General features: G+C 36.7%; 55 protein-coding genes and 1 riboswitch (1 of these 56 running past the window's edge). Of the genes, 30 read left to right on the top strand and 25 right to left on the bottom strand.

The annotated features are described in order from the left end of the window. Positions 1-161: 161 nt before the first annotated feature. Positions 162-2,003 (bottom strand): lysophospholipid acyltransferase family protein, encoded by a 1,842-nt coding sequence (locus tag ACE3RB_RS09550; RefSeq protein ID WP_374464023.1) that lies wholly within the window; start codon positions 2,001-2,003, stop codon positions 162-164. A 22-nt stretch (positions 2,004-2,025) separates the two neighbouring features. After that, positions 2,026-3,264: an aspartate kinase gene (locus tag ACE3RB_RS09555; protein ID WP_374464024.1), complete on the bottom strand. Its 1,239-nt coding sequence runs from the start codon at positions 3,262-3,264 to the stop codon at positions 2,026-2,028. A gap of 323 nt (positions 3,265-3,587) precedes the next feature. Here ACE3RB_RS09555 and fbp point away from each other — a divergent pair, with 323 nt between their 5' ends. Then, a complete protein-coding gene (gene fbp / locus ACE3RB_RS09560) occupies positions 3,588-4,604 on the top strand; it encodes a class 1 fructose-bisphosphatase (RefSeq protein ID WP_374464025.1) in 1,017 nt (338 codons plus the stop codon). Continuing rightward, positions 4,605-5,609: an o-succinylbenzoate synthase gene (locus ACE3RB_RS09565; protein WP_374464026.1), complete on the top strand. Its 1,005-nt coding sequence runs from the start codon at positions 4,605-4,607 to the stop codon at positions 5,607-5,609. Between the two features lie 526 nt (positions 5,610-6,135). On the opposite strand, the gene ACE3RB_RS09570 is transcribed toward ACE3RB_RS09565, so the two are convergent. After that, positions 6,136-7,266 carry an alpha/beta hydrolase gene (locus tag ACE3RB_RS09570; RefSeq protein WP_374464027.1) on the bottom strand — a complete coding sequence of 377 codons (1,131 nt, stop codon included), beginning with the start codon at positions 7,264-7,266 and terminating at the stop codon, positions 6,136-6,138. Between the two features lie 150 nt (positions 7,267-7,416). On the opposite strand from ACE3RB_RS09570, the gene ACE3RB_RS09575 reads away from it, so the two are divergent. Together ACE3RB_RS09575 and ACE3RB_RS09580 are read left to right on the top strand one after the other, a co-directional pair. After that, positions 7,417-9,090, top strand: a complete 1,674-nt coding sequence (locus ACE3RB_RS09575; RefSeq protein WP_374464028.1) for a glutamine--tRNA ligase/YqeY domain fusion protein — start codon at positions 7,417-7,419, stop codon at positions 9,088-9,090. 213 nt (positions 9,091-9,303) lie between these two features. Next, positions 9,304-10,488, top strand: a complete 1,185-nt coding sequence (locus tag ACE3RB_RS09580) for an MFS transporter (protein ID WP_374464083.1) — start codon at positions 9,304-9,306, stop codon at positions 10,486-10,488. Positions 10,489-10,566: 78 nt separating this feature from the next. Here ACE3RB_RS09580 and ACE3RB_RS09585 read toward each other — a convergent pair whose 3' ends face one another. Then, positions 10,567-11,532, bottom strand: a complete 966-nt coding sequence (locus ACE3RB_RS09585; protein ID WP_374464029.1) for a YpdA family putative bacillithiol disulfide reductase — start codon at positions 11,530-11,532, stop codon at positions 10,567-10,569. A gap of 131 nt (positions 11,533-11,663) precedes the next feature. Here ACE3RB_RS09585 and ACE3RB_RS09590 point away from each other — a divergent pair, with 131 nt between their 5' ends. Further along, positions 11,664-12,305, top strand: coding sequence for a hypothetical protein (locus tag ACE3RB_RS09590; RefSeq protein WP_374464030.1), 642 nt, complete (start codon positions 11,664-11,666; stop codon positions 12,303-12,305). A gap of 68 nt (positions 12,306-12,373) precedes the next feature. Here ACE3RB_RS09590 and ACE3RB_RS09595 read toward each other — a convergent pair whose 3' ends face one another. The 9 genes from ACE3RB_RS09595 to ACE3RB_RS09635 form a co-directional block, all read right to left on the bottom strand. Continuing rightward, positions 12,374-13,684, bottom strand: coding sequence for a glycosyl transferase family 1 (locus ACE3RB_RS09595; RefSeq protein ID WP_374464031.1), 1,311 nt, complete (start codon positions 13,682-13,684; stop codon positions 12,374-12,376). A gap of 57 nt (positions 13,685-13,741) precedes the next feature. Next, positions 13,742-14,050, bottom strand: coding sequence for a GIY-YIG nuclease family protein (locus ACE3RB_RS09600; RefSeq protein ID WP_374464032.1), 309 nt, complete (start codon positions 14,048-14,050; stop codon positions 13,742-13,744). A 63-nt stretch (positions 14,051-14,113) separates the two neighbouring features. Further along, on the bottom strand, positions 14,114-16,654 hold the full coding sequence (locus ACE3RB_RS09605) for a hypothetical protein (protein WP_374464033.1): 2,541 nt from the start codon (positions 16,652-16,654) through the stop codon (positions 14,114-14,116). A gap of 31 nt (positions 16,655-16,685) precedes the next feature. Then, entirely contained in the window at positions 16,686-16,916 is a 231-nt protein-coding gene (locus tag ACE3RB_RS09610) for a hypothetical protein (protein ID WP_332387981.1), read from the bottom strand. 63 nt (positions 16,917-16,979) lie between these two features. Further along, complete coding sequence (locus ACE3RB_RS09615) at positions 16,980-18,029, bottom strand: DUF6263 family protein (RefSeq protein ID WP_374464034.1); 1,050 nt, start codon at positions 18,027-18,029, stop codon at positions 16,980-16,982. 12 nt (positions 18,030-18,041) lie between these two features. After that, a complete protein-coding gene (locus ACE3RB_RS09620; protein ID WP_374464035.1) occupies positions 18,042-19,163 on the bottom strand; it encodes a serine hydrolase domain-containing protein in 1,122 nt (373 codons plus the stop codon). A 3-nt stretch (positions 19,164-19,166) separates the two neighbouring features. Continuing rightward, positions 19,167-19,916 carry a 23S rRNA (guanosine(2251)-2'-O)-methyltransferase RlmB gene (gene rlmB, locus ACE3RB_RS09625; RefSeq protein WP_131435288.1) on the bottom strand — a complete coding sequence of 250 codons (750 nt, stop codon included), beginning with the start codon at positions 19,914-19,916 and terminating at the stop codon, positions 19,167-19,169. Between the two features lie 113 nt (positions 19,917-20,029). Further along, positions 20,030-20,503 (bottom strand): DinB family protein, encoded by a 474-nt coding sequence (locus ACE3RB_RS09630; RefSeq protein ID WP_047434092.1) that lies wholly within the window; start codon positions 20,501-20,503, stop codon positions 20,030-20,032. Positions 20,504-20,743: 240 nt separating this feature from the next. After that, entirely contained in the window at positions 20,744-22,078 is a 1,335-nt protein-coding gene (locus ACE3RB_RS09635; RefSeq protein ID WP_374464036.1) for a peptide-N-glycosidase F-related protein, read from the bottom strand. A 236-nt stretch (positions 22,079-22,314) separates the two neighbouring features. Between ACE3RB_RS09635 and ACE3RB_RS09640 the strand changes: the two genes are divergently transcribed. The 11 genes from ACE3RB_RS09640 (at position 22,315) to ACE3RB_RS09690 (ending at position 32,672) form a co-directional block, all read left to right on the top strand. Then, on the top strand, positions 22,315-23,622 hold the full coding sequence (locus ACE3RB_RS09640; protein ID WP_374464037.1) for a hypothetical protein: 1,308 nt from the start codon (positions 22,315-22,317) through the stop codon (positions 23,620-23,622). A gap of 282 nt (positions 23,623-23,904) precedes the next feature. After that, positions 23,905-24,909, top strand: a complete 1,005-nt coding sequence (locus ACE3RB_RS09645; RefSeq protein ID WP_041461642.1) for a MoxR family ATPase — start codon at positions 23,905-23,907, stop codon at positions 24,907-24,909. Beyond that, on the top strand, positions 24,909-25,367 hold the full coding sequence (locus tag ACE3RB_RS09650; protein ID WP_374464038.1) for an N-acetyltransferase family protein: 459 nt from the start codon (positions 24,909-24,911) through the stop codon (positions 25,365-25,367). Before ACE3RB_RS09645 ends, ACE3RB_RS09650 begins: the two co-directional genes overlap by 1 nt. A 61-nt stretch (positions 25,368-25,428) precedes the next feature. Continuing rightward, the gene (locus ACE3RB_RS09655) at positions 25,429-26,292 is read left to right on the top strand and encodes a DUF58 domain-containing protein (RefSeq protein WP_374464039.1); all 864 of its coding nucleotides are present in this window, start codon (positions 25,429-25,431) and stop codon (positions 26,290-26,292) included. 56 nt (positions 26,293-26,348) lie between these two features. Continuing rightward, positions 26,349-27,245, top strand: coding sequence for a BatD family protein (locus ACE3RB_RS09660; protein ID WP_374464040.1), 897 nt, complete (start codon positions 26,349-26,351; stop codon positions 27,243-27,245). Next, the gene (locus ACE3RB_RS09665) at positions 27,238-28,230 is read left to right on the top strand and encodes a VWA domain-containing protein (RefSeq protein WP_374464041.1); all 993 of its coding nucleotides are present in this window, start codon (positions 27,238-27,240) and stop codon (positions 28,228-28,230) included. The genes ACE3RB_RS09660 and ACE3RB_RS09665 overlap by 8 nt, the downstream gene beginning before the upstream one ends. Beyond that, entirely contained in the window at positions 28,230-29,237 is a 1,008-nt protein-coding gene (locus ACE3RB_RS09670) for a VWA domain-containing protein (protein ID WP_374464042.1), read from the top strand. The genes ACE3RB_RS09665 and ACE3RB_RS09670 overlap by 1 nt, the downstream gene beginning before the upstream one ends. A 99-nt stretch (positions 29,238-29,336) precedes the next feature. Next, positions 29,337-30,080, top strand: coding sequence for a tetratricopeptide repeat protein (locus tag ACE3RB_RS09675; RefSeq protein WP_332388066.1), 744 nt, complete (start codon positions 29,337-29,339; stop codon positions 30,078-30,080). Then, positions 30,080-31,819, top strand: coding sequence for a BatD family protein (locus ACE3RB_RS09680; RefSeq protein WP_374464043.1), 1,740 nt, complete (start codon positions 30,080-30,082; stop codon positions 31,817-31,819). The genes ACE3RB_RS09675 and ACE3RB_RS09680 overlap by 1 nt, the downstream gene beginning before the upstream one ends. A gap of 44 nt (positions 31,820-31,863) precedes the next feature. Then, the gene (locus ACE3RB_RS09685) at positions 31,864-32,466 is read left to right on the top strand and encodes a MarC family protein (RefSeq protein WP_374464044.1); all 603 of its coding nucleotides are present in this window, start codon (positions 31,864-31,866) and stop codon (positions 32,464-32,466) included. A gap of 5 nt (positions 32,467-32,471) precedes the next feature. Beyond that, the gene (locus tag ACE3RB_RS09690; protein ID WP_002977568.1) at positions 32,472-32,672 is read left to right on the top strand and encodes a hypothetical protein; all 201 of its coding nucleotides are present in this window, start codon (positions 32,472-32,474) and stop codon (positions 32,670-32,672) included. 338 nt (positions 32,673-33,010) lie between these two features. Here the strand turns inward: ACE3RB_RS09690 and ACE3RB_RS09695 are convergent, their stop codons facing one another. From ACE3RB_RS09695 to ACE3RB_RS09715, 5 genes are all read right to left on the bottom strand, one after another. After that, a complete protein-coding gene (locus tag ACE3RB_RS09695) occupies positions 33,011-33,976 on the bottom strand; it encodes a chorismate-binding protein (RefSeq protein WP_374464045.1) in 966 nt (321 codons plus the stop codon). Positions 33,977-34,131: 155 nt separating this feature from the next. Next, on the bottom strand, positions 34,132-34,560 hold the full coding sequence (locus tag ACE3RB_RS09700) for a PaaI family thioesterase (RefSeq protein ID WP_002977570.1): 429 nt from the start codon (positions 34,558-34,560) through the stop codon (positions 34,132-34,134). Between the two features lie 25 nt (positions 34,561-34,585). Continuing rightward, on the bottom strand, positions 34,586-35,194 hold the full coding sequence (locus ACE3RB_RS09705; protein WP_374464046.1) for a 1-acyl-sn-glycerol-3-phosphate acyltransferase: 609 nt from the start codon (positions 35,192-35,194) through the stop codon (positions 34,586-34,588). 316 nt (positions 35,195-35,510) lie between these two features. Then, the gene (locus ACE3RB_RS09710; RefSeq protein WP_374464047.1) at positions 35,511-37,232 is read right to left on the bottom strand and encodes a PspC domain-containing protein; all 1,722 of its coding nucleotides are present in this window, start codon (positions 37,230-37,232) and stop codon (positions 35,511-35,513) included. A gap of 11 nt (positions 37,233-37,243) precedes the next feature. Further along, on the bottom strand, positions 37,244-37,573 hold the full coding sequence (locus tag ACE3RB_RS09715) for a PadR family transcriptional regulator (protein ID WP_050020108.1): 330 nt from the start codon (positions 37,571-37,573) through the stop codon (positions 37,244-37,246). 392 nt (positions 37,574-37,965) lie between these two features. Here ACE3RB_RS09715 and ACE3RB_RS09720 point away from each other — a divergent pair, with 392 nt between their 5' ends. Both ACE3RB_RS09720 and ACE3RB_RS09725 read left to right on the top strand, forming a co-directional pair. Next, a complete protein-coding gene (locus tag ACE3RB_RS09720; protein ID WP_374464048.1) occupies positions 37,966-38,667 on the top strand; it encodes a hypothetical protein in 702 nt (233 codons plus the stop codon). 1 nt (position 38,668) lies between these two features. After that, positions 38,669-39,259, top strand: coding sequence for an HD family hydrolase (locus ACE3RB_RS09725; RefSeq protein WP_047434061.1), 591 nt, complete (start codon positions 38,669-38,671; stop codon positions 39,257-39,259). Between the two features lie 52 nt (positions 39,260-39,311). Here the strand turns inward: ACE3RB_RS09725 and ACE3RB_RS09730 are convergent, their stop codons facing one another. The 4 genes from ACE3RB_RS09730 to ACE3RB_RS09745 all read right to left on the bottom strand — a co-directional run bounded on the left by ACE3RB_RS09730 (position 39,312) and on the right by ACE3RB_RS09745 (position 44,358). After that, positions 39,312-39,695, bottom strand: coding sequence for an acyl-CoA thioesterase (locus tag ACE3RB_RS09730; protein ID WP_002977578.1), 384 nt, complete (start codon positions 39,693-39,695; stop codon positions 39,312-39,314). 114 nt (positions 39,696-39,809) lie between these two features. Next, positions 39,810-39,990, bottom strand: a riboswitch (cobalamin riboswitch). Positions 39,991-40,024: 34 nt separating this feature from the next. Further along, positions 40,025-40,825: a hypothetical protein gene (locus ACE3RB_RS09735; protein ID WP_278352121.1), complete on the bottom strand. Its 801-nt coding sequence runs from the start codon at positions 40,823-40,825 to the stop codon at positions 40,025-40,027. A gap of 30 nt (positions 40,826-40,855) precedes the next feature. Next, the gene (locus tag ACE3RB_RS09740; protein ID WP_374464049.1) at positions 40,856-41,518 is read right to left on the bottom strand and encodes an ATP-binding cassette domain-containing protein; all 663 of its coding nucleotides are present in this window, start codon (positions 41,516-41,518) and stop codon (positions 40,856-40,858) included. A 692-nt stretch (positions 41,519-42,210) separates the two neighbouring features. After that, positions 42,211-44,358 (bottom strand): DNA mismatch repair protein MutS, encoded by a 2,148-nt coding sequence (locus ACE3RB_RS09745; protein ID WP_374464050.1) that lies wholly within the window; start codon positions 44,356-44,358, stop codon positions 42,211-42,213. Positions 44,359-44,485: 127 nt separating this feature from the next. Between ACE3RB_RS09745 and ACE3RB_RS09750 the strand changes: the two genes are divergently transcribed. From ACE3RB_RS09750 to ACE3RB_RS09760, 3 genes are read left to right on the top strand one after another with little or no spacing between them, the layout of a single operon-like run. Continuing rightward, the gene (locus ACE3RB_RS09750) at positions 44,486-45,007 is read left to right on the top strand and encodes a GNAT family N-acetyltransferase (protein WP_374464051.1); all 522 of its coding nucleotides are present in this window, start codon (positions 44,486-44,488) and stop codon (positions 45,005-45,007) included. 46 nt (positions 45,008-45,053) lie between these two features. Beyond that, positions 45,054-46,058, top strand: a complete 1,005-nt coding sequence (locus tag ACE3RB_RS09755; protein WP_374464052.1) for an acyltransferase family protein — start codon at positions 45,054-45,056, stop codon at positions 46,056-46,058. A gap of 41 nt (positions 46,059-46,099) precedes the next feature. Then, positions 46,100-46,741: a uracil-DNA glycosylase gene (locus ACE3RB_RS09760; protein WP_374464053.1), complete on the top strand. Its 642-nt coding sequence runs from the start codon at positions 46,100-46,102 to the stop codon at positions 46,739-46,741. Here ACE3RB_RS09760 and ACE3RB_RS09765 read toward each other — a convergent pair. The 3 genes from ACE3RB_RS09765 to ACE3RB_RS09775 form a co-directional block, all read right to left on the bottom strand. After that, positions 46,728-47,237, bottom strand: a complete 510-nt coding sequence (locus tag ACE3RB_RS09765) for a hypothetical protein (RefSeq protein ID WP_374464054.1) — start codon at positions 47,235-47,237, stop codon at positions 46,728-46,730. The two genes, ACE3RB_RS09760 and ACE3RB_RS09765, sit on opposite strands and share 14 nt — an antisense overlap. Before the next feature lie 16 nt (positions 47,238-47,253). After that, positions 47,254-47,745 (bottom strand): DUF456 domain-containing protein, encoded by a 492-nt coding sequence (locus tag ACE3RB_RS09770; protein ID WP_374464055.1) that lies wholly within the window; start codon positions 47,743-47,745, stop codon positions 47,254-47,256. Positions 47,746-47,824: 79 nt separating this feature from the next. Then, positions 47,825-49,012, bottom strand: coding sequence for a carboxypeptidase-like regulatory domain-containing protein (locus ACE3RB_RS09775; protein ID WP_374464056.1), 1,188 nt, complete (start codon positions 49,010-49,012; stop codon positions 47,825-47,827). Between the two features lie 271 nt (positions 49,013-49,283). On the opposite strand from ACE3RB_RS09775, the gene ACE3RB_RS09780 reads away from it, so the two are divergent. From ACE3RB_RS09780 to ACE3RB_RS09820, 9 genes are all read left to right on the top strand, one after another. Beyond that, positions 49,284-50,552 carry a mechanosensitive ion channel family protein gene (locus tag ACE3RB_RS09780; protein WP_374464057.1) on the top strand — a complete coding sequence of 423 codons (1,269 nt, stop codon included), beginning with the start codon at positions 49,284-49,286 and terminating at the stop codon, positions 50,550-50,552. Positions 50,553-50,714: 162 nt separating this feature from the next. After that, positions 50,715-51,434 (top strand): pyridoxine 5'-phosphate synthase, encoded by a 720-nt coding sequence (locus ACE3RB_RS09785; RefSeq protein WP_374464058.1) that lies wholly within the window; start codon positions 50,715-50,717, stop codon positions 51,432-51,434. A 125-nt stretch (positions 51,435-51,559) separates the two neighbouring features. After that, entirely contained in the window at positions 51,560-52,339 is a 780-nt protein-coding gene (locus tag ACE3RB_RS09790; RefSeq protein ID WP_332387954.1) for an alpha/beta fold hydrolase, read from the top strand. Between the two features lie 113 nt (positions 52,340-52,452). Next, on the top strand, positions 52,453-52,689 hold the full coding sequence (locus tag ACE3RB_RS09795; protein WP_374464059.1) for a microviridin/marinostatin family tricyclic proteinase inhibitor: 237 nt from the start codon (positions 52,453-52,455) through the stop codon (positions 52,687-52,689). 51 nt (positions 52,690-52,740) lie between these two features. Beyond that, positions 52,741-52,965 carry a microviridin/marinostatin family tricyclic proteinase inhibitor gene (locus tag ACE3RB_RS09800; protein ID WP_332387952.1) on the top strand — a complete coding sequence of 75 codons (225 nt, stop codon included), beginning with the start codon at positions 52,741-52,743 and terminating at the stop codon, positions 52,963-52,965. Positions 52,966-53,038: 73 nt separating this feature from the next. Continuing rightward, positions 53,039-53,986, top strand: a complete 948-nt coding sequence (locus ACE3RB_RS09805) for a RimK family alpha-L-glutamate ligase (RefSeq protein WP_374464060.1) — start codon at positions 53,039-53,041, stop codon at positions 53,984-53,986. Further along, positions 53,983-54,987 carry an MvdD family ATP-grasp ribosomal peptide maturase gene (locus ACE3RB_RS09810; protein WP_374464061.1) on the top strand — a complete coding sequence of 335 codons (1,005 nt, stop codon included), beginning with the start codon at positions 53,983-53,985 and terminating at the stop codon, positions 54,985-54,987. Before ACE3RB_RS09805 ends, ACE3RB_RS09810 begins: the two co-directional genes overlap by 4 nt. Positions 54,988-55,244: 257 nt before the next feature. After that, positions 55,245-56,258 carry an NAD-dependent epimerase/dehydratase family protein gene (locus tag ACE3RB_RS09815; RefSeq protein WP_374464062.1) on the top strand — a complete coding sequence of 338 codons (1,014 nt, stop codon included), beginning with the start codon at positions 55,245-55,247 and terminating at the stop codon, positions 56,256-56,258. Next, positions 56,255-57,671 carry the 5' portion of a long-chain fatty acid--CoA ligase gene (locus ACE3RB_RS09820; protein WP_374464063.1) on the top strand. It continues 353 nt past the right edge of the window, so the window shows 1,417 of its 1,770 coding nt (coding positions 1-1,417); the start codon lies at positions 56,255-56,257; the stop codon falls past the right edge of the window. The genes ACE3RB_RS09815 and ACE3RB_RS09820 overlap by 4 nt, the downstream gene beginning before the upstream one ends.

The raw sequence follows: 57,671 nt of genomic DNA on the forward strand, positions 1-57,671 counted from the left end.
AGGGACACATGGATTTTCAATCCATTGCTCTACCAACTGAGCTAAGAAACCATTATATTTTTGTTTGACTTACTTCGTTGTTTTAAAGTGATGCAAAAGTAGTAAGTTTTAATATACAAAGCAAGTATTCATCGTACTTTTTTTTGAATAAAGTTAAAAACTTACTGATTATCAGCCGGATTATTTTCCTGCTCTTTTCTGATCTGCTCACTCATCTCTTCCAATACCGGTTTTATCGTGTTTTCCGGAAGATCGCTGATACGGATATACATCAATCCATCGATCGCATCATTGAAGTTTGGATCCACATTAAAAGCAATTACTTTTGCGTTTTGTTTGATGTATTTTTTGATCAGGACAGGAAGTCTCAATTCAGGTTCAAGATCATCAATAATCTTATCCAGCTTGTTGAGGTCAGATTCCATTTCCTCAAAAAAGATGTTTTTATCCCTGTCACGAAGCTTTACCTTGTACTCATTCCTTGGAGTGATATATTGGGCAACTGCAGAATCAAAATAATTGGAACGCATAAATTCGATCATCAGTGATTTTGAGAATTCTGAGAATTTATTCGAGATACTCACACCTCCCATAAGGAATTTATGGTCAGGATTTCTCAGGCATACATGCACAATTCCTCTCCATAAAAGAAAAAGTGGAAGAGGCTTCTGCTGATATTCCTGGCAGATGTAGGCACGACCCATTTCGATTACCTTTTTAAAGAACGGATGGATGTCCTGCTCAAATTCAAATAGAGAGCTCGTATAAAAGCCTTTGATGCCATATTTCTTCATGACCTCTCTACCCAGTGCCATTCTGTAGGCTCCAACCAGTTTTTTCTCACCATTATCCCAAAGGAAAAGATGATGGTAATGTTTATCATACTCATCAAGGTCAAAAGGAAGATTACTTCCTTCACCCACAGCACGGAATGTAAGTTCTCTCTGACGTCCGATTTCCCTCATGATAGAAGGGATTTCCTCGTAAGTCGTAAAGTAAATCTCGTAATTTCCGTTACTGAACAGCATTTTATCTGTCCCTCTCAGTTTATCAACATCCTTGATGATATCTTCAAGAGGCGTTTCATCAATGATGTTCTGAACAATATTTTCTTCTTTCAGCAAAGGAAATTTTACTGATAAATTCTGAAGATTGATACTCTGAGCAAGTGATTTTCTTTTTTCATAATAAGATTTCATCATATAAACCTTACGTTTCAGAAACTCGCCTAATTCCTTTATTGTTTCCATATCATCCATTGCCTTTACGGTGATAGGACGCCCAATTCTGATTCTGATAGGTTTTTCCCTGTCATTCATCATTTCTGCGGGAAGCATCAGAGTCTGTAAATTAGGATGTAGTTTTGCTACCTGATAAAAAAGCCGGCTGTTTTTGGCATGGAAATACATCGGAACTACAGGTACTTTAGCCATTCTGATAAGCTTAAGTGCTGTTTTTTCCCATTCCTTATCTAAAATTTCTCCGTAAGGATTATTCTTGTTGGAAACTTCTCCTGCCGGGAAAATACCTACGCAACCTCCGTTTTGCAGATGTTTGAGCGTTTCACGCATTCCCGAAGAGCTGCTGTAAGCTTCTTTTCTGTTTTCAAAAGGATTTACAGCGATTACATACGGTTCCATGGGTTTGATCTTTTCCAAAAGGAAATTACCCATTACCTTGAAATCCGGACGAACCTCTGTCAGGATCTTGCACATCAGTATTCCGTCAATAGCACCCAGCGGATGATTGGAAACCAGAATAAACGGTCCCGTTTTCGGAATCTTTGCCAGATCCTCCTCAAAAGCTACATAGCTTAGGTTTCTTTCTCTCACAAATGAGTCGAAAAAGTCTTTGCCTTCCTTATCTTTTAATTTATCGTATAATTTATTTACTTCATTTATTTTAGCAATGCTCATCACAGCAGATGCTACCGGGTTCTTAAGGAACCCGATTTTGTTTAAGCCGGAAGCTTTGATCAGATCGTTTTTCGAAATTAAACTCATGTGTGTTTAGTCGCAATTAATATTATTGTGTTACCATTTGAAGAGTATTCTTGGAAATTTGTTCCAATAATACATTTTTTTCATGGTAAAATTGATCAATGTGATCCTTCTTCGCATTTCTTACTGTGAATAAAGATACATTTTTAATTGCTTCGGTTTTAAAAATTTTTTGAAGCTCTTCGTTGAGCTCATCAATATGATTAAACTTATCTTCCAGGCACAATGCCAGGGAGATTGCAGAATTCTGCATTAAGGAAACTTTGATTTTATATTTGGATAAATATCCGAAAATCAAACTCATATGGTCCTCCGCAATGAAGGAAAAATCTCGTGTGGAGATCTTAAGAAGGTCCTGGTTTTCTTTCAGAATATAAGTTTCCTCTTGTTGGTTTTTTTCAGAAGCACCTACTTTTGTTCCCTCTTTGGTAGGATCTACGAAAGATTTTACGTAAAAAGGAATATTTTTCTGCTGCAACGGCTGCAATGTTTTCGGGTGAATAACGCTTGCACCGTAATAAGCCATCTCAATCGCTTCCTCGTAGGAAATATTGGAAAGCAGCTTTACATCACTGAACTTCCTTGGATCTCCCGTCATCACTCCCGGTACATCTTTCCAGATGGTCATCGCTTCTGCATTTAAACAATAGGCAAAAATAGCAGCAGAGTAGTCAGAACCCTCTCTACCTAATGTTACTGTAAAATTATTCTCGTCAGATCCAATGAATCCCTGGGTTACATAGCAGATTTCAGGATTAAGATTTGAAATAAATTCTTCAGTTCTTGTCCAGTCTACTGTACCTTCTCTGTATGAATTATCTGTCTTTATATAATCTCTGGCATCTAGCCATTGATTGGTAAACTGAATCTCATTCAGGTACTCACTCACGATTTTCGTAGAAATTATTTCTCCGCAGCTTACTACCTGATCGTATACAAAGTTGTAGTTGGGAGACTTGTTTCTTCTTAAAAAAGAATCAATATCATCGAAAAAGAGATTGATTTCAGCAAAAACCGCATGGTTTTCAGAGAAAAGTCCCTCCGCAATCTCAATATGTTTTCGTTTTATCTTTTCAATTTCAGTTTGATAGTTATCTTTTTTGAAATAAAGCTCTACAACTTTTTCCAACTCGTTGGTCGTTTTGCCCATTGCTGAAATCACCAGCAAACATTTGGCAAATCCCTGGCTTTGTAGAACCTTGGACACGTTTTTAACACTGTCAGCATCTTTTACAGATGCTCCACCAAACTTGAAAATTTTCATTAAATTGTTAAAAATAAAATTGTTAGATAAAAAATTACATGAGTTTTTTACGGACGTTAAAATTATAAATTTACAACGAGATATGAAATAGCCCGGAGGAGAGATAGAATTAAGATTTCCTTAAAATCAACGATTCATGAAATAATCCGGGTTTTCATAAGTCTGATGTCACAAATTTGGGCTTGAAATTTTGGGCAGAAACCTCCTGTTAGGATATGTTTGTTTTGTATTGTATTGAAATACAGTAGATAATGATGGCTATAATAAAATTTTCTTAATGCAATAAATTTTCCGAAATTTGGGCAAAACGTAAAAAGAAAAATATGTCAAATCAACCATTACAGACTTTAGGAGAATTTCTTATAGATAAGCAGGACGATTTTCAGTACTCTACAGGTGAATTCTCTCGTCTTCTAAGTGCAATAAGATTGGCTTCGAAAGTGGTAAACAGAGAAGTAAACAAAGCCGGAATTGTAGATATAACAGGAGCTGCAGGAAATCAGAATATTCAGGGAGAAGAACAGCAGAAGCTTGATGTAATCGCCAACGAAATTTTTATTACGGCTTTGTCTCAGAGAGAGGTTGTTTGTGGTATTGCTTCCGAGGAAAATGATGACTTTATTGATATTAAATGTGGTGAGAACGGACATTTAAGTAAATATGTAGTACTTATTGATCCTCTGGACGGATCTTCCAATATTGACGTTAATGTATCGGTGGGAACTATTTTTTCTATCTACAGAAGAGTTACGGAACCTGGAACACCTGTACAGCTGGAAGACTTTTTACAGAAAGGAATCAACCAGATCGCAGCGGGATATGTCATTTACGGTTCATCCACAATGATTGTTTATACAACAGGAAACGGGGTAAACGGATTTACATTAGATCCATCTTTAGGAACTTACTATCTTTCTCATCCAAACATGACTTTCCCAAAAACAGGTAAAATTTATTCCATCAACGAAGGAAATTACATCAAGTTTCCTCAGGGAGTAAAGAATTACCTTAAATACTGTCAGATGGAAGAAGGTGACCGTCCTTACACTTCAAGGTATATTGGTTCATTGGTGGCGGATTTTCATAGAAATATGCTGAAAGGAGGAATTTATATTTACCCTTCTTATTCACAGGCTCCAAATGGTAAATTGAGACTCTTATACGAATGCAATCCTATGGCGTTTCTTGCAGAGCAGGCAGGAGGAAAGGCAACAGACGGATTCCGAAGGATTCTTGAAGTAGAACCTACTGAACTTCACCAGAGAATCCCGTTCTTCTGCGGAAGCGTAGAGATGGTAGAAAAAGCAGAAGAATTTATGCGAATTGACAGCGTAAAATAAATGGAAGCAACATATCTGAAATATTTATTACAATTTAAACGCCCGAGTGGAACATCTCGCGGCGTTTTGCTTGATAAGGAAACCTTTATCCTGACTGTTTCTGAAGGGGAAAGAAAAGGAGTAGGGGAATGTGCCATCTTCAGAGGATTGAGTTTTGATGACAGACCAGATTATGAAGAAAAACTGAAATGGCTATGTGAAAATATCAACCTGGATGCAGCTTTTCTGAAAGAAGAACTGAAAGAATTTCCATCGATCTGGTTTGGTTATGAACAGGCTGTCTTGAACCTTAGAAATGGCGGAAACCTATATTTTCCAAGTGACTTTACCGAAGGAAAATCTCCTATTACCATCAATGGTCTGATATGGATGGGAGATGCAGCATATATGGACGAACAGATTCAGGAGAAGTTGGAAAAAGGCTTTCATTGCATCAAATTGAAAATCGGGGTTGATTGGAAATCTGAACACATTATCCTTCAGCAATTAAGAGAGAAATTTTCCAAAGATCAGCTGGAACTGCGTGTTGATGCCAACGGAGGATTTAGTAAAAACGAAGCGGTAGTTGTTTTGGAACAGCTTGCAGATCTTCATATCCATTCTATTGAACAACCTGTCAAAGCCGGAAACTGGGATGATATGGCTGAGTTATGTGCAAAAACTCCCACTCCGATTGCACTGGATGAAGAGCTGATCGGAATTATTGATCCTGAAAAAAAGAAACAGCTTTTAGAAGCAATAAGGCCACAATATATAATTTTAAAACCTGCATTGGTTGGAGGGTTTTCCGGTTCGGATGAATGGATCTCCCTTGCTGAGAATCTTAATATCGGTTGGTGGATCACATCAGCTTTGGAAAGTAACATTGGTTTGAATGCTATTGCCCAGTATACTTTTACCAAAAAAAATCCAATGCCTCAAGGTTTAGGCACTGGAGCTTTATTTGTCAATAATTTTGAATCCGGTTTAGAACTTAGAAATGAGTTACTGTGGTTCAAAATATAGCTGATAAAAGTTAATTGGCATAACGGTGGAGGAGAATTTGGACATGTAGTTTGTCCACAGTAGTCCGGAGCCCATGATCTGCAGCACATAACTGCCGGATCCCATTTGTAGTATCCGAACGGTTATTTTTCTTTGATTTTAGTTCATTTCATTTATTTTTCATGATAATGAATACGATTCTTTCTTAGTAATATGAAATATGGATTTGGTTGGTCTCAGTTTTTAACCTGCAATCCCTTCCTGTTCAGAACATTTGAATTTTTTTAATCCGGTCTGTAGGAGGACCTGGCAGTAGTGGATCGAATATTTTGTTGATTTAGAGGTTGTTACACAATTAAATCACATCCTTTACGAAAATAGCTTTCTTGATATAGTTTAATATATTAGAAAACCTTTTTTTAATCTGTCCCATAATTAAAAATTGTAATTCCCTAATAAATGAATTAGCAATCATTGTGCCATAGTGACGGTTTTTAGGTGATTTTTAACGTATAATTCATTTTTTAGGGATTATTTTAATTATTTGTTAAGAAATAATTGTGAAAACGTTTTCACTATCTTTAGATCTGTGGGTAATAAGATTTCTGTCAATTCCGTATAAATTCTGAAAGATATCATTTTGAACCTGAGAGCTGGAAAGATATCCCCAATGGTTTCCTACTTCATATTTAAAGCTGTTCAGAAGGTCATCTTTTACAAATGTGCAGTCGATAATAGATACAACATCTTTATATTGATCAATGTCGCTCGGACCATTTTTACCAAGCCTTGGAGTGAGAATATTTTTTGTAAACTGATAAGCTCCGAGAATAATATCCTGTCTGTTTAAATAAATGGAAATTCTGTTAGCCAGTAAAGGAAGTTTATTAAATGAATCTTCAGCATCTTCAAATACTTTATAGCTCACATCAGCATTTAACAGGAGAACCTGGTCGATGACCCGAAGGATATTTTCCCTTTTAAGGCTGTATAACATGCTTTGAAGTACCCTGTTCCCCATAGAATGGGCCATAAGATGTATCCTCTGATTACAGGGCGCAAGATCCCTGTTGGAAAAAATATCTTTTAAGAACTGGGTATAGAAATAAAACAATCTCATCAGAGATGTTCCCGAGTTGATGCTGGAAGCTTTATCATCAAAATAACTTAATGGGATCATACTGCCGGAAGCCGGCCAGCTTACGAATAAAATATGTTCTACGGGAGATGCTGGATTATCAATGAATATTTTCTTAAGATCGAGAATAGCCTTTAATTCATCATCAAAATCATATAAATAACCATGGATGAATATCAGGACATCGCTTCTGTCTTTAGTGGAAGACATGTTTTTGTACAGTTCATAAAACATTCTTTGGGTTCCTCCCAGATTATTGGCAGTAAGGGATGATTTTTTAATTCCTTTTTCACTCAACAGAACTTCCAGAACCTCTTCGTATCCTTGCTTTTCGGGTTCTGAAAAAAGCTTGTAATTTAAAATATTTCTGTTGGTATAGTCTTTTTTCTTTTTGGCCTGCACTGTAGGCTCCTTATAATTTTCAAAATCACATTTGGCAATTCTGAAATTAGGAATCGAGTATTCTTCGTTGGAAAAAGAGTCTACTCTTTCACCTTTATGCCGGATGATTTTCCGGTTGCTTAAAATATAAACAGCCATGATGGTTATTGGTTATAACGGTTTTAGTTTTCCTAAATTAGTGAAAAATATTGAATTTCAGCTGATAACGGTTTTAAACTATGACTTTTACAAAAGCTTATTTTTCCGTAACTTTGTAAAACTTTTTTGCTAAAAACAAAAGCTACTTTAATGGAAGAAGAAAAAAAATCTCTCAATTTTATTGAGCAAATTATTGAAGATGATCTGGCGAACGTTCTGAAAAGAGATCAGATCCGTTTCCGTTTTCCGCCTGAACCCAATGGTTATCTGCATGTAGGTCATACAAAAGCGATCTGCATCAACTTTGGTCTGGGCGAAAAATACAACGCTCCCGTTAACCTTCGTTTCGACGATACGAACCCTGAAAAAGAAGAGCAGGAATTCGTAGATTCTATCAAGAAAGATGTTGAATGGCTTGGGTTCAAATGGGATAAAGAATTGTATGCATCAGACTACTTCCAGCAGCTTTACGAATGGGCAGTACAATTGATTAAAGAAGGAAAGGCTTATGTAGATGAGCAGCCTTCTGAAGTGATTACCGAGCAAAGAAAAAATCCTACAGAACCGGGAGTGGAATCGCCTTACAGAAACCGCCCGGTAGAAGAATCTTTGGACCTGTTTGAAAGAATGAAAAACGGGGAGTTTGAAGAAGGAACAATGTCACTTCGTGCCAAAATCGATATGCTTTCTCCCAATATGAATATGCGTGACCCTGTGATGTACAGAATTCTGAAAAGACCACACCACAGAACAGGTACTGCCTGGAAAATTTATCCGATGTACGACTGGGCACATGGTGAATCAGATTACCTTGAGCAGGTTTCGCACTCATTGTGTTCATTAGAGTTTGAAAATCACAGACCTCTTTATAACTGGTATCTGGATCAGGTATATGATGAATCTAAGGTAGCTCCCAAGCAGAGAGAATTTGCAAGGATGAATGTTTCCTACATGATTACTTCCAAAAGAAAGCTGCAGAGATTGGTGGCTGAAGGGGTTGTGACCGGATGGGATGATCCCAGGATGCCTACTATTTCAGGGATGAGAAGAAAAGGATTTACTCCGACTTCTATCAGAAACTTTATTGAGAAAGTAGGGGTAGCAAAAAGAGAAAACCTTATTGAAATTCAGTTGCTTGATTTCTGTGTACGTGAAGACCTTAATAAAGTTGCCAAGCGTGTGATGGCTGTAGTAGATCCGGTGAAATTAGTGATCGAAAACTATCCTGAGGGCAAGGAAGAGTGGTTGGAAACTGAAAATAATCCGGAACAGGAAGATGCAGGAACAAGAGAAATTCCGTTCTCAAGGGAGTTATATATCGAAAGAGAAGACTTCAAAGAGGAAGCCAACAATAAATTCTTCAGACTTAAATTAGGAGGTGAAGTCCGTCTGAAATCTGCTTATATCATTAAAGCGGAGAGAGTAGAAAAGGATGAAAATGGGGAGATTACAACAATTTACGCTACTTATGATGAGAAGAGTAAATCAGGAAGCGGAACAGAAGAAAGTTTAAGAAAAGTAAAAGGAACTTTACATTGGGTATCTGCAAAACACGCTATTCCTATAGAAGTAAGAATCTACAACCAACTGTTTACAGTGGAGCAGCCTGATGCGGAAAAAGATGTAGATTTCTTAAACTTTATCAACCCTGAGTCTGTAACAACCGTAAAAGGATTTGCTGAGCCAGGTCTGAAAGACGTTGCTGTAGGAGAACCGTTGCAGTTCCAAAGAATTGGTTATTTTACGAAGGATCAGGATTCTACGGATACAAATTTTGTATTCAATAGAACTGTGACCTTAAAAGACTCTTATAAGCCGGAGTAAGAAATTTATTGATATAAAATAAATGAAACAGGGCTTAATTTTTAAGTCCTGTTTTTTTGTTTTTAAAATCTTCAGTACATATGTTCTCAAATTTTACAGAACCGTTTGTACTTTGAACATAACAAAATCACATACAAATATTAAAAACTAAGAAAATTGAAATTAATAAACATATATACGAGTTCTTTCAAAGGACTCTCGCAGGAAAGCTGGATGCTGGCGTTGGTAATGCTCATCAACAGGGCTGGTTCTATGGTACTTCCGTTTCTGGGAGTTTACATGACCAATCATTTACATTTCAGTATTGAAAATTCAGGAATTGTACTGAGCTTTTTCGGAATAGGTTCGGTTATCGGATCGTGGCTGGGTGGAATGATCACTGATAAAATCGGCGAATACAGGGTACAAAGTCTGAGTCTGCTGCTCAGCGTTCCTTTATTCTGCCTGATTCCGCTTTTTACAACAGAAGCCGGTCTTGCAGGAATTATTTTGGCTCAGAGTATTGTAAGTGAAACATTCCGTCCGGCAAACTCGGTAGCCATTACAAAATATGCAAAACCTGAAAATATTACAAGGGCTTTTTCACTCAACCGTATGGCCGTCAATCTCGGTTTTTCCATCGGGCCTGCGTTGGGAGGTATTTTATCGGCTATTTCTTATGAATTTCTGTTTTTCAGTAATGCATTGGCTGCTTTATTGGCAGGGCTGATGTATATCTGGTTCTTTAAAGACCGGGCAAGATTAGCTAAACAGAAAGCAAAAAAAGTAAAAGAGGCAGTTGTGATTAAAAAAGAAAACTCTCCATACCGGGATGGTAAATTTTTGATTTACTGTGCCTTCTGTATGCTGTTTTCCATATGCTTCTTCCAGCTGTTCAGCACACTGACTATATTTTATAAGGATACTGCTCATCTGAGCCAGCAGAATATCGGATATATCCTGGGATACAGTGGTTTTCTGATTGTACTTCTGGAAATGGGACTGGTACAGATTGCTGAGAAGTATTTTACATTAGCTTTTACCATGCTGATAGGAACTTTCCTGTGCGGATTTTCTTATGCCATGCTTGCTTTTGATTACAGTATGATTACACTTGTTTTGTCTATGACCTTACTTTGTGTGGGGGAAATATGGACACTTCCTTTTATGTCAACCATTACAGCATTACGTTCAGGGGCGAACAATAAAGGTGCTTATATGGGATTGAACGGGATGTCTTTTTCCATTGCATTTATCGTCACTCCTTATATAGGAACACTGATTGCGGAAAAGTTAGGCTTTAACACATTATGGATTGGAACCGGAGTATTGGCCGTAACTATTGCCATTGGTTTCTACTTTATTATTCCATGGATGCTCAAAGATAAAAATAAGGAAGAAGAAGAGGAGATTATATAGCATTTTGATTTGAAGTCAAAAGTTTCGGGCAATTTCGTAGAAATTGCCCGAAACTTTTTTAATATCTACCATTTACAATTAAGATTTTGAAAGAATCGCATTGATGATCATATTTGCATGAATTCTGGAGTTTTCAATAAACCATAAATGAGTATCTTTTCCTCCGCACACAACTCCCGCAAGATAGAGATTGGGAATATTGGTTTCCATGGTTTCGGGATTGTAAAAAGGATTCAGGCAGTCTCCCTTGAGTTCAATTCCTGAGTTTTTAAGAAATTCAAAATCCGGAAGATAGCCTGTCATAGCCAATACAAAATCATTATCAATTTCATGAATTTCTTCTTTTTCATCTTTAAAAACTACCGTATTTTCTTTAATTTCAATCATTTCTGCATTGAAATGAGCTTTAATGCTGCCCTCTGCAATTCTGTTTTCAATATCCGGTTTTACCCAGTATTTTACACTTTTTGAAATCTCAGCATGACGGATGATCATGGTAACTTCAGCTCCTTTTCTGTACGTTTCCAACGCTGCATCTACAGCAGAATTACTGGATCCCACCACTACAATTTTCTGTTTTGCATAAGGATAAGGTTCCGTATAATAATGTTTAACCTTCGGAAGATTTTCACCAGGAATATTCATAAGGTTTGGAATATCATAAAATCCGGTAGCAATAATTACATTTTTTGCTTGGTAGTTTGCTTTGGAAGTCCTGATTTCAAATATTTCATCCTTTTTAGAGACATTCAGGACTTTTTCATACAGGTTGATATTCAGTTTTTTTTGTCTGGCAATTCCCTGATAGTATTCCAGTGCTTCCTGTCTTCCCGGTTTTGGAGCGGCAGAAATAAAAGGAATTTCATCAATCTCCAGCTTTTCAGCAGTAGAGAAAAAACGCATGTACAAAGGATAATTGTAAAGAGAATTGACAATGGTTCCTTTTTCTATGATTACATGACTAAGATTGTTTTTTTGAGCTTCAAGGGCGCAGTTCAGACCTATAGGCCCGGCCCCGATAATCAGAATATCCAACATTTCCATCTAACAAATGTACGATGTAATTTTTAAAATGAGAAGCCGAAACTCCTCAACTCTCATAGTCTTTATCTCTTTACATCATGTACCGCTTGGCATCAGATTTGGTGTTTTCTACCAATTGCAAAATCTTAAATATGAAAAAATTATTCATTGCTGTATTCGTTATGAGTATTGTTGTAGCCTGTAAGAAAGAAGCTGGGAAGCCTGTCCCGAATGAGATAGATTCCATCGCACAAAATAAAACAGATAGTGCAGGTACAGTTCAGAATAGTGCTGATAAAGAAGCCGTTTTAAAGCAGACCAACGAAGAGGTTTTGAAAACACTGAAGGACAAAGATTACACTACTTTTGCTTCGATGATTCATCCACAGAAAGGAATCCGCTTTTCAATGTATGCTTTCGTTAATCTGAAAGAAGACAAACATTTTTCCAAAGCGGATTTTGAAAAATATCAGCCTACCAAAACTTTGTTTACCTGGGGAGCTCACGATGGTTCCGGGGATCCTTATAAAGCAACAATTAATGATTATCTGGGTAAATGGGTTTTTTCTAAAGATTTTACGGCATCACAATATTCATTGAATAAATTCATCGGGAGTGGTAATTCCCTGAATAATCTAAAGGAAATATATCCTAAAGATGACTTCACAGAAAATTATATTAAAGGAACCGAAAAATCCGGTAATATGGATTGGAAAACACTACGTTTTGTATTTGAGGAATTTCAGGGGAAATATTATCTGGTTGCTGTGATAAATGACCAGTGGACCGTATAGAAGTTAGAAGCTAGAAGCTAGAAGTGGCATGTAAACTTCCGGCTTCCAGCTTCTAACTCCTTTCTTTATTATAAAATTTCAGTCAGTTGGCGGGTCAGATTTTTCCTTGAAAACTGATCAATATGCTGAGTATTTTCAAGAAGATCGCCGTTTTTCCAAAGGTTGAATTTTTCCTGAATAAATTTCTTGACTATTTCTGTGTCCTGATAACCGAAATGTTTTCCTGCCTGGGTTTCTTCCAGGATTTTGGCAACATCAGCCTTGTCCGGACCAAATGAAAGGATCTGCTTTCCGGAAGCCAGGTATTCAAATATCTTTCCGGGGATGATACCTTTTGAAGACTCATTCGGAAAGTTGGTAATAAGAAGCATATCAGAATGCTGCATTTCCTCTACGGCTTTTCCATGAGCAAGATATCCAAGGTTCTCAATATGATTTTTAAGGCTTGAATTTTCTATAGATTGTAGTATTTTATCATCTATTCTTCCTACGAATTTCAATTTGAAATCAGCTGCAAATTCAGCATTTTCCCTGATAAGCTCATCCAGTGCTTTCCAAAGATTCTCCGGATTTCTGAGCTGCTCAAGAACCCCAATATAACTTAGAGTAAATGCCTGCCTGATTTGCAAATTTGCCTTTTCGCCATTTTGCCCTTCCGCTTTTTTACTGGAATCACTTTCATCAAATCCATTCGTAATACAAACGGCATTAGCTCCTGCTTTCCTGAAGTTTTCGGCATCAGTATAACTTGTCGCTAAGGTAATATCCGCATTTTTAAATACTGCACTTTCCAGCTGACGGTGCTTTTTATCCGAACTTTTGGTTAATTTCAAATGTTTGTAATAAGAAATCTCTGTCCATGGATCACGGAAATCGGCAATCCATTTAAGATCCGGTAGTTTATTTTTGAGACCTAAACCAATCAGATGAAGAGAGTGGGGAGGACCGGAAGTCACAATCGTATCTATTGAATTTTCTTTCAGGTATTTTTCCAGAAATTTAACGGAAGGTTTTACCCAGAAAACTCTGGCATCGGGAATGAAAAAATTACCTCTTACCCAGATCGAAAGTTTGGATTTCCAGCTTTGGTTTTTTCCGACATCAAACTGTCCGGCCTTAAATTTTTTGTTACTTTTATTTAGCTTTTCAGCAAGCTGATAAGGTTCCCATATTTTGGTTCTTATGATCTCAATATTTTCAGGAACATCTTTCATCAGAGTTTCATCCAGCAATGGATAACTTGGGTTTTCCGGAGTATAGATGATAGGTTTCCAGCCAAATTCCGGCAGATATTTTGCAAACTTCAGCCATCTTTGAACACCAGGACCTCCCGCAGGAGGCCAGTAATAGGTAATAATCAGTATTTTTTTCTGTTCCATTTTCTTAGCTTAAATACTCTCTGTCATTCTGAACGAAGCGAAGCGTAGTGAAGAATCTCACTCTATCTCTTCATTGAGAAATTTCCAATCTGGATTGAATCCATTAATTAAGTTTTCTTTCTTTTGTCTGGTCCAGCCTTTTATTTGTTTTTCTCTATTTATTGCTGTCTCAATGTCGCCAAAATGTTCAAAATATATTAAATAAAAGCATTTATATCTTGAAGTGAAGCTTTTTTCAATAGCTTCAGGGTTTTTATGCCAATATAATCTGTTCTTTAAATCGTTGGTAACTCCTGTATACAATACTGTTTTTATTTTATTAGTCAGTATATAAACGTAGTAATTATGAGTGCCTAACGTTTTCATTTGAGATTCTTCATTACGCTATGCTTCATTCAGAATGACATTGCGCAACATTATTTTTATTATTTAAACACTTTGTTCAGCTGCAATTTCTTTTTTCCTGTTTTTGTTCATCCAGAAAATTCCAAATGCGGCCAACAGGATAAATAATCCGAATGAAAGAAGAGAAAACCATTTCCCTTTTTCAATCACTTCAGGTTCAAATACCATTCTGATATGATGGTTTCCTGCAGGAACATGCACAGCACGAAGTAAGTAATCTGCTTTGATATAAGGAACTTCTTTTTCATCCACAAACATTTTCCATCCGTGAGGATAATACACTTCAGAGAATACTGCCAATTGAGGTGTCTTCGACTGAGATTTAAATTCAAGTTCGTTCGGCTGGTATTTAGTAAGATTAATATATGCTGTAGAATCTGCCTGAACCGGTTTGTTATCAAAATATGATTTGTCAGATGAAGCAATGACAGCCGTTTTTTTGTTATCAATTGTTCCAATAGATTTAATTTCCTGGTTAGGGCTATCTGCAAACTTTAAATCACTTACAAACCATGCATTTCCGTTGGCTTTTGGATTAGGAACAACCTGTGGCTGGTCGGGACCTCCGAAAACCATGTACTTAGCATTCAGTAAGTTTAATACATTAGGTGTTTTTACACTGTCGATGCTATTGATATATTCGTTTAATACATCATCATATCTTCTTAGTTTTACAGCATGGTAACCGCCGATAGAAGCTTTAAAATAAGAAGTATTGGTCTCACTGGTTACACCCAGTGTCTGATTGTAAATTCTGTAGTGAGTTTTGTCTTTTTCAGCGATGGTTTCCAATGTTTTGTTGATGTTGACATTGGATAAAATAGATTCCAGATTAGGATTTCCCTGAACTTTTTCCGCCAGCAGATCTGAGCTTTCTGTCTGGAAAGGATTTTCAGCAAAGATTTTATCCACGTAGTTTTCGTCATTTAAATAACGCTTGTTTACGCTCCAAAGATCAAATAAACTTACAACTCCGATGACAACCAAAGCAATATTCTGGTTAAGCTTTTTCTTTAAAGTCAGGAATAATGCAGCAGCAGTAATCGCCACATAAATGAATGCCTTTATTGCGTCTATTCTGAACAGTTTATATCGTTCATCTACAAGATAATCTAGCAGGAAAGGAGGGAAATATGTTTTTTCGTTTTCTGTAGTAAAGCCTAATAAAGACTTTCCAAAGATTAAAAGAATCAATAAAAAGCCTAAAGTTCCTCCTCCTGCGTAAAGAAGGATTTTCTGTTTGTACTCTTCAGTCAGTTTTTCATCCGTAAAGAATCTGTATAATCCCAGAATGGCAATTAACGGAAATAATAACTCTACGACAACCAGGATTGAAGAAGGAGCTCTGAATTTATTATAGAACGGCACATAGTCGATAAAGAAATCAGACAACGGCATGAAGTTACTTCCCCAGGCCAGTAAAATAGTCAGGATAGAAGCTCCTAAGATCCAGTAACGGTATTTTTTCCAGGCAAAAAAGAATCCTAATAAAGCAAGGAAACACACAATCGCTCCCTGATAGGCAGGTCCTGAAGTTCCCGGCTGGTCTCCCCAGTAAGTTACCCCACTAAAACCTTTGGAAATTCTGTCCATTTCAGCCTGTGAGCCTACATTTTCCTGAACCAGTTCCTGAACTCTGTTCATGATTTCCTTTCCTTCAGGCTCCTGGCTTCCTCCACCCATTAATCTTGGGATGAATAGGTTTAAAGTTTCCAGTCGTCCATAGCTCCACATCAGCATGCTTTCTTTATCCATTCCAGATTTTCCTGAAGTATGGCTGTCATTATCCAGGATCTGCTTTCCACGAACTGTTTCTTTTACATATTCCGAATTGGCCATAATCCTCTGCGAATTCATACCTACTCCTATAACACATGCTGCCGCAATAATTCCTGATGAAATAAGGAAGTGTTTCATCGGTGTTTTTTTCTGAATGGCTCTGATCAGTTCAGAAAGGAATAAGAATCCTAGTGCAAGGAACAGGTAATACGTCATCTGCGGGTGATTGGCAGCGATCTGAAGCCCCATAAAAAGGGTCGTGACGATGAATCCCCAAATATATTGTTTCCTGATATAAACGAGTAAAATTCCGGCTAACAGCGGTGCGAAATATTCAATGGTATTTACTTTACCATTATGTCCGGCTGCGATAATAATATAAAAATAAGTCGAAAGTCCGAAGAATGTAGCTCCGAGAAGAGCGTACTTCCAGTTTCTGACTACTACCATTCCCAAAAGGAAAAAACCTGCAAACAGCAGAAAGAGATAATTGACCGGCCTTGGCATGAAATTCAGATTGCTGTCAATTTTTTTGATGATATCGCCCTTGAACTGGCTTCCCATCTGATAAGTCGGCATTCCTCCGAACATGGAGTCACTCCAATAGGTTTCATTTCCGGTATTGGCTCTATAATCAAGCAGTTCTTTTGCGCCTCCTCTATACTGCACGATATCATGCTGGAAAAGCTGTTTTCCTGAAAATACAGGAGTGGAATATAAAAATGCTAAAACTATAAATACTACTAATGAAACTGCAATATAAATTAAGTTTTTATTTTTTGCCATGCTGGTTATTATCTTTTATTTCTTGGAATTTTTACCTTTTGTCATTACTCTCCTTTACCTCTTCGTAGTCTACAGTTTCTGCATCCCAGTTAAGGTTCTGTTTGCTATTCTTATTCGAGTTGTGTATGTCCTGCTGTCTTTTATTCTGGTTTTCATTGTTGAAGCGATAGCTGTAAAATGTCTTAAAGAAGATTCTTTTCAAGATATTCCAAACAAAGAAAATAATAATGGCAGTGAGTACTAACTCAAGAATGTACTTCATAATTTTTTCGTTTAAAGTTCAGTGTTTAAAAGTTATATTTTAAACACTGAATGTTTATTCAAGTTATTTGGCAGATGGGTTGACCATTACTGAAGAATTGGAAACGCTTTTCATAGACTGAGACTGTTTTCCATCTGAAATGGTTTCTATCTGAGTTGTTTTTACGTTAATATTCTGGTTGGTAATCCATCCTGTGCTTTCGTCAAACTTAATGGTTCCGTTCTGAACCAGTTCACTGCTCAGACTGTGTGTAATTGGCCCCTGAGCTTTCTTTTCTGTCTTCTTGGGAATCCCTCCTGTTACCGCAATTTCTGCAGCTCCGTTTCCTAAGCTTTTCAATACATAATTGGAGGTTACCTTTACTGCTCCGCTGGCATCAGCATTTTCAGAAGTAGACCACTTTTCTCCGATTTTTACACCTTTTTTAGGAATAATCATCAGGTTTTTGTGGAACTGATCTTTCAGTACTTTTTCGTTGAATGACTGCTTAAGGCTTGCTACTACGCTTGCTTTTTCATTGGCATCTTTGATCAGTGTACCTACCGCGTTGCCTACTTTTGTGTAAACAGGATCAAATCCTGTAATAGAAATTACATTACCTTTGGTATCCATCTTCATCTGAAGTTTGTTTCCGGTAAGTGCTTTGTTGACATTCCAGATCATTTTAAGTTCATCTTCTTTAGGAAGAGGAAGTTTGGTATCCACTACTACCGTTTTTCCCTGTGCAGACTGAGAACTTCTCTTTGCTACAAGGTTAAGGGTTATTTCATATACATTTCCTTTAATATCATCCACCACGAAGTTCATCTCATCTGTAGATTCGCTGGTTGCAGTGATCGATTTTCCCTGAGGATCTGTCATTGTTTTTACATCTCTCTGATACGTGGTAAGAGGATATGTCTTTCCTTTTTCCAGCTTAAAAGTCTGTGTGATAACACCTGCAGAATCTTTGATAGCAGGATTTTCTGAAACTTTCGCTACAGAATCAGCAGGAACTTCTACAGTTACCGTTTTTCCTGTTTTAGGATCTACTTTCGTTATTTTTGCTGTTTCTTTTTTACAAGATACAAGAGCTATTGATGATATAAGCGCAAGCGCTGCAATGTTTCTCATTTAATTTTAACTTTATTTTTTACTACTGTTTCTTAATAGATTATCTGCAATATCATGCAGTTTTCCCTGTGATTCTGCATCCGACTCGTTGGAAAGCACTACGACTCCCATGTTTTTTGACGGATAAATCTGAAGCACACTTGAAAAGCCAAATGTACCCCCTGTATGATAAACGGTTTGGGTTCCGTCTTCATATGTATGTAATCTCCAATATAATCCAATCGCATCTTCTTCACTTTTTACAAGAGGAGTATGGGATGTTTTCACGTACTTATTGCTTTCATCCAGATGATACTGCATGTATTTCACCAGATCCTCCGTAGTAGATATAATTCCTCCGGCCGGAGCGAAAATAGTGGTGAAATTCCTGGGCATTACCTTTCCTTTTTCGTTGTAACCGGTCAATCGTTGTGCAGAATTCGTACCAATAATAGTCTGAGTCATTTTCAAAGGCTTCGTAATATACTCTGAAAGGAGATCTGCATAGCTTTTATGGTATACTTTTTCCAGGATATCTCCTGCAATTTGCGTTCCTGTATTGGAATATTTATACTCTAAACCCGGAACAAAATCCAGTTTTGCCTGATGAAGATCTTCATAAAACTTCTCCTTTGAATAGTTTTTATAAAAATCAGACAGCAGTATCGCCACTGAGTCCATAGGCTTTTTGAAGGTCTCTGACTGATCCGGTAAAAACTGTGGCAGTCCCGAAGAATGATTGGTAAGGTTGCCAATCGTTATCGGATGCTTTCCAAATTCAAGATTAGGATAATTTCCGCCAATATATTTACGGATGTCATCATTCATTTTGATTTTATCATCCACTAAAGCATGAGCCAGAAGGGTTCCGGTAAATGTTTTGGTGATGGATGCAATCTCGTACAGACTTCTGGAAGTTGGAAGTTCCTGTTTTCCTGCTTCCGTTGTTCCATAATTATAAAAATAACTTTTACCATCCTTGAAAACACCTATTGAAAGCCCTACACGTGCAGGATCCTGCATATATGCGAGAGCTTCTTTCTGAACCATCTTATCAAGATCAGTTGTAAGACGGTTATCTGTTGCTATTTTTTTGGTCTGTGCATTAAAAATAAACGGAGCAAAAAATAAGGGTAAAAGTGATTGTATTTTCATGGTTTATGGATTGGGTATCACAGCCATTTTCTGTCTTACCGCTTCATACAAAATCGCCCCACAAGCTACAGAAACATTCAGAGATTGGGTTTTGCCTTCAATAGGAAGTTTTATTTTTTCATCAGCATGATGCAATACTTCTTTGGAAATTCCGGTTTCTTCATTTCCCATCACGATAGCACAAGGCTCAGTCATATTCACATCATAGATTAATTTCTGAGCTTTTTCACTGGCCGCATATACTGAAATACCGCTTTGCTGAAGGAAATCTACGGTGTGTGCAAGATTGTTTTCCTTACATATTTTGATATTATAGATAGCTCCTGCTGAAGTTTTTATCGCGTCAGAATTAATAGGAGCAGCACCTTTTTCAGGAATGATCACCGCATCAATACCCACACACTCCGCAGTTCTGCAGATCGCACCGAAATTTCTTACATCAGTAAGTCTGTCCAGAATTAAAAGAAAAGGTGTTTTTCCCTGTTCAAATAACTGTGGAACAATATCCTCCACTTTATGAAACGGTACATCCGAAATAAAAGCAACCACACCCTGGTGGTTTTTTCTGGTAAAACGGTTCAGTTTTTCAACCGGAACATAATTGGGACGGATTTTATTTTTCGCTAAAATGGCTTTTAATTCAGCATAAATAGGACCCTGAAGTGCATTCTGCACAAAGATCTTGTCAATCGTTTTTCCCGCTTCAATTGCTTCAATTACGGGACGCAGCCCGAAAATAAAATCGTCTTTCATTGAAAATTTATTATATAGTTATAGAGTGAATTGTCAATCTTGAATTTTACTTTGTAAGTCAATTTGTTGGATGTATATTCACATCTGACTATTGACTTGCGCAGCAAGATTCACTATCTCCCTTTCTCTCCTAAAATTGCTCTTTTCTGTGCCATCACATATCCGTAGTGAAGGCTTTCATGCATGTTGTTGAAGATAATGGCATCCTGAATGCTTTTCAGATCCATCCCGAAACTTGTGGTGTAAGGCGTATAATCTGAGAAAAAATCACTGTCATAATCTTTCATTAAAATCTTGGAAGTTTCTGTAAGCAAAAATTCCAGATCTTCCACTTCTGATTTCTGAACATTTAAGTTGGGTAAAGTTCCTTTCTTGTAGGTTTCAATCCAATATTTATCAATACGGAACGGATTTCCGCTCAGGTAATAGTGCAGCAGCTGCTGTGTGGCAACCGTATGGGCAATATTCCAGTAAATATTGTTGTTGAAGCCATCCGGAATCAGAATCAGATCTTCATGGGATGTGTTCTGGAGGATATCTAAAAGGTTTTTTCTTACCTGTCTGTGCGCTTGAAAATGATAATTCATTTTGCAGAATTTTTAATCACCAAAAATAGTTTAATAAACTGGAAATGACAATTTTTTTGAGCAGAGGATTAAAGTTAAAATTTTTTAACTATTCGGGAAAAGGGTAGATTAAGGTGTTTTTTATGACAGGTTTTGATTGATTTCCATGTATTTTTACTTTATAAGATAAATAATACAAAAGCCCTCATAAGAAAAGTTTCGGAGAGGGCTTTGCTATTTTGTTCAAGAGATTAAAGACGGTTATTTCTTTATGATTTTGTGTTTAAATGTAGTTCCGTCTTTTAAAACAATAGTCAAAAAGTAAACGCCTGTGCTGTATGAGGAAAGATTTATTCTGTTCTCTTTATAGTTTTCAGCAAGTTTCCTTCCTTCTGTATTGAAAATACTTATTGAAATGACTTCTTCTTTTGATTTTATATTCACAAAGTCAGAAGTGGGATTTGGATATATGTTTACATCAACTGTTCTGATATCTTTTACATTCAATGTTGTATTGCTTTTACCCTGCATATAGACTGATAACATGACATCACCCTGTTGTTGGTTGAAAACAGCAGTTGGGATTGTGTGTTTCAAAGTATGATTCCCTGCGGTTAAATTGGGTAATGTGAACTCTCTGATAGGAACAGCATTTCCAGGGCACCAGTTATTCCATGAAGTCCAGTCTGCAAAGGTTTTGGGAGAAGCTCCGTAGATGCCGTTTCCTTGAGTATTGTATACCCGGTACGGTTCGCATGAAATGCCTCCTGGAGTATAGGTGAGTACCTGTACATCATCTATGTAGGTGTAGTTTTGTCTTCTGATGTATTCTTCACCGCCATTGTTCGCGCCATGAGGGGTGGATATTACAAAAAAACGGGCATTGGTAACAGGATCAGGCAGATTAAATGTAACAATCCTAACGGTTTCTCCCGGAACATCTGTACTGTTATAATTATTGAGTTTGTTATAGCTTAATATAGGTGTAAGGTTGTTGCTGTCAGAAGGAGTTGCTCCGGTATCCGTAGAGAAAAAAGTAAGAGTTCCCGAAAAAACATCAATTCTGTTTGCGCAACCTGAAACCTGGGTTTGCGCCGCATAAGGAACCCCGAAAACATCCAGCTCCATATAAAAATCATACATGCTGCGCAATGCTGTATTATGAAATATACTGTACAAATTGCTGACATCATAAGTATAAGGAACTTCTGAAGGAGTTTTGTTTTTATTCATAAAAGGAGTGATGTATCTGCCTACTTCTATTCTTTTGACATTGGGATCATTGATGGTATAAGTAGATTGGTTTTTAGGAACCATTGCTAAAAAGACTTCTCCGAGGCGGTCATAATTGTCACATAGTGCAGCTATTGTTACCCGCATCGCGATCTTGGCCTTGAAAGAATCTAATTCAGTATCAGTAAGTTTTCTGGTGTATCTGGCATTATTTAGTCTGGTTAAACCGGCAGGTACAGGATTGGATACCGTGGCTGCATAACCATCATAGTAAACGGCATCTGCAATCACATTGGTCATTGTCGTTTGGGCGGAAACAAGATTGATAATAAAAAAACTGAGAAAGGATAGCTTTTTATACATGCTGTTAATGTTTATTGTAAATATATGAAATGTGTATCAAAATTACTTTTAATTTCTTTTGTTTTTGTGTTTTATGTTGTTTTGTTATTAAAAGTTTGTTTTTTTAAATTTTAAAGTGTGTTTTTGATTAAATTGTTTCTTGTTGTTAGATGATTTGATTAAATATTTTTTTTATTGCTGTAATCAATGTATTTATTATTAAATTAGCATGGTATTCTGGATTAATATTATTAATAATGAAAAGAATTTTACTTTTATTTTTGTTTTTTACAGTGATAGGCGTTAGTGCTCAAATCAATATAAATATCGGGAGCCAAAATTTTGGTACCGCTCCTGTAAGCAGTTTTTTTTCCTATTCCTATGTACAGCAGATATATCCCAAACAGGAAATAAATGCTAATGCAGCAGGTAATATCACAGGTCTGACGTTTTATATTGATTCTTCATCAACGATTACTGAATCCTCAAACTGGACTGTATATCTTGGCCATACCTCAAAAACTGCTTTCTCTTCCGGTACAGACTGGATTCCAGCTTCACAGCTAACGCAGGTATTTGCCGGAACTGTAGCCAAAACAAATAATAAAGTAGAAGTTGTTTTTAATACACCATTTGCTTATAATAACACTGATAATCTGGTGATAGCAGCAAAAGAAAATTCTCCGAATATTGATATTAATAATTTTGACGAAGCTTTTCATGTTTATCCCCATATTCCATATTCAACTTTGTATTATAAAGGAGACCGTACGGTTGTAGATATTGCATCTCCTCCAGGAGGAATAAGAGCGGATTATAAATCGGCAGTTACAATTTCAGGCCTTACAGCAAGTGCGAGCCCTGCCTGTCCTTTTGTTATTTATCCTGTAAATAATACTCAGAATATCTCTTTAACTCCCAATTTCAGCTGGCTTCCGGTTTCTGGAGCTACATCCTATAAAATTTCATTGGGAACGAGTTCAGGAAGTGCTGATATTATTAATCAGCAAGCAGTATCCGGAAATAACTTTTCGCCTTCCGCAGCGCTTACTGCCGGAACAACTTACTATTTAAAAGTGATATCAGTTTCGGGGAATACAGAATCTTCAGGATGTTCTGAGCTTGTTTTTAAAACCGTTCCTCCGATACCTGCAAATGACGCATGTTCAGGAGCATTACCTGCATCAGTATTTCCTTACACATATACACAGAGTGATGCTGTATCTACAGCTAATAATGCGGGGAATATAAGTGTATGTACAAGTGCCGGAGATACAGGGATGAATGATGGGACATGGTTCAAGCTGGCTGGTGATGGCAGTCAGTATACTATTAAAGTGACCATGCCTTCCGGGAGTAGTTTTGATCCCCAGATAGGTGTATACAGCGGCAGCTGCAGTAATCTGTCATGTGCAGGAACGGTTGATAATGGTGGTGGAGGTACTGCGGAAACGATTACGATTACCACAGTATCAGGAACAGACTATTTTATAAATGTTGGAGATTATGATGATACTACAGATGCACCTGAAAATACATTTACGATTACGATAACTAAGCTGTAAAGCATTCAGAACTTAATTTCTATATAAAATATGAGATAATTAAAGAATGTTGCAAAAGTGATTTTGTGACATTTTTTAATGAACAATACAAAAACTAGATAAGTGTTTTCATAACAATAATTTGAATTTTTGAATTTGCTTATACATAAGGAATTCAGTGTTATAGCTTTAAATATCTCGTTAATTCCTGATTTTTAACAAACTTTAACTCAAAAATGGCATTTATCATGTTGATTAATGCAAGTATTTATCTGAAATTTACCACTTATTTTAAATCAAGCTATGTCAGAGATATATCAAGCTGAAGATATCCGTCAATTGACGGAAAAAGTAAAAGAAAAAAACTACTTATTTTCTCTTCTGAGACAGGAAATCAATAAAGTTATTATTGGACAGGAATACATGGTAGACCGTCTTTTGGTCGGGCTTTTAGGAAACGGTCACGTTCTTCTTGAAGGCGTGCCCGGGTTGGCTAAAACCTTAGCGATAAAAACATTGGCAGATGCCGTTCACGGAGAGTTTTCAAGAATTCAGTTTACACCGGATTTACTTCCTGCAGACGTAGTGGGAACTATGATTTATAATATCAAAGACAATGATTTTTCTATAAAAAAGGGTCCTGTATTCGCGAACTTTGTGCTGGCAGATGAGATTAACCGTGCGCCGGCCAAAGTGCAGTCGGCACTTCTGGAAGTAATGCAGGAAAAGCAGGTGACCATTGGTGATGAAACGATGAAGCTGCCAAAGCCATTTCTGGTACTGGCAACCCAAAACCCGATTGATCAGGAAGGAACTTACCTGCTGCCTGAAGCACAAAGCGACCGATTTATGCTGAAATGCACGATCGATTATCCTGCTTTTGAAGATGAAAGACAGGTGATGAGAATGGTTTCAACTTCCCATCAACCGACTGTGAAACCGGTTATTTCCCTTCAGGATATTGTAGATGCTAAAGAATTGATCAACCAGATCTATCTGGATGAGAAAATTGAAAAATATATCCTGGATATGGTATTTGCCACCCGTTATCCGGAAAATTACGGCCTTTCTGAGCTTAAAAATTATATCAGTTTCGGAGCTTCTCCAAGGGCATCCATTAACCTTGCTATTGCTTCAAGAGCCTATGCATTCTTAAAAGGAAGAGCATTTGTAATTCCTGAAGATGTAAAGGCATTGGCTAAAGATGTATTGAGACACAGAATGGGCTTAACATTCGAAGCCGAAGCCGAAGAGATTTCAACAGAAGAAATTATCAACAGAATCTTAGCAAAAATCCAGGCGCCGTAATGAGTGAGGTAACTATCAGAAAAGCAGTCGTAGCTGACTGTGCTCCTATGCTGGATTTAATCAGAGAACTGGCAGAATATGAAAAAGCGCTGCATGAAGTGACAGTGACACTGGACGAGTTTACTGAAGATGGTTTTGGCGCCTCTCCGGTTTGGGGAGCTTTTGTAGCAGAATATGAAGGAGAAATAGTAGGAATATCATTGTATTACGACAGATATTCAACATGGAAGGGAAGAAGGCTGTACCTTGAAGATCTTGTAGTAACGGAAAGATTGAGAGGAAAGCAGATCGGAAAAAAACTCTTTGATGCGACACTTGAATACGGAAAATCAAATAATTACAGCGGAATGGTGTTCCAGGTACTGAACTGGAATGAACCCGCTATCAATTTTTATAAAAAATACAGTACGAAGTTTGACAACGAGTGGTCGAACGTATCCATTGAGTTTAAAGATTAACCTAAACCCGGATCCCGAAACCCAAATATTAAACTTTGAATTTTAAACCTTAAACTTGTCTATGCAGATAAAAGATATTGTAAAAAAAGTGAAGCAGATTGAAATCCGGACCAGAAAAAAGACGGAAGCTGCTTTGATGGGGCAATATCACAGTGCTTTTAAAGGGCAGGGGATGACTTTTTCTGAAGTGCGACCTTATCAGTTTGGAGATGAGATCAGAAGAATCGACTGGAATAAAACCGCACGTTTCCGTGAGCCGTTCGTAAAAGTGATGGAAGAAGAGAGAGAGCTGACGATGATGATTCTCGTTGATATTTCCGCTTCCATGGATTACGGAACGAAAGTTCAGCTGAAAAGAGAATATGTGGCAGAAATTGCCGCCAGTTTAGGATTCTCAGCTGCAGGTAATAATGATAAAGTAGGGTTGATCTTATTTGCAGATAAAGTATATAAAGTAATTCCTCCTCAAAAAGGAAGAAAGCATATTCTTTCCATCATCAGTAATATTCTCACTGCAGATTATGTTCCTGCGGAATCTAAAATAGACAAAGCAATGGAATATATGATGGGGATATTTAAAAGGAAATCTCTGGTATTTTTATTTTCAGACTTTGAAGATGCTTATGATTCCAAAATGCTGAGAGTGGCTTCAAAAAAGCATCAACTGTTGGGAATGAGAATTTACGATGAAAAGGATAATGAAATTCCTGACGTAGGATATGCCCTTTTGCATGATGCAGAAACTGGAAAGGAAATCTGGGTCAATACTTCCAGTGCAAGATGGCGGTATACCTTCGCGGAAGCCCAGAAACAAAAGCTGAGAGCTCTGGAAGAAGACTTTGCTACCAGTTCTGCGGGTTTTATGAATATCATTACCGGTTCAGATTATTCAAAATTATTGTATAATTACTTTCAGAAAAAATAAAATCGGTTCAGTCCATAACTAAAAAACATGAGGCAGCTGCCTTTATTATTTTAACATTGAGAAAAATACTTTTAATATTATCTTTTCTGGTCTGTGCAAATGCTTTTTCACAGATATTATCCTCTAACGTAGAAAAGAAAACCCTTGCTCTGGGAGAAACCAATCATATTACGATAAATATTGATAACCTTAGTGGGCAGCAGGTTACTTCAGCTCCGAAAAATGAGCTGCTCCCTTTTCATTTTGAAGAAATCAAAGACAGCATCGGGCAATCTGCCAATACCTATGAAAGAAAAATAGAATTTGCTGTTTTTGACGAAGGGAAATTTACCATTCCGGAACTGGAATTCAAAGTGGGAGATAAAATCCTTAAAACGATTCCTTACGAAATAGATGTCATCAATACTGCTCAGAAAGCCGATCAGATTAATGATATCATGAAGAATAAGGAGGTGAAGCTTGAACCGCAGGACTACTGGGAGCTTTATAAGTTTTATATTCTTGCTGCATTGGCTGGTATTGCAATAATTATTGCCATTATCATGTTTGTAAAATGGGGCAGAAAATCCAAAAGCGCTCCGGTAGTAGCTACCAATCAGACTTTAAAGGAACTTGACTCGCTTAAAAAGAAAAAATATATTGAAGGTGGAAACTTCCGGTCGTTTTATGTGGAACTGATTGATATTTCCCGAAACTTCATTACAAAACAATACCATCTTCCGGCAGATGTCCTTCTTACAGATGACCTTATTGATGTCATGAAAAAGAATAACACAATTTCCCAGGACAACGAAAAAATTGTGGAAGATGTATTCCAGAGGGGAGATCTTGTGAAATTTGCCAAAACTTTTCCTGATCAGGAGACCATGGAGAGAGATTTTGCCAATATCAGGGATTTTGTAAAAAGATCATCCAAAGATCTAGAATTCGAAAACTTAAGAAAGGATGTTTAATTTTGAGTTTTACAGCCCGTGGTTTTTACTGCTTTTTCTGCTGTTTATCCCGCTTTTGATTAAAGATATCGGGAAGAAGAAAAGAAAAGGCATAAAGGTGCCTACGATAAAAAACATGGATCACAGCGGTGGTATCCAGGGTATACTTTTTTTATTGAAAATCTCAAAATATATCATTCTTTCCGCTTTGATTATTGCAATGGCAAGGCCGAGAACATTTACGATTTCTCAGGACAGGGATGATACAAAGGGAGTTGATATTATGTTATCTATTGACGTTTCTTTAAGTATGCTCGCAAAGGATTTAAGTCCCGATCGTATCACTGCATTGAAAGATATTGCTGTAAAATTTGTTCAGAAACGTCCCAATGACAGGATAGGCGTTGTAGCGTATGCTGCGGAGGCATTTACCAAAGTTCCTGTCACTTCAGATCATCAGGTTGTTATTGATGAGATCAAAAATCTTAATTCTGCCGGCCTTGAACCAGGGACAGCAATCGGAGAAGGGCTTTCGGTTGCAGTAAATCATTTGATTAAAAGTAAGGCTAAAAGTAAAGTAGTCATCCTGATGACGGATGGAGTAAGCAATATTCAGAATGCAATTCCTCCACAGGTAGCTGCCGAACTGGCAAAAAATAATAATATAAAGGTATATGCAATCGGAATCGGTACCAATGGTTATGCCCTGATGCCAACATCACAAGACATTTTCGGAGATCTTATCTTTACTGAAACAGAAGTAACGATTGATGAAAATACTTTGAGAGAAATTGCACAGACTACAGGAGGGAAGTACTTCAGGGCTACCTCAAACAGTAGTCTTGAAGAAGTATACGATGAGATTAACCAGCTGGAAAAATCTGATGTGAAAGTTTCCAAGCTTTACAATTATGAAGAATATTTTAAGATATTTCTCTGGATTGCTTTAGGAATGCTGGTATTGGATGCATTGTTGAGATGGGTGTTTTATAAAATTTTAAGCTGATGAGTTGGTCTTTAGGAAATTATTGGTATTTATTTTTACTGTTGCTTCTGCCGCTGTTAGCTTCCTTTTTGATCCGGTTTTTAAAATGGAGAAATAAAAAAAGAGAAATTTTTGCAGCCAGTCAGTTTCATGAGAATTTATTTGAAAAGAAATCAGGATTTACAAAGTATTTCCCTGCATTATATTTATTGGCAACATTATTTCTGATATTCTCTATCATTGACCTTCTGAATGGCTCAGAAGAGGTGAAAAGTACCCAGAAACTGAATAATGTGATTTTCATGCTGGATGTATCCAATTCAATGAATGCAGAGGATATAGACCCAAGCCGTCTTGCAGAAGCTAAAAATCTGATGATGGCTGCCATGAAGAAAATGAATAATGACAAAATTGGTATTGTCATTTTTGCCGGAAATGCAATGTCGATAATGCCTCTTACCACAGATTACAATTCAGCGGAAACCTATATCAGCGGTATTGAAACAAGCTCCATGCAGATTCAGGGAACTGATTTTCTGAAGGGAATGCAGGCTGCTGTTGAAAAGTTTAAAAATGTAAGCAAAGGGTCCAGAAAAGTTGTTCTGCTAAGTGATGGTGAGGATAATGAAGGGAATGATAATGCCGCTATACGATTAGCAAATAAAGAAGGAGTGAGCATTACTTCCGTCGGGATTGGTACTGATGAAGGTGCGCCGGTTCCGGAATACGTTTTTGGACAGCTGATGGGTTACAAGACTGATGTTAATGGCGGAACAGTAATTTCAAAGAGGCAGACGGAGGCTTTAAAGAAAATGGCTGAATCTACAGACGGGACTTATATTGACGGAAATAATATCAATGAAGCCCCGGACAGGATAGCAGAAGCCGTAAATAAGAAATCTGCAGGTGCTGAAACCATGATGAAATCACAGAATGCAAATCATTACTATCAATATTTTCTTGCAGTATCTATTCTGTTTTTCTTTTTAATTTATATTTTTAATCCTAAAAAGGACTTTAATATGTAGATTTCCTCTTTATATAGAAGAAATTCTACAAGTACTTTAACCGAATTTTAACAAATAAAACTCTGTTTCTTAACATATAAAGGAATAATTTTGCAAGTGATGAATACTAAAATCATATTTTTATCGTTTATTGTTGCCTTCTCTTTCTCAGGCTTCCTGTTTGGGCAGGAAAACTACAGAAATTTAATCCATGAAGGGAACCAGAAATTTGACGGTAAAGATTATGACGGAGCTTCTTCCAAATACATGGAAGCGATAAAATCAAATGACAAAGATTTTACCGCTCATTATAACATGGGGAATGCTCTGTATAAAAGTAAAAAATACGAAGAAGCAAAAGCAGAGTTTGAAAAAGCAGAAAAACTTTCACAGACACTTCCTGATAAGACAGCTGCCCTTCATAATTTGGGAAATGCTTATATGCAGATGAATCAGCCGGAAAAAGCTGCTGATTATTATAAGAAGGCCCTAAAGCAGGATCCCTACAGCGAGGTAACCAGAAAAAACTATGAGATTGCCAAGCTGAAAGAAAAAGAAAAACAACAACAAAAAAACGAACAGAACAACTCAGGAAAAGGCGGCGGCGGAAATGATCAGAACAAAGGTGATGATCAGAAAGGCGACAAAGACAAAAAACAGGATCAGGGTAACGGCCCTCAGAACGAAGGCAAAAGTGACCAGGGTGACAATCCTAAGCAGAATCAGAATAACGAAGGCAGAATGCCAAAGAATCTTGAAAATGCGATCTTAGATAAAATAAACGAAAAAGAAAAAGAAACCGCCAGAAGAATTTTAAACAAAAATTCTTATTCGATGCCTGAGAGCAACGAGAAAGATTGGTGATGCAGCACAAATTGATTTACATATTGCTTACCCTGGCGTCCGTAATTACTTACGGACAGGTAAATCTTTCTATGGATGCAGATAAATCTGAGTATGCGGGTAAAGATATCATCAATCTTACTATTGTTCTTGAACTTAACGGAAGCGATCTTGTGCAGCAGACAGGTTTACAGCTTCCGGATCTTTCAAAATTTAATATTATAGGGAGCGGATCTGTTACCAATACTGTGATTGATCCGGCCACCAATACGTTAATTACCCAAAAAGTATCCAGGATTGCCCTTGAACCTAAGAAAAAAGGGAAAATAAAAATCGGTTCTGTGCTGGTTACGGTCAACAACAGAATTTATAAAACAGAGCCTTTTGACGTCAATATCCGTGATATTGTTGACAAAAGATCACTGGCGGCCAATACATCCAATGACGTTTATCTGAATATGGAGATTGATGACAGGGATGTATATCAGGATCAGCCTACTGTTGTGGTACTGAGAGTATATTCAAGAAACATAGATAACCTGAGAAAGGTGAAGAATATCCATCTTCCTCAACAGGATAATATCAATGTGCATCCCATCAATTTTGATAAATCTGAGATAGATCCGTCAGGATATGGAAATATGCCTTCACAGGTTCTGGCAATGTTTATGGTATTTCCGAATGAAGCAGGGTATGTAGAAGTTCCGGGAGTTACAGCATCAGTAAGTACCTATTCAAATAAAACTAAAATTGTTTCCAATAAAGTTAAGATTAATGTAAGAAAGCTTCCTGAAGGGGCCCCTGAATGCTTTAAAAATGCTGTGGGGAACTTTAATGTAAACGTATATAACGCTTCCAAAGAGAAGCCGGAAGCAAAGAAACCTCTGAATGTAGTAGTAAAAGTTTCAGGTGAAGGTAATTTACCGGATATGGAGCTTCCAAAAATTGCTGCCTCTCCGGATTATGAAGTTTTTGCTCCGAAAATTACCACTAAAGTTGCGCCCGGAACTACAGGAATGAAAGGAGAGATTCTTGCTAATTATGTTATTATTCCCAAAAAATCAGGAACAATCTCTATTAAAACAGAACAGTTTGCCTTCTTTAATCCTGCCAATAAAGAATATGTAGATCTGGGACAAAAAACACTGGATCTGAATGCATTTTCTCACGATCAGATTTTGGAAGCCCGTTCTACCGTAGAAAAGGTAAATGAATATACCAATAACCTTCTTGAGACGGTAAATACTCCTGTTTTAAAGACTACTTCATTTAAAGTAAAGGAAAAAAACAAATTTCACTGGAATATTCTTCTGACTAATATTGCTATCCTGATAAGCTTATTTGTTGCTTATCTGTTATTTAAAAATTGGCAAAAAAAACGTACATTAGTTAGGGAAAATGTACCGTCAAAACCTTTAGGTTCAGTGGCTGAAACAGAAAAAGAGATCCGGGAATTGATGAAAACGGATATCAATGATTATTTCGGATATCTGGAAAATCTTAAAGATAACGGAGAGTATGAAAAATTCTTTGTTACTCTGGAAGAACTGGATGAAGAGGTGAGAAGCCAGTATTTCGAAGGTTCTGTTGCAGAGTTCAGGACTTTTCTTGAAACACATAAAGGTTCTTCCATAGCGGAAGAATATGGCAAGTTGCAGCAGAAAGTTCAGATGGAAAAATATAATCCTGTAAAATCTGCAGAAGCTCTTGAAGAACTTTTGAAAACAATTGTTAATTTATATTCACAAATTAGCAAATAATCAGTTTATTTTCATATTTTTGCGAAATTTTTAATTACAAAGAGATGGAAATTTTTGATGGTTTCTCTTTTAAAGAGATTGTTACCAGCTTTATGGTCCTTTTTGCCGTTATCGATATTATCGGCTCAGTTCCTATTATAGTAAGCCTTCAGCAGAAATTCGGGCAGATTGAAGCAGGGAGGGCTGCAATTACTGCCGGAGCTATTATGATTATTTTCCTTTTCGTAGGAAACAAAATTCTGAAACTTATCGGAGTTGATGTAAATTCCTTTGCCATTGCCGGAGCCTTTGTGATTTTTGTCATAGCCCTGGAAATGATTCTGGGAATTGAAATTAATAAAACAACTGAAGCAAAGGCCGCATCTATTGTACCCATTGCATTTCCGCTGGTTGCAGGGGCTGGGACCTTAACTACCGCACTGTCTCTTAGAGCTGAATTTCATGATATTAATATTATCTGCGGAATTATTCTTAATACAATTTTCGTATATTTGGTGCTGAAATCAGCGAAATGGTTGGAAAGAAAAATCGGGGATGCTACTTTGATGATCCTGCAGAAAGTTTTCGGAATCATCCTTTTGGCAATTTCAATTAAATTATTCACCGCAAATTTTGCCCAGCTGGTGCAGAATTATATTAATTTTTAAGAGTCATGAAGAAGTTTTATAAAGTATTTTTAGTACTGTTTATCGTATTCATCGCCATCAATCTTTATGCTATCAACTGGCAGACAACAGATATCTTAGGAGATGAAGATAACCTGAAGTTTGTATTCTCAGCTGCTGCTGCAGGATTAGGTCTTATCCTGCTTTTTGTAATGGATACATGGAGCAGAATTGGTGTAAAGAAATAAATTGAATATTTCAATATAGATATAAACCTCTTTCTTTTGAAAGAGGTTTTTGTTTTTTTAGGTAGCAGGGTTTAGGTAATAGGTAATAGGTTGCCATTAGATTTCAATATTGTTTTTTATCAATAGAAACGGGCTTTAACCCGTTTAAACAAAACATATGATTTTCAAATGGCTTTAGCCAAAACTTATGAATATAATGCAAAGCTCACAAAGTTCTTATTAATAGCTCTACAATTTGTTCGCAAGGGCGTTACTTCACAAAGAAAAATATGCGCAATCATCCGTGAAAATCTGTGAAATCTGTGGTTAAAACTTACAATTATAAAAACCCAACAATTCTATGAAATAACCAGATTTTTCAATATGGCTTCAGATTTCAGTTCCGTTTCTCTCCATTCTTTTTCCGGGTTGCTTTGGGCTGTAATTCCTCCTCCCACGAAAAGATGTACAGCGTCTTTATAAAGCCTTGCACAGCGCAGATTCACAAAGTAAAAAATGCTTTCTTCGGTTTCAACCTTGATATAACCAGCATAGAATTCCCGTGAAAATTTTTCATATTTACGGATATTCTCGTTACAAAAATCTTTTGGAATCCCGCAGACAGCGGGAGTAGGGTGAAGATCCCGGATAATGCTGTCCAGATCTTCAGGCTTTATACTGGATTTAAAATCTGTCCGTAAATGCTTGATATTTCCTGAAATGTGATCATATGTTTCCGATTGCTGTACATCCTTAGAATAGTTTTTGAGAATATCCTGAATGTAAGTCGTAACCGGCTTCTGCTCTTCAATTTCTTTTTCAGACCATTCTTCTGATACAGGTAAGGTACCTGCAAGAGCCATGGTCTCAAACTCATAGGTTGTTTTATTAAACTTACCTAATACTTCCGAGAAAGCTCCCATCCATGCATTCTGCCCATCATTAAACAGATATCTGAAAGCATTGGGATAAGAATCACATAACTTTTTAAAACTTTCTTTATAATCGATTACTTTAAAGTCCGTAAATATTTTTCTTCTGGAATAAACAAGCTTAGGCAGATTGTTTTCTTTAATCACTTTAATCACTTCCTGCAATGTTGCGCAGTATTCTTCTTTCGTTTCAGCTGTAGAATTTGTTAAATCTTTGATCAGGACTTCATTGGTAATGGAACTCAGAGAAAACTCCGAAGATGTATCAATAATATCTCCGCGGAAGATGATCTGATCTGAGCCGTTATAGGAAAAAAAGGTGACTGCATTTTGAGAGTTTTTTTTATCAGCAGTCAGGAGTTTTTCGTCGAAAGGAAGTTTGAAATAAATCATTAGTTATGAAGGATTTTGAAAATCATCAGAGGAAAATGGTATAAGAATTTTCACTGTGGTTTTCCTTTCTGCAAAGGTATTACTAGTCTTAAAGATGTCAAAATAAAAAGGACTTAAATTTATTTTAAGTCCTTTATTTTTTATGCTGTTGCAACTTATCTGTGAATAATATTATTCGTCATTGTTGTATGATTGATAAGTACTCCTTTTTCGTCACGGATTTCAATTTCAGAAACATGCATCGTTTTGCCTTTTCTGATAAAACGTGCTGTAGCCGTTACAATACCGTCTTTTTTACTTCTTAAATGATTGGAATTGATATTGGTTCCCACACCGTAATATTTTTCGCCATCGATAAAGATATTAGACAGGCTTGACCCTAAGGTTTCAGCTAAAACGCAGCTGGCTCCTCCATGCATGATTCCAAACGGCTGATGAGTTCTTGGCAGAACAGGCATTGTGGCTGTAAGGGTTTCATTTTCCAGATCAATATCGATGAATTTTATTTCAAGTGTTTTGGCAAGAGTTACATCTCCCCAGTTATTGATAAATGCTAATATTTCTTCTTTTGTCTGACCTTTCATTTTTCAATTGCTAAATGATGATTGATTAATTTTGTTTTACGCCGTCCGTTTCATTTCCGGTTCCCATAATATTGGGATTCCAGTTGGCCGGAACTTTAGGGACAATATCATTTTTCACATAATAATCCTGAATTTCCTGCATGATCTCTGAAAAAGGTACTGATGCTATTCTTTCGTAAGGAATAGTATATCCCAGGTAAACAATTTTTCTTTTGAAATCGCCTGCTGCCAGTACAATAGGAACTTTTGCTGCCAAAGCCATGTGGTAAAAACCTTTTCTCCATTTCGGAACCCAGCTTCTTGTTCCTTCAGGGGTAATTACGAGACTGAAGTCTTCCCTGGAAAACTGATTGGCTACAAAATTGACAAGATCGTTTTTCTGGCTTCTGTCGATACCAATGCCTCCAAGGCCTTTTACAATACTTCCATACCAGGCTTTGGTATGGGCATCTTTAATGATAATTTTTAAAGGCTTTTCTAGAGACCAGTAGGCGAAATTTCCTAAAATGTATTCCATGTTATGGGTATGAGGAGCCACTACCAGTATACACCTGTTCAGGTTGTTGACATCGCCCTGCAGAACGACCTTCCAGCCTAATATCTTTAACATTGCTTTGCCTATCAGCTTTTTCATAGATTTCTTGAATTAAAAACAAAAAAGTATAACCAAACTTTGGTTATACTTTACAAATATATTGAAATATTATCGCTCTTAAAACAAACCGCTAATTAAATCTACGATTTTCATTACGAATTCCATTGCAAATTGTATCATGATGAAGCTGTGTTTTTGTTTGTTTGGTTATTAAATTTTTAGCTTTACGAAATTAAAACATTTTTTTCATATAAGAAACTAAATATTGTTTTATTTTCACTTTTCTGAGAGAAGAAGGGTGTGAATTTCAAACGGTTGCCATCCACTCACACCTTCTGCCACTCTCTGAAGTTAATTATTTAGTTTGTATGGAAATTTCGTTTTTTCCGTCTTTGATTTTGATGTCCATATCCTTGTTTGATTTTTTGATAGTAGACACTGCAGAATCAATTACCTTCTTTGCCTGGCTGTTCGGAACTTTTTTACCGTTTACAATGATACTGTCTTTATCATCAGAGTTGTATTCGATACTGGAACCGTTTACCGTGATTTTATTTTTTTCAATTCTTACATCGTTATGGTCGTCATCATTATCCTGATCGTTGTCATTGATACCATCTCCATCCAGATCCCCATCCATATTGATGCGGTCTTTTTTCATTGAAATAACCACCATTTTTTGTGGAACTACAAGTTCATAATCTAAGCTATAGTCTCTGAATCTGTGTTCATACGGATATTTTATATAGTTCGGAAGTAATACTTTATTATTCACCACTTCTACAGGAACTGTCATCTGGATAGGGAAGTTATATCCGTTTCCTTCTTTTTTGATGATCAGATAAGGTGTTTTGATATCCGGTTTTCTTGTAACATCTACAGAGATATAATCTTCTTCATAAACGGATCTTTTATCTGAATAAATATTATTATTGTAAGCTTTGAAGTTTTGAGGGATATTAACCTGTTTTACATCTACATACACTGTATCCGAAGTAGTGTTGATGGCAACATTTTCCACATCTTCCTTGCTTCCTCTGTAGATCATGTCCTTCTTAGCCATGCTGATTCCGAAATAAGTTCCCAGTCCGATCAGAAGAAGAAATAGACCTCCTACAACCCATCCGATATTTCTCAGCTTTGTTTTTGGAGAGAAAATCTTGATGCTTAATAAGCTGAAAAGGATTGCCGGAATTAAGCTTCCGATGACCATCATGGCTGCCAGTACTTTATCCAGCCCCTGATCATCCATATAGAATCTGATTTCATTAGCGCCAGGAAAGTCTGTATCCATCCCGAAAAGGCCGAATAATACAAATACTCCGATAATGCTTCCTACAGCCATCAGTACGAAGAATCCTCCTACGATGTACTTAAATACATTCCAGATTCCACTTCCTGCATTGTTGATATAAGGTTTGTTTTCAGTGTATATTTCTCCGACCCTCTGAGTAGATTCATTGGCAAATTGTACCAGTTTATTAGACTCATTCTTAAGATTGTCGAAGTTCATAGGCTTTCCCTGCATTTTCAGAAAATCTGCTGCTGTTTCAGCTTTTGGAAGTACGATCCAAAGGATTACATATAAAAGTCCTATTAATGAGGAGGAAATTGCTGCTGTGAAAATTCCTAAGATAAAGATTCCAAGCCAGATTGCTCTCATTGTAGTGATGTCCATTCCTACATATTGAGCTAAACCTGCACAAACTCCTGCTACTTTTTGTTTTTCCGGATCACGGAAAAGCTGTTTTTTATCTGTATAATAAGTTCCTGAATTATTTTTTCTGGCAGATGTTTTTTCGGAAAAATAAGCTTCTTCCTGTTCTTCGATTTTTTCAGGGCTTCCGATCTGTGCAATTACCTTTTCTACATCGGTGTCATTGATCACTTCACGTTTTCCTAAAGAATCTTTGAAAATTTCCACCATTCTTATTTCTATGTCATGCATTACCTCATCCGCTTCTGAAGCTTCCAGTGAGCTTCTCAGTGCATTCAGGTAATCGCTGAGCTTTATATATGCGTGTTCTTCTATGGTAAAAGAAAAACCTGCGAGTCCTATTGAGAGTGTCTTGTTCATAGCTTTGTTTTTTAATTTTGTTGGGTGATTTGATTTACTGAGGCTGTCAGCTCATTCCATGTATTGAGAAGTTCATCCAGGAAAAGTTTTCCTTTTTCTGTGATCTGATAATATTTTCTGGGTGGGCCTCCAGTAGATTCTTCCCATCTGTAAGAGAGAAACTCTCCGTTTTTAAGTCTTGTAAGAAGAGGGTAGAGGGTCCCTTCCACTACATCCAGTTTTCCTTTTTTCAGTTCGTCAATCAGATCGGAAACATACATTTCGCGGTGATTGATGAGACTTAGAATACAGAATTCCAGAATTCCTTTTCGCATTTGCGCTTTGGTATTTTCAGTATTCATCTTTGATAAGTTTTGTTAATTAGTTATATTTTTAGAAAAATGCTCCTAGCTAGCTGAGCCTATTCTAATTTTACATTACAAAGATATGTAAATAAAATGGTATTATGTAATACAAAGTAGTGAAATTTTTAAAATAAATAATTTAATCTATTGATAATCAATAAAATAATTTTGTATTGATTTTTTTGTTAGAATGAATTTTGGCAAAAAATGATCAAAAAAATTTGAATTTTAACACATCAAGGAAGAATTATCCATAGTAGACTAATTTCATCTTTTATTTTTACCATTCATCACTCATCATTTATTATTATAAGGAGCTTGGGATTTTGAGATCGGCATAATGATTCGTATTTTTGTTAGGAAAAACACTTAATCCATTTACTATTACTATGAATATTTTGAACAGCTATAAACACTTACCGGTATTTCTTTTATTGGGCTCTTTATGTTTTGGGCAATATCAGTTTGAAGTAAAAAATATATCCAAGAAATATAACGCAATCATCCATGTGGAAAATTGTAATGATGGCCAATGTGGAGGAAAAGGAACGGTAGAGTTGTATGACAATAATAACAGCAAGGTACAGAGTTTTGTTTCTGATAACCTTGTTTTAAATCCGGAACAGGGACAAAAATTGATTCCGGGGAAACTGATTCCTCTGGCAAATGACCAGCGTTCAGTCATTATAGATGATTTTAACTTTGACGGAACCGAAGATGTGGCGATAAGAAACGGGAATATGGGAAATTACAGCTCGGCTTCTTATGATGTATATGTATTCAACACTACAAGACTGGCATTTGTAAAAAGTGAAGAACTTACAGACCTGGGCTCAAGTGGTTTTCATTTTTTTGAAACAGATGCCAAACGCAAACGTCTTATTTCCTATGGTAAGTCCGGTTGCTGCAGGATTTTCACAACAGAATATGCCGTTATTCCGAATAAAGGACTGGATAGGGTGCTGGAAAAAGAGGAAGATATGACCAATGAGGATCAGATAAAGGTAATAACGAAAGAAAAGATCAATAATAAATGGATAACCAAAACCAAGGTATATCCGGCAGATCAGTATAACAAAAATAAAAAGTAAGATGAAAATTCAGAAAGAAATCGATTTTATCCTGGCAGTGGATGCTTTGAAAAATGTGCAGCGAAGAAACTACAATGCTGATGATTCCCGAAGAGAGAATACGGCAGAACATTCGTGGCAGATCATTATCCTTGCCCAGATCCTTTATCCATATGCTAAAAACCGTGCAGATATTGATTTATTAAGAGTAATAAGGATGCTTTCCATTCATGATCTGGTAGAAATAGAAGCCGGAGATACTTTTATTTTTGATGAAAAAGCAATGGTAGGAAAATTTGAAAGAGAAAAAGCATCTGCCCAGAAGATCTTTGGAATTCTGGATGAACCTTTACGTACAGAGTTCTTTAACCTATGGCTTGAGTTTGAGGAAGAGAAAACGCCGGATGCTATTTTCGCCTGCGGGATTGACAGAATCATGCCGTTTATTTTAAATTCCCATACTGCAGGAAAAAGCTGGACTGAAGCCGGAGTAACGGAAAGACAAATACGAAACATGCTTGAAAATGCGATCAGCAGAGCATCAGATGAAATGGGAGAGGCTTTTGAACTTTTGCTTAACAGAAGTCTGGAAACGGAAAAGGTTTTGAAATAATTTCAATGAAAAAAATATTCGGGCGGCCTCTGGCCGCCCGAATATTTAGTATTTATAGTATCTGAATTGGTTTCTTGAATTCATCAATCGCTACAAAAGTAAAATCACCTACAATTGCTTTTTCTCTTTCGTAGGAATACATCTGCTCCGTGTAAATTTCAACATTTACTTTCATACTGGTTTTTCCCACGTATGAAACCTTCCCGATCAGTTCCACAATAGTTCCGGCAGGAATAGGTTTTTTGAAATCGATTTTGTCACTGCTTACCGTTACCACTCTTTTTCTGGCAAAACGGGTTGCGGTAATAAAAGCTACTTCATCCATCAGCTGCATGGCAGTACCTCCAAAAAGGGTATCGTAATGATTGGTTGTGTTAGGGAAAACCGCTTTAAAGATTCTGGTTTCGGATGCTTCAATTCTTTCTTCTGTAGTCATATATCATTATTAATTAAAGCGAAATGAGAGATATCAAAACAACAGAACAATGACAGGAACTTTGGGAATTCCTGAAACAATTCATCAGATCAATACAACTTCAGATCGCGAAAGTTACATGTTTAAGAAAAAGGCAGGTCTCCTGACTTGTAACATCATTTATCTCCTTCCCATGCCTCGCACAGTGGATCTTTGATAAAGACTTCAGTTACTTACAGTTGCGCGACAGTCCGTGATTTTCACACGGTTCCCTTTTAATCTGCAGTGATGCAGAACCAATTTCTGTGATGAATAAGTATTAAAACTTTTCGGATGCAAAAATAATGAATTTATTCCGGATTGTGGAAAATAATCTGACTGATTACCCTTCCTTTCTTGATGGTCCACAGAGTTGTATATCTGTTTTCCCCTGAACCGTTGATCATATAAAGGAAAATATTATCGTTATCAAGGGCAGTTACTCCAACGTTCTCAAAATCCATAGTAGGCTGGAACATATTTTTGATAGCTTCTCTTACGAAAACAGAACCTCTTCCGGGTTGTTGTACCCTGATTGATTTGATTTCAGTCATCCCTTCGGGAAGATCATTTCCGATTCCCCAGGGTTTTACTTTGTCAATGGTAAGGAGCTTTCCTTCCGCATCTTTTTCCTTTTTGCGGTATCCTGCATTGGAAGGATAAATATCAATTACAACTTTGCTTCTTTGGGCAGTAGGGATTTTAGGATCGGAATTGTCGGTGAAGATAAGTGATCTTCCGTTTTTAGATTTGGAAGGGGTATAGGCAGGAAGCTGGTCAATATAAGCAATACGCTCTTTATTCACCATTCCTTCCTTATCAAGTGTTTCATAACGTACAAAAGGCTTGTCATCATCCTGTTTTTCAGGATATTTGATCCAGATCCATTCTGTTTCTCCCGGAGCAGGCTTTACATAAACGAATACATCGCCTTTACGCATACGGATCTTATCTACAATTTTTCTGTAATTGTCTTTATGAACCCGCACATTGGCATATCCCTCTTCAGCTTTTACCACTCCGAAAGGAACTTTATTCTGCCCCTTTACAAAGGCTAAGGAAAAAATACTGAAAGCAGATAAATAGAATGCTTTGTTTATGAAAGTCATCATGAAAATTTTTTGATCCTTCAAATATATAAATTAAATGCTTTTCGGAAGATAATTATACCGCTGCAGTTCATTTAAATCTTGTAATTGTTTCAGATGGCCGTCTGAAAGCAGATACATAAGTTCAGAAATATCCAGAACATCTTTAAAATTATGGTCAGAAATAATAAATCCTTTATGGGCTGACTCCAGAAGTATATTTTTCTTTAATTCTTCAGTAATCCTGGGAGAAAGACTATGAAATGGCTCGTCCAGTAAAATAAAATCCGCTTCAGAATAAATAATCATCAGGGTTTCAATGATTCTCTGCTCACCCTTGGAAAGGTCTTTAGGTTTTTCATGAAGGAAAGGTTGTACAAACTCTGAATTAAAAAGTAATTCAGTATTCTTTTGGTTACAAAAAAGGGGAATCAGTTTTTTGATTTTTATATATTTAGGTAGAAACAGCTCCTGTGGCAAATAGGAGATCCGGTTTTTTCTGTCGGAAATGTTTTTCAGAATAGTATTGTCATATTTTATAAACTGAGTATCACCATATTCAGTCCCTAAAATAATTTTCAACAATGTTGATTTTCCGCTTCCATTTCTGCCTAATAACCCTATAACCTGTCCTGTTCCGCATCCTATATAAATATCCTGCAGAATTTTTCTTCCATTAAAAGATTTTGTTACACTATCAATATGAAGCTTACTCATAAGAACAGTGTTATAGTTTTTACAAGAAACCCTGATAATATCGTTCCTGTCCAAAGAAAAGTTCTTGAAAATCCTGAATTGGTATAAAAATAATATTCGCTTTTAAACCTTACTTCATACATAAAGTAATGAAGAACCGGTAACATTAAAAGAAAACTTAATCCAAATGTTTCAATACTGTACGGTAGCAGAAAAGAAATAAGTAATGAAAACAGCAAGGCAGGAATCAGGATTTTTTTATAAAAGATCCAAAGAATAGTAAAGTTTCTGGCCATGTTTAATACTTTAAGAATAGGTATCCGATATTAATATTTAATATATGGAGGTTGGTTAAACTCTTATAATCATTATTTAAACCACAAAAGGCACAAAAGTTTTAAACACTTCAGTTTTTTTCAGAACCAAAACCTTATGCATAATAAGTACACCTAAGTTTTGTAAAAATCTTTGATTTTCATCTTATGTGAACATTTCTGCGGTATCATTTTAAACTTACTTGATTGAACTCAAGTGTTTTATGAAACCTTTTGTAACTTTTGTGGTTTTGTAAAGTTTAAACAACTTTATAATTTCAAATATATTAAAAACCTTTATACAAGAGAAAAATTAAAAGATTCATTAAGAAATAAATAAAAAGAAAGAGCACTGAAAAGTGCTCTTTCTGTATTTGCATAAATTAATCCTCAGACTAATTAAATTCTCTCAAGTTCATCCGCATCAATGGTGGTTTTGAAAGTCCCATAATTGACGATCACTTTATTACGTGAAATTTTCTCAATAGTTCCAACACTGGTGCTTCCTGTAATACGGACACGCTGCCCGACTTTCATCCACACAGCACGGTCGGTTTTACGTTTTTCCTCCAGTTTTTCATTGGTCTCAGCAATTTTTTCAATCACTTCCTCTTTTTTCAGCTGTTGGGTGATTTTTCTCTTAACAACCTGCAGACGTTTGGATTCATCCTTATCGGTACCTAATTTTCTGAATTTCTCCTGTTCAAGAAGCTTTACAAAATCTTTTACAACATCCTTTCTGGATTTTCCTTTCGTATAGCTGTCGATGAATGTCTCAATCTTATTTCCGAACTGAAGTTTCCGGTGTTCCTCTTCATACAGCTTCTGGAAATTGAACAGTTTTTGCTGAAGCTGGTCATTCAGTTTCTGAAGGTTATCACGTTTATCTTCTACAGATTCTTTTCTTTCTGCAAGATCAGATTTCAGTTTTTCAACCTCAAACTTTTCCTGCTGCAGTTTTACAATGGTTTTATCAAGATTAACAATATCGTGCTCTACCTTTTTCTTGGCAGAATGGATGATAAACCTTGGAATTTTATTCTTTTCTGCAACTTCAAAGGTAAATGAACTTCCTGCCTGTCCTACTTCCAGCTTATACATTGGTTCCAATGTTTCTTCATTGAAGAGCATTGCTGCGTTTTGAGCGTTAGGGAGCTGTTCTATCACCAGTTTGATATTGGTGTAGTGGGTTGTGATGATGGCAAAACTCTTTTTGTCATAGAAAAACTCCATGAAACTTTCTGCCAGCGCACCTCCCAGCTCAGGATCAGAACCTGTACCGAATTCATCAATCAGTAAAAGCGTATTGGCATCAGCCTCACGAATGATTCCTGACATTTTCTTCAACCTTGATGAATAGGTCGATAAGTGATTTTCAATGGATTGGTTATCTCCAATATCAGTCATGATTTTCTCAAAGAAAAACATTTCAGACTTTGGATGAACCGGAACCAGGATACCACTCTGAATCATCAGTTGTAATAATCCTACCGTTTTCAGGGTAATCGATTTTCCACCGGCGTTCGGACCGGAGATACAGATGATCCTGTTATGCTCCGTTAAAGTCAGTGTCTGTGGATGAATCGTTTTATTCTCTATTTTGTTTCTTAACCATAAAAGAGGATGGTAGGCATCTCTTAATCTCAGTGTTTTATGATGGTTGATTTTTGGAAGAACTCCGTTGATCAGTTCACCAAATTTCGCTTTAGCTCTCGTAAGGTCAAGATCGAAAATATATACCTGATATCTCCATAACTGAGGTTGAAATTCTGCCAGTTCTGCGGTAAGTTTACGGAGAACTTTATCAATCTCTTTTTTTTCTTCTTCTTCACTTTCGCGAAGCTTGAAGTAGTGCTTTACAACACTGTCCGGCTGAATGTAAGTAATGGAACCTGTTTTGGAAATTCCTAATGTTCTTCCCGGAACCCTTTTTTTGAATCCTGATTTTACAGCCAGAACCCTTTGGTCATCAATAATGGTTTCCCGTATATCGTCCAGAAAGTCACTCTGTCCATACGTGGTAAGCGAACGGTTGAAATTTTCCTGGATAGCTTTTTTAGCAAGCTGAATTTCAGTTCTTATCCCTTTCAGAGCTGGGGAAGCTTCATTTTTTACTTCACCAAAACGGTTAAAAACCTTATCTACTTTCTCAATGATCTCTTTTCTGAATTCCAGTACAGAAACTTCTTCCAATAAAGTAGGAAACGTTTCCGGCATGGTAGGGAAGAACTTCTGCAGTTTTCCGATCTGTTCCGTGATGGTTTTTATTTTGATGAAAGCAGCATTTTCCAGACGGTAATTCTCAATCAGCATCAATTTCAGCTCACTTTCAATATCTTCATATTCATCAAACGGAATCGCATTTGAACTTTCGAAACTCGACAGGTATTCTGACGTTTTCTTTAATGAAAGTTCTGCCTCGTCTATTTCCATCGGACGAAGTTGAAGAATTTTTTCTCTTGTTTTCGGAGAATACGCAAATGGGGAGATTTCCGCGAGCAATTGCGGAAACTCTAATTCGTCTAAATCTTCTTTATCTATATACACAGTGCAAATTTAGTGAGAATTTTGATTATTACGTATATCTGAGAGATTTACAGAATAAATTACCTAGAGATTTAAAATTTTTAACGCTAAAAATAAACCGATAATATTCTTTTATTAAATTTGATATATGAAACTGGAAACCCAAAGATTATTACTGAAAGATATCAACGAAAGTCATGTTGATGATATTTTGCGAATCCGAAGCAATGAGGTGATCAATCAGTTCGTCATAAGGAAGTCTCCTAAAAATAATTACGATGCCCTCCAGTTTATTCTGACAATTAAAGAAAGAACTCAAAATAACCAGACCATCTATTTAGGAATTTCTTTTAAAGATCAGCTGAATCTTATCGGAACCATCTGTCTCTGGAATTTTTCTGAAGACCGGAAAACAGCAGAAGTTGGCTATGAATTGCTGCCGGAATATCACAGACAGGGAATTATGTCTGAAGCTTTGAAAGCGGTTTTGGATTTTGGTTTTAATGAATTGAATTTAGACGAAATCCTGGCTATTACGAATAAGTTTAATGAAAATTCAAAAGGGATCCTTTTAAAACATGACTTTATTTTATGGGAAGGAAAGGAAGATAAAGGTTTCCCTGATAATATTATTTTTAGTCTGAAAAAGCTCTCCGCTAGCCATCACTAGAAATCCAAAAGGTTTTCTCTATCTTTATCGCTGATTGAAATTACATATGAAAAATGAAATAAAATCTTTAACGGGACTTAGAGGAGTTGTCGCATTATGGGTTGCTTTTTTTCATTTTAGTTTTTTCAGGAATGAATTTATTCAGGATATAGTGGGGAAGGGCTATGTAGCTGTTGATATCTTTTTTGTGCTGAGTGCCTTTTTACTAACGGTTTCTTATTCTGAAAAGTTTAAAAACCTGAATTATAAAGTAACAGAGGTTTTTTACAAAAAAAGAATCAACAGGATTTATCCTGTTTACATCCTATCAGTTGTTTTTATTGTACTGTTTTTAGAGAAAAGCTCTATAGCCGGGTTCCTGATCAATGCCACATTAGTACAATGCTTTTTTAATCCCAATTATCTGCTGAATATAGTTTATTGGTCACTAAGTACAGAATGGATCTGCTATTTGATCTTTCCTTTTATGTTATGGATTATCCTGCGTTATAAGATTCGCAGTGAAATTTTAATTGTATCAAGCTTGATTTTGAGGTGGATGCTTCCCCATCTTCCCGGCCATTTATATATAGGCTCTGAAATTCCATTGAAGGAAGGAGAATCAACCGCATATCTTGATCTTCCATATGGCCTTGTTTCCCTTCTGAGAACAGTTTCTTCCTATTTTCTTGGGATTGGAGTTGCCCTTTTGCCTCCATTTAAAACGAAAAAAGAAAATCTCATCATTTATATTATTACTATAATATTTGTCTGTTTGTTGTTTATTGGTAAAGGACCATTGTTTATTCCTTTATTATCAGCATTGATGATCAAATGCCTGTATGAAGGAAAGCAAAACTATCTGAAGGCATTTTTGGAAACCAAAACAATATATTTTTTAGGCAATATCTCTTACTCGTTGTATATTATCCATTATATGGTGAAGAAACAGAATTTCGTTATTGTACATAATTATCATCTTAATAATCTGTTATTAATATCATTTTCATTATTACTGTCTTACTTTTCTTATATGCTGATTGAAAGAAAAGTGAAGATATTTAAGGTATGATTAATGCTCTTGTTTTATTTTAATATTATTATTTTTGCAGTATGACCTGGACAGAAATTTTAGCCCCGATAAAAAGTACGGAATACTTTAAAACCCTTTGGGATAAAGTGAAGAATGAATATGCAACAACCAAAATTTTTCCGCCAAAAAATCAGATCTTCAGAGCATTGGAGCTGACGGCTTTTGATGATGTTGAGGTTGTGATTATCGGGCAGGATCCTTACCATAATGACTATCAGGCGAATGGATTGTGCTTTTCAGTTTCCGAGCAGGTGGCTGCCCCGCCTTCACTTAAGAATATTTTCATTGAGTTAAAAGATGACTTAGGAGTGGTAAGAACTTCCAAAGAGCTTGATGATTGGGCAAGACAGGGTGTTTTGTTGTTGAATGCTACTTTAACGGTTCGTGCTCATTCTCCTAACTCTCATAAAGATCTGGGCTGGGAAAAATTCACCGATTTTATTATTAAAGAAATTTCAGATAAAAAAGAAAATGTGGTATTTGTATTGTGGGGCGCTTTTGCACAAAAAAAAGCCGAACTTATAGATCCGGCTAAACATTTTATTCTTAAATCAGCACACCCTTCCCCTTTTTCTGTTCACAGAGGTTTTTTTGGAAGCAAACCTTTCTCAAAAATTAATGAGTATCTTGTTTCCAAAGGGAAGAAGCCTATTTCCTGGTAGAACCAGCTGATTGATCTGCTTTTTTGATTGTAATTCCGATTTTGTATTTTCCAGCCAATGCTTTTGAGCCATCCTGTTGTTTCGGATATGGGGCAATATCCTGTAATGCAATCGTATATCCGTTGAACTCTGTTGACTGGTGATAATTTCTTGCAGGAAAATCTCCACTGGCAAGGTTCAGAATCATCGGTCGGGTAGAAGTTCCCATGACTTCCACCTGAGCAAGAGCAACTCCGGCCCAGATACAATGGGCACCTTCGGGACAGCGGCTGTCTTCAGAAATCCCTTTGAATGTTACATTCATCTGGTATTCCCTTAAAAACTTATTTTCCCCTTCACTGAGGTATATAACACCATCTTGCTGATTATTGGCGCTTGTAGATTTTGTACCTGCCGGCATTTCAGTGGCTTTTGTGTTTATCTTTGATTTCTTTTGGGCATCGCATCCTGTTAATGCAAATATTCCAAGGCTGAGTAGAACAATTTTATGGAACATAGTTTCTTATATTTAATTAAATGACGTTAAACATATTAAGTAGTACTACCAAAAACATTGCCACTCCCACTACAAAGCTGAATCCGGTTCCGTAGATGAACCCAACTAATGCTCCTTTGGTAGATCGTAAGGCTTTATTCATATCCTTACTGTCATGAAGCAATTCACCAATAAATACCCCTGCAAACATTCCTATCAGAAAGCCTAACGGGATCGGAATAAATACTCCAACAATAGTCCCAACCACAGAACCGATACTTCCCCAGCGTGTACCCCCATATTTTCTGTTGGTCTTTGCCGGGATCACATAGCTTAGTACTACAGAAGCAGCAGTAAGAATTCCAAATGCCCAGATATAAATCATCGGAAGATCTGCATCTGTCCCGAATTTATAGATCAGGAGTCCGCAAATGCTTAGCAAAAGACCGGGTAATACCGGAAGAAAAGTTCCCAATATCCCCACAAATAACAGAATAAGGCAGAAAATATTAATTACCGTTGTATCCATTCTTTTTTTTAATATAGATGCAATATAAAAAAAGTGGCCTTATAAAAAGCCACTTTGAGAACTGAGTTATAAAATTTTATTACAAATTTAAGATTACATATTCCAGGATTGGTCCTGCTTTACCGATATTTCCGCTTGCATGGTTATGGAATGTGGTATAATAGATATTTCCGCTGCTGGAGTTTCCTGTACAAGGTCCCATTGTATCTCCATGTGCCTGATGTGCGTTCCAGGCATTTTGGTTGATCGTAATGGAGATATTGTTTCCATTGGCCGTGTGGTGGCAGATTGTGATGTGGTTATTGTTCAGGGAGGTTCCTACAGGAATCTGTGGCGCAGAAGGATTGGTATAGTGGCCTGTTCTTATCATCAGAGGTTCGTTACCTTTTTGTACCAGAACATCCCAGAATGCCGGATCATAGTTCTGAATTTTTTCCCATGAACCCATATCATATTGAATATCCAGTGTATTAAATCCTAATGCAGCTGCCAAAGCCGTGTTTGAAACGTTACAACCCATATAAGTGGTGGCTGTACCAATATTTTGCAGACAAAGAAGATTATCATTGATAAAACCTCCCGGGGCATTACAGCTTACAGTATTTGTATTTCCCCCTACCAGATAAGCCGAAGCCCAGTCTGAGCTGTAAAGGCTTCCGCCATTGGTTACAAAGGTGGAAAGATTGTTATAAACACTGGCGTCATTGGATGGCGTGGAAGTTCCTGTTTGGGGGTAAGTACGGGATCCGCAATTCAGGAAAATAATATCATACTGTGAGATAGTATTCATATTTTTTAAATCCTGATAAGTAATCTCAGTTGCGGTATATCCAAGAGAACTTATAATAGCTTCAATTTCATCATAACTTCCCTTTATATATGCCATTTTTGCGATTTGGTCTAATTTTGAATCGGTTGCAGCCACCGTAACCGTTTCATTCTTCTTAACGGCAACAGGAACTTCGGTTCTGAAATTTTTACCGTCACCAGTCTGAATATGAAGCGTTGTATTGCCCTCAGGTGCGGTTAAACTGAAGCTGCCATCAGCGTTGGAATAGGTATGGTAAACATTGCTTTGACTGTCAGTAGTAAATACAAGAGCACCTCCAATGGGTTTGGTCCCGTTTTTTGCAAAAACTTTGCCCTCCACTTTTCCTGTGGAGACCACTTTTACAGGATTTTCATCAGGAGTAACAGTATCATCTCTTTTACAGTTCACTAAGAGCACGAAGCTGCATAGCATGATTAATAAGTAATTTTGTCTCATATATGTTTGATTTTGATTGGTTTAGTTTTAATCAAATTTAATGATTTTTTAATATTAAAACATTAAATGTGAAAATTATTTTAATATTTTTCACTTATATCTTTAATTTTTAGTTTATTTTTCAATTGTAATGGTAGCTTGTGGCAGATTAATATTTTTTAAGATAATCGTTCCATAATTTTTATTAAATATTTTCCGGTGAATATCTTTTGGGATGAAAATTGATTGTGAATAGTAAAATGATGATTCTTAATTTCATAAATTTGCTGTAATGAATGACCAGTTACAAGAAACCAAAAACTTTATACAGGAGCTGAGTGAACAACTCTATATCTACATTACCCGGATTTCACCAGCCGGGCTGGACTGGGTTTTTCATATCATTGTAAAACTGAGCTTACTTCTTATTCTGTTTTTGATTACTGATTTTGCTTTTAAGTTCATCATCAATTCTGTGTTCAGGTTATTTCATAATGAACAGAAGTTTCCGATCTTAAAATCTGTTTATCAGTCGAAAATCACCAATTCTGTAGCCCACTTTGCCGCGTTGATTGTAGTGGGCGCTATCCAGGGTTCCATATTTCCGGAAAACGCACTGCCAAAAACAACGATCTTCATTATAAGATGTGTCAATTTAGGGCTGGTATTAATACTTGCGGGAATGCTGTACAGATCGTTGACTGCTTTCAGAAATTATTTCAGCATTAAGCAGGATTTTTATAAGATCATGGCACTAAATGCCATCTCGGAAACTGTAAAAATCTTAGGACTTTTCATATTTACAGTAGTAGGAATCTGTGTGATTTTCGGGATTAAAGGAACAACAATCGTAGGAAGTCTGGGAGCCATTACTGCTGTGCTGGTATTGGTTTTCAGGGATACAATCCTGGGATTCGTAACAGGTCTTCATGTGGCCACTTCCAAAAATTTAAAAGTAGGAGACTGGGTAAGCATTCCCAAATACAGCATTGAAGGAAATATCACGGAGATTAATCTGTTGACTACCAAGATTACCAATTTTGATAAAACAGTATCCACCATTCCTACTTATGATCTGATGACTACTGAGATCAAAAATATGCAGGTGATGTCTGAGTCCAATACCAGAAGAATAAAAAAATCAATTTACTTTAACATCAATTCTTTTAAATTCCTGACGGATGAAGATATTGAGCGCCTGAAGGAGATTAACCTGATTTCAGATTATCTTGAAGAAAGAACCACCGAAATCAAAAAAGAGAAAGAAAGCCTGGTACATAAAGATAAAATTGTAAACGGAAGACAGCTTACCAATATAGGTGTTTTCAGATATTACGCACAGAAATATATTGAAAACGATCCTGATATTGATAAAAACGGAACCCGGATGGTACGTCAGCTGGACATCACTCCGCAAGGGCTGCCCCTTGAAGTATACTGCTTTGCCAATGATTCCAAATGGGAACGTTTTGAGCAGATTCAGGCAGATATTTTTGACCATCTGCTGGTGGCTTCAAAGGAATTTGAACTTCAGGTAATGCAGGTAAGCGTGAAAGTGTAGAAAAGCGGAAAGCTGGAAGTTCGGCGCCTTTTAAAACAAATTTTAAATTAAATTTTTAAATGATCATGAATGCAGAAGACCCAAGGAAGTACAGTGCCTGGATTTACTTCCAGCCCCAGGCTTCCAGCTTCTATCATTTATATCTAACATCTAACATAAAAAATGACAAAACTAAGCGTAAACATTAATAAAATTGCGACGTTAAGAAATGCAAGAGGAGGTGAAACCCCAAGTGTTACAGAAGCTGCTGTAAAAATTCAGGAATTCGGAGGACAGGGAATTACCATCCATCCAAGGCCTGATGAAAGACATATCACAAGAAAAGATGTTTATGATCTGAAGCCGTTGGTTACAACTGAGTTTAATATTGAAGGAAATCCGCACAAAAGCTTTATCGATATGGTTTTGGACGTGAAACCTGAACAGGTTACCTTAGTTCCGGATGCTGATGATGCTATTACTTCCAATGCCGGATGGGATACAAAAAAACACCTTGATTATCTTACAGAGATTATTGCAGAATTTAAAAAAGCAGGAATCCGTACCTCGATTTTTCTGGATCCTCTACCGGAATTGGTAGAATATGCTGCAAAGACCGGAGCAGATAGAATAGAACTGTATACCGAAGCATACGCAAAAAACTATCTGACCAATAAGGAACAGGCTATAAAGCCTTATTATGAGACAGCTGTTGAAGCTACTAATTTCGGATTAGGAATTAATGCAGGTCATGACCTGAGCCTGGAGAATCTGAAATACTTTGCAGACAACATTCCAAATCTGTTGGAAGTATCTATCGGACATGCTTTGATTTCTGAAGCACTTTATATGGGATTGGAAAATACAGTTCAGGCTTACCTGAAGAGGCTGGCTAAATGGTAATAAATTATGAGAAATCAGAAGCTGGATGCTGGAAGTTAGTAAAACTTCAAGTGTATTAAAATAGCATAAACAGATTATGCTTGATTTATCTAACTTCTGATTTTTCACCTCTAACTTCTAAAAATATGGAAATCTTAAACTCAAAAATATTCGGCGAAAATTTAACGACCACGCCGCTTCTGGTATTTCACGGATTATTCGGAATGCTTGACAACTGGGGAAGCTTTGGAAAAGATCTCGGAGAATATCTTCCGGTACATCTGATTGACCTTAGAAACCATGGCAGAAGCTTTCACTCAGACAGTATGTCTCATGATGACCTGGCTGATGATATTGCCCGTTATATGGATCATTACGGAATTCAGAAAGCGCATGTTCTGGGGCATTCATTAGGAGGGAAAGCAGTGATGCAGTTTGCTATAAAATATCCTGAACGTGTTGAAAAACTGATTGTTGTGGATATCTCACCTAAAGCATATCCTCCGCATCATCAGGGGATTATCAAAGCATTGGAAACCGTAGACTTCAATACGGTAACTTCAAGAAATGAAGTGGAAGCAGTTCTGAACCAATACATTCCGGAAAGATCTACCGTTCAGTTTCTAACGAAAAATCTCTATTGGGATGACAATAAAAAACTCGGCTGGAGATTTAATCTTAAAACATTATCTGAAAAATATAATGAATTTGTATCCAACGCTGTCAAATTCGGAGTTTTTGAAGGAGATACCCTGTTTATAGCAGGGGCAAAATCCAATTATATTCTACCGCAGGATGAATATGGAATCAGGCAGCAATTTCCTAAAGCTAAAATAGTTACGGTAAAGAATGCCGGACACTGGGTACAGGCTGAAAATCCTGTTGATTTTGCAAATGTTGTAAAGGAATTTCTTGGTTTAAGTTAATATTGTACTTTAATTTTAAATATTGTGTTAAAATTTTATTAAAACGCGCTATTATTTCTCCATGATTTGAATTTTTTGTACTTTGGATTTTCAAAACAAAAAAATATTAACTTATGGAAAACAAAAATTCAAAAAAGAAGCCGTTTTTTGCTACATTCCTGGAAAAACAGGTGAAGGATCCTGAAACAGTAAAAGGAGGAGGTATTACTTCTGTGCTTGCAGATCAGATTACAACATCCCTTCAGGATCAGATCACTACTCCTATTAAGGATAATGTTACTACACCTGATAATGATAATGTAACCATGAAATATCCTTCTGACGGTGATGAGGATGTTTTAGAAGTATGATCATGTGTACAAGCATAAGCTAAATTATATTCAAACCAAAACTAAAACATTATGAAAAGCAACAACTCAAAGAAGAAGCCGTTTTTCGCATCATTCCTGGAAAAACAGGTAAAGGATCCTGAAACAGTAAAAGGAGGAAGTGATATAACACTTGCCGAAACAGATTTGATCACAAAGCCGACAGTAGACACGGTAACATCTCCGAAAGATGATATGATGCAAACCATGAAATATCCATCTGACGGTGATGATGATGTAATCAACCTTCCACTGTAAGATCAGACAGAATATTAAATAAAATAGTAGGGAAACTTAAACATTAAGTTTCCCTTTTTAATAAAACCGGCAAATGATTCTCTGCATCACCCACTCACAGGATTTTTATAACATTGACATTTTTTTCGAATATCTGAGGTCCAAAAATATTCCTTATTTCAGATTGAATTCCGACCGCCTGAACCATCTTCAGAAGATCAGCATCTGTGAAAATTCATTTGAACTGACAGATGAATCAGGAAATACAATCCACTCTGATGATATCAAAGGAGTATGGCACAGAAAAGCATGGAGGATCAGTGCTCCTGAAGAGCTGGATCAGGATTATGAAAGGATTTTCCTCAACGAATATGGAAGCCTGAGGTATAATCTGATGACGGCTTTGGAACATATTCCCTGGATCAACCCTTATGAAAACGAAAAAAAAGTAGATGGAAATAAGATATTTCAGCTGAAAATTGCACAAAGAAATAACTTAACCATTCCCAAAACCATTTTTTCTAATGATGAAGAAAAAATAACGACATTTTTCCATCAGTACTGTCAGGGAAAAGCCATAGCCAAACTTCATGGGGTAACTGCGAAAACGATGTCAGGAGAAAACATGATTTCGACTACGGTTATTGAGGAAGAATCTCTTGAACACCTTTCTGATATTGCATATTGCCCGATGATTTTTCAGCCTTATATTGACAAAGAATATGAGCTGAGAATTGTCTACGTGGACGGAGATTTCTTCACAGGAAAGATCAATAACAGTGAAAATGCAGACTGGAGAGTAGCGCGTGAAGGGTATTTCTGGTCAGCCTATGAACTTCCTGAAAAAAGCAAACCTTACTTCTATGATGAAAGAAATGGGGCTTTATATAGGAGCTATCGATATGATCAAAGGAAGAGATGGAGCTTACTATTTCCTGGAAGTCAATCCGCAGGGAGAATGGGGAATGCTGCAGAAAGAGCTGGGATTTCCCATTGCACAAAAAATTGCCGACAATCTTATCAAAAGAATCAATTTCCATGAATAAAATTTTAATTATAACACATACCGCAGATAATTTTTCCATTGAAAAAGTAACAGAATACATTGAAAAAAATAACTGTGAAGTCATCCGATTTGATGTTGATGTTTATCCTTTACAAAATAAACTTTCCACTATTTTTCAGGATGGTGAATGGGTAAGTTTTCTTGAAACTCCTGAAGCAAAACACCGTTTGGATGACATTTCTGCCATCTGGTACCGGAGAGCTTACAATATCGGAAAAGGATTGAAAGAAGAAATGGATAGTAAATTTTATGGGGCCGCAATGGGGGAAATTCGGAACACCCTTTTTGGCTTCTTCGAATCGGTAGATGCATATTCTTTAGGGAAGCCAAGTGTATACCGAAGACTGGACAGCAAGGAAGAACAGTTGAAAATAGCAGACAAATTAGGATTGACAATTCCTGCAACCTGCCTTACCAACAACCCTGATGAAGCTAGAAAATTTATTCTGAAGAACAAAAATGTAGTAGCTAAAATGCAGACCGGTTTTGCCATCTATGAAGACGGTGTTGAAAACGTTGTGTTTACCAATGTTGTAAGCGAAGATAAACTGGGAGAGCTGGATTCACTGCTGTATTGCCCTATGCAGTTTCAGCAGATGATTCAAAAGAAAAAGGAACTTCGTATTACCATTGTGGGAAGAGATGTGTATGCATTTGAAATAGATTCCCAACAGTCTGAAGATGCCAAAATAGACTGGAGAAAAGATGGAATCAATCTTATCGATAAATGGAGCAGAACAGAACTTCCGGCAGATGTAGAAGCAAAATTGCTTGAGCTTCTTGATGTTTACAATGTAGACTACGGAGCCATAGATATGATTGTTTCTCCTGAAGACGAATATTACTTCATCGAGATCAATGCTGCCGGAGAATTCTTCTGGCTGGATAACCTCACAGGAGGAAACCTTATTTCCAAAAGCATTGCAGACGTTTTGTGTGATAAGGCTCCAAGAAGAAATAATGAAGTAATGGCTTAAAAACAAAGCAATTTGTAATCATAGAAGTCCTGAAAGCTGTCAATTCTTTCAGGACTTTTACTTTTAATATTCAGCTGTGATTAAATTTTTTCTGTTTATTGATTTCTGAATGATAATATTGGTTAAATTAAATTGAATTATGCTTTAAAAATCGCAAATTTGCAGAAGCAGTTTTTCTGACGATTTTTTATAAATCCGGAAGAATTGCCGGATAGAAAATATTGTTATATTTTAGTCAGCAATCAAGTAAATAATTAATGATTTTTGTAACGGGTGCTACCGGAATCCTGGGAAGAGTAATTGTACTGGAACTTCTTAAAAGGGGGAAAAATGTACGTGCTTCCAAAAGGCCGGGAAGCAATTTAAACGAAGTAAGGCATTCATACGGCTTTTATACGGAGAATCCTGATGATTTTTTTAATAAGATCGAATGGGTAAACGTAGATTTTGATGATCTCGACTCTTTGGAAACTGCACTGCAGGGTGTGGATGAGGTGTATCATTGTGCCGCAAAAGTGAGCTTTCATCCGAAAGATGAAAAAGAGATGTACCATACCAACATCAAGGGTACAGAAAATCTGCTATATGCCTGTGAAGGTTCAGACGTTAAAAAATTTCTTCACGTAAGTTCCGTTGCTGTTCTTGATAATTTTAATGAAAAAGGAGAATTAGATGAAGATTCTGACTTTAATCCAAAGCTGGAACACTCCGCATACGCTATTTCAAAACACTTATCTGAAATGGAAGCATGGAGAGCTTCGGCAGAAGGTATGAATGTCGTTATTATTAACCCAGGAATGATTGTAGGAAGCGGAAACTGGAACCAAAGCAGCGGAGAGCTTTTCTCTACCTTTGAAGACAATGGCTTTACCTTTTCAGGAGGCTCTGCCTATGTTGACGTAAGAGATGTAGCCAATACCGCAATCGGGCTCATGGACAATAATCTTTTTGGAGAGCGGTTTATCATTGTTGCAGAAAATAACAGGTATGCCGATCTTGCCAGGCAGATCAGATCCCGTCTTGGACTTAAGGAAGCAAAAATTCTTACCCCAACTCAATTAAACATCGGGAGAATAGCCAACCTCCTTTTCGGATGGCTGATTCCAAAACTGAGAATGGTGACTAAATCCAATATTGAAGCCATATCTTCATTCAACACCATTTCCAATCATAAAGTCAAAGAAAAGCTGAACTACCAGTTTATTTCTGTAAAAGAAAGTATAGACTTTCACCTGAATAATTATATTAACGACAAAAAGCTGAAGAAATGAATCTTGCAGAGGCAATTATCCTTAAAAATGTAGAAAAACATCCTATAAAAGCGGCTATCGGATTTAAAAAGAAAGATGCAGCCTGGAAAGAGCTGAGCTGGAAAAAATTCAGTGAGATTATTTTTAAAACAGCCAATGCTTTAAAAGAAGCAGGTGTTCAGGAAAATGACAGAGTCGCTATTTATTCAGATAATTCGTCCGAATGGATGATCATGGATCTGGCTTCAATGGCTATTGGAGCTATTACGGTACCTGTTTATTCTACCAATAACGCTGAACAGGCAGAACATATTATTAACGATTCGGGCGCTAAAGTTGTTTTAGTAGGAAACCAGATGCAGTATGATGCCTGCCTGGAACTTTTACATAAAGAAGATAACAGTCTGGAAACGATCATTATTTCCAAAAAAGCAGTGTGGATCAAGAAAGAATTCAACAGCTTTTATCTTGAAGATTTTATAGCAAAAGCTTCACCAAAGCTGCAGATCTGCAAGAAAGAATATGATGATACAGCCACTTTAATCTATACCTCCGGAACTACCGGAATTCCAAAAGGAGTAATGCTTACCCACGGAAATTTTATCAAAGCGTTCGATTCTCATTTTGAATTTTTTAAGTTTAAAAACTTTGAAGAAGAACTATCGCTGGCATTTTTACCGTTAAGCCATGTTTTTGAGAGAAGCTGGAGCTTACTTTGCTTATATGGCGGGGCGCGTGTTTATTTCCTGGAAGACCCTAAAAATGTAGCCAAAGCACTTGAAGAAGTAAAACCTACGGCGATGTGTGCTGTACCGAGATTTTTCCAGAAAGTATATGCCGGAGTTCTGGAAAAGGCGGAAGAAGGATCATCTTTGAAAAAGAAAATCTTTGACTGGGCCCTTAAAACCGGATGGGAAACAGCCGAGCTGAGAAGAAATGAAAAACCGGTTCCTTTTGGATTAAAACTGAAAGAATCTGTTGCTGATATGCTGGTCTTCAGTAAAATTAAAGAAAAAATGGGCGGAAGACTTTGGTTTTTACCATGCGGTGGCGCATCACTTTCTCCGGAAGTTACCCGTTTCTTTGAATCAGTGGGAATTCATGTAACTGTGGGCTATGGGTTAACTGAAACTACCGCTACATTGACGCTATTCCCTTTGACTCATTTTGAACATGGTACCAGCGGAAAACCATTGCCAGGCGTAGAAATGCGTATAGGGGAAAATGATGAGATCCAGGCAAGAGGCAACGGAATCATGAAAGGATATTACAAAAAGCCTGAAGAAACACAGAAAGTGTTTACCGAAGACGGATGGTTCAAAACCGGTGATGCAGGGAAGTTTGATGATAAAGGAAATCTGATCATTACGGACAGAATCAAAGATCTCATGAAAACGTCCAACGGAAAATATATCGCTCCGCAACAGATTGAAA

The sequence above is a fragment of the Chryseobacterium sp. genome, from assembly GCF_041914225.1.
In the GTDB taxonomy this organism is placed as follows: Bacteria; Bacteroidota; Bacteroidia; order Flavobacteriales; family Weeksellaceae; genus Chryseobacterium.

What these genes read in the sequence shown, in the direction of transcription:
- ACE3RB_RS09550 (WP_374464023.1), bottom strand. Translation starts at nt 2,003, where the DNA reads ATGAGTTTAATTTCGAAAAACGATCTGATCAAAGCTTCCGGCTTAAAC.
- ACE3RB_RS09555 (WP_374464024.1), bottom strand. Translation starts at nt 3,264, where the DNA reads ATGAAAATTTTCAAGTTTGGTGGAGCATCTGTAAAAGATGCTGACAGT.
- fbp (WP_374464025.1), top strand. Translation starts at nt 3,588, where the DNA reads ATGTCAAATCAACCATTACAGACTTTAGGAGAATTTCTTATAGATAAG.
- ACE3RB_RS09565 (WP_374464026.1), top strand. Translation starts at nt 4,605, where the DNA reads ATGGAAGCAACATATCTGAAATATTTATTACAATTTAAACGCCCGAGT.
- ACE3RB_RS09570 (WP_374464027.1), bottom strand. Translation starts at nt 7,266, where the DNA reads ATGGCTGTTTATATTTTAAGCAACCGGAAAATCATCCGGCATAAAGGT.
- ACE3RB_RS09575 (WP_374464028.1), top strand. Translation starts at nt 7,417, where the DNA reads ATGGAAGAAGAAAAAAAATCTCTCAATTTTATTGAGCAAATTATTGAA.
- ACE3RB_RS09580 (WP_374464083.1), top strand. Translation starts at nt 9,304, where the DNA reads ATGCTGGCGTTGGTAATGCTCATCAACAGGGCTGGTTCTATGGTACTT.
- ACE3RB_RS09585 (WP_374464029.1), bottom strand. Translation starts at nt 11,532, where the DNA reads ATGGAAATGTTGGATATTCTGATTATCGGGGCCGGGCCTATAGGTCTG.
- ACE3RB_RS09590 (WP_374464030.1), top strand. Translation starts at nt 11,664, where the DNA reads ATGAAAAAATTATTCATTGCTGTATTCGTTATGAGTATTGTTGTAGCC.
- ACE3RB_RS09595 (WP_374464031.1), bottom strand. Translation starts at nt 13,684, where the DNA reads ATGGAACAGAAAAAAATACTGATTATTACCTATTACTGGCCTCCTGCG.
- ACE3RB_RS09600 (WP_374464032.1), bottom strand. Translation starts at nt 14,050, where the DNA reads ATGAAAACGTTAGGCACTCATAATTACTACGTTTATATACTGACTAAT.
- ACE3RB_RS09605 (WP_374464033.1), bottom strand. Translation starts at nt 16,654, where the DNA reads ATGGCAAAAAATAAAAACTTAATTTATATTGCAGTTTCATTAGTAGTA.
- ACE3RB_RS09610 (WP_332387981.1), bottom strand. Translation starts at nt 16,916, where the DNA reads ATGAAGTACATTCTTGAGTTAGTACTCACTGCCATTATTATTTTCTTT.
- ACE3RB_RS09615 (WP_374464034.1), bottom strand. Translation starts at nt 18,029, where the DNA reads ATGAGAAACATTGCAGCGCTTGCGCTTATATCATCAATAGCTCTTGTA.
- ACE3RB_RS09620 (WP_374464035.1), bottom strand. Translation starts at nt 19,163, where the DNA reads ATGAAAATACAATCACTTTTACCCTTATTTTTTGCTCCGTTTATTTTT.
- rlmB (WP_131435288.1), bottom strand. Translation starts at nt 19,916, where the DNA reads ATGAAAGACGATTTTATTTTCGGGCTGCGTCCCGTAATTGAAGCAATT.
- ACE3RB_RS09630 (WP_047434092.1), bottom strand. Translation starts at nt 20,503, where the DNA reads ATGAATTATCATTTTCAAGCGCACAGACAGGTAAGAAAAAACCTTTTA.
- ACE3RB_RS09635 (WP_374464036.1), bottom strand. Translation starts at nt 22,078, where the DNA reads ATGTATAAAAAGCTATCCTTTCTCAGTTTTTTTATTATCAATCTTGTT.
- ACE3RB_RS09640 (WP_374464037.1), top strand. Translation starts at nt 22,315, where the DNA reads ATGAAAAGAATTTTACTTTTATTTTTGTTTTTTACAGTGATAGGCGTT.
- ACE3RB_RS09645 (WP_041461642.1), top strand. Translation starts at nt 23,905, where the DNA reads ATGTCAGAGATATATCAAGCTGAAGATATCCGTCAATTGACGGAAAAA.
- ACE3RB_RS09650 (WP_374464038.1), top strand. Translation starts at nt 24,909, where the DNA reads ATGAGTGAGGTAACTATCAGAAAAGCAGTCGTAGCTGACTGTGCTCCT.
- ACE3RB_RS09655 (WP_374464039.1), top strand. Translation starts at nt 25,429, where the DNA reads ATGCAGATAAAAGATATTGTAAAAAAAGTGAAGCAGATTGAAATCCGG.
- ACE3RB_RS09665 (WP_374464041.1), top strand. Translation starts at nt 27,238, where the DNA reads ATGTTTAATTTTGAGTTTTACAGCCCGTGGTTTTTACTGCTTTTTCTG.
- ACE3RB_RS09670 (WP_374464042.1), top strand. Translation starts at nt 28,230, where the DNA reads ATGAGTTGGTCTTTAGGAAATTATTGGTATTTATTTTTACTGTTGCTT.
- ACE3RB_RS09675 (WP_332388066.1), top strand. Translation starts at nt 29,337, where the DNA reads ATGAATACTAAAATCATATTTTTATCGTTTATTGTTGCCTTCTCTTTC.
- ACE3RB_RS09680 (WP_374464043.1), top strand. Translation starts at nt 30,080, where the DNA reads ATGCAGCACAAATTGATTTACATATTGCTTACCCTGGCGTCCGTAATT.
- ACE3RB_RS09685 (WP_374464044.1), top strand. Translation starts at nt 31,864, where the DNA reads ATGGAAATTTTTGATGGTTTCTCTTTTAAAGAGATTGTTACCAGCTTT.
- ACE3RB_RS09690 (WP_002977568.1), top strand. Translation starts at nt 32,472, where the DNA reads ATGAAGAAGTTTTATAAAGTATTTTTAGTACTGTTTATCGTATTCATC.
- ACE3RB_RS09695 (WP_374464045.1), bottom strand. Translation starts at nt 33,976, where the DNA reads ATGATTTATTTCAAACTTCCTTTCGACGAAAAACTCCTGACTGCTGAT.
- ACE3RB_RS09700 (WP_002977570.1), bottom strand. Translation starts at nt 34,560, where the DNA reads ATGAAAGGTCAGACAAAAGAAGAAATATTAGCATTTATCAATAACTGG.
- ACE3RB_RS09705 (WP_374464046.1), bottom strand. Translation starts at nt 35,194, where the DNA reads ATGAAAAAGCTGATAGGCAAAGCAATGTTAAAGATATTAGGCTGGAAG.
- ACE3RB_RS09710 (WP_374464047.1), bottom strand. Translation starts at nt 37,232, where the DNA reads ATGAACAAGACACTCTCAATAGGACTCGCAGGTTTTTCTTTTACCATA.
- ACE3RB_RS09715 (WP_050020108.1), bottom strand. Translation starts at nt 37,573, where the DNA reads ATGAATACTGAAAATACCAAAGCGCAAATGCGAAAAGGAATTCTGGAA.
- ACE3RB_RS09720 (WP_374464048.1), top strand. Translation starts at nt 37,966, where the DNA reads ATGAATATTTTGAACAGCTATAAACACTTACCGGTATTTCTTTTATTG.
- ACE3RB_RS09725 (WP_047434061.1), top strand. Translation starts at nt 38,669, where the DNA reads ATGAAAATTCAGAAAGAAATCGATTTTATCCTGGCAGTGGATGCTTTG.
- ACE3RB_RS09730 (WP_002977578.1), bottom strand. Translation starts at nt 39,695, where the DNA reads ATGACTACAGAAGAAAGAATTGAAGCATCCGAAACCAGAATCTTTAAA.
- ACE3RB_RS09735 (WP_278352121.1), bottom strand. Translation starts at nt 40,825, where the DNA reads ATGATGACTTTCATAAACAAAGCATTCTATTTATCTGCTTTCAGTATT.
- ACE3RB_RS09740 (WP_374464049.1), bottom strand. Translation starts at nt 41,518, where the DNA reads ATGAGTAAGCTTCATATTGATAGTGTAACAAAATCTTTTAATGGAAGA.
- ACE3RB_RS09750 (WP_374464051.1), top strand. Translation starts at nt 44,486, where the DNA reads ATGAAACTGGAAACCCAAAGATTATTACTGAAAGATATCAACGAAAGT.
- ACE3RB_RS09755 (WP_374464052.1), top strand. Translation starts at nt 45,054, where the DNA reads ATGAAAAATGAAATAAAATCTTTAACGGGACTTAGAGGAGTTGTCGCA.
- ACE3RB_RS09760 (WP_374464053.1), top strand. Translation starts at nt 46,100, where the DNA reads ATGACCTGGACAGAAATTTTAGCCCCGATAAAAAGTACGGAATACTTT.
- ACE3RB_RS09765 (WP_374464054.1), bottom strand. Translation starts at nt 47,237, where the DNA reads ATGTTCCATAAAATTGTTCTACTCAGCCTTGGAATATTTGCATTAACA.
- ACE3RB_RS09770 (WP_374464055.1), bottom strand. Translation starts at nt 47,745, where the DNA reads ATGGATACAACGGTAATTAATATTTTCTGCCTTATTCTGTTATTTGTG.
- ACE3RB_RS09775 (WP_374464056.1), bottom strand. Translation starts at nt 49,012, where the DNA reads ATGAGACAAAATTACTTATTAATCATGCTATGCAGCTTCGTGCTCTTA.
- ACE3RB_RS09780 (WP_374464057.1), top strand. Translation starts at nt 49,284, where the DNA reads ATGAATGACCAGTTACAAGAAACCAAAAACTTTATACAGGAGCTGAGT.
- ACE3RB_RS09785 (WP_374464058.1), top strand. Translation starts at nt 50,715, where the DNA reads ATGACAAAACTAAGCGTAAACATTAATAAAATTGCGACGTTAAGAAAT.
- ACE3RB_RS09790 (WP_332387954.1), top strand. Translation starts at nt 51,560, where the DNA reads ATGGAAATCTTAAACTCAAAAATATTCGGCGAAAATTTAACGACCACG.
- ACE3RB_RS09795 (WP_374464059.1), top strand. Translation starts at nt 52,453, where the DNA reads ATGGAAAACAAAAATTCAAAAAAGAAGCCGTTTTTTGCTACATTCCTG.
- ACE3RB_RS09800 (WP_332387952.1), top strand. Translation starts at nt 52,741, where the DNA reads ATGAAAAGCAACAACTCAAAGAAGAAGCCGTTTTTCGCATCATTCCTG.
- ACE3RB_RS09805 (WP_374464060.1), top strand. Translation starts at nt 53,039, where the DNA reads ATGATTCTCTGCATCACCCACTCACAGGATTTTTATAACATTGACATT.
- ACE3RB_RS09810 (WP_374464061.1), top strand. Translation starts at nt 53,983, where the DNA reads ATGAATAAAATTTTAATTATAACACATACCGCAGATAATTTTTCCATT.
- ACE3RB_RS09815 (WP_374464062.1), top strand. Translation starts at nt 55,245, where the DNA reads ATGATTTTTGTAACGGGTGCTACCGGAATCCTGGGAAGAGTAATTGTA.